The following is a 57,671-nucleotide window of genomic DNA, read 5'->3' as shown; positions in this document are numbered from 1 at the left end:
CAGCCTTCAATTCGGCGTGACAAGGCATGACGCGGGTAGCGAGGTTGCTCTCGATGCACCGGCGTCGCCTGTACCTGAATACCCTCCGGCAAAGCCGAAGTGCTGGCCCCGGCGAGCAGGTTGGCATCCAGTGACGGCACACTTGCATCCAGGGCCAAGGGTGAGTCTAGTGGACTCGATGAGGTAGTGGAAGTATCCAGGGATTGCTGTGGCTGCTGTGGAGCAGGTGGTTCCGGCGGCGGTGGTGGCGGCGGCTGGATATCCTGGGTGGGCGGTTCGGGGGTCACTTCGGCCCAGTTCAGCGACAGGCGCTGGGGCACCTGCATTTCACCGGAGGGCGGCTGAATCATCCAGCTCAAACCGGCAAAAAAAAGGGCAACGCCCAACAGGGAAAGGGGCGCAGCTATCCAGATCAGCAGAAATCTTGGTTTCATGGGTCTGCTGCCAAGGCAAGATTATTCACCCCGGCCTGACGTAGCCGATCCATAACTTCCACCAGACGCCCAGACCGGGCTTCCTTGTCAGCCTGAATCACTACACTGGCCTGGGGACGCTCTGACAGAAGGCGGGCCACTCTGGGGCCCAAAGAAGCCAGAGACTGGGGGTTACCATCCACCCAGACTTCACCCTGGGGCGAAATGGCGACCAGAATACTGGTCTGCGACTGGGATTCGGCCGTAGCGGCCTGAGGTGGATCCACCTGAATACCACTTTCGCGAACAAAAGAGGTGGTAACGATAAAAAAGATCAGCAGGATAAAGACCACATCGATCATGGGGGTCAGATTGACCTCCGAATCCTCCTGCTCCTGATTGAGTAAACGCGAACGACGCATCCAAGACTCCGCTATCAGTTTTGTTGCAGAAGGCGGCGCATCTTGCGCTGCCAGAGGTGCACGAAGAACAGGCCGAGAACGACCAGGGCCATGCTGGCAAAAGTCGGCAGGATTGCCCGGGCAATGCCCGTGGCCAGCAAACGGGGATCTGCAGAAGACCCCAGACTCAGGCCATCAAAAACCAGCATCATACCGCTGACTGTACCGACCAGGCCCAGCAGGGGGGTAATCATCACCAAGCCCTTGAGAAGCGGCAGCCCCTTTTCCAGACGATTCTGGCTGTGTAGCTGCACGGCGTGAGCCTGCAGGGCTTCGACTCGGCTTCGCGCAGCAGGCGGATGATAGGGCCCCTCCAGGGTCCAGGTCAGCCAGCGTTGAATCACCAGATACAAACAAATGATGGCGACCAGGAAAATCACCCACATGATGGGCCCGCCCTGAAGCATTAATTGCTCCAGGGGCAGAAAACTCATCCAGCTGAGATTCAAGAGGGATCTCCTGCGGGCCTCTCCCGCTCGGACCCCAGACATCCAGCCAGCCAAGCCGAGGTTTCCGCTTCTAGGATGCGCGCCAGGTGACGGCAGCGCCCCTGCAAGAGTAAGTGAGCCAGCAGCAGGGGAACAGCAGTAATCAAACCCAGTACCGTAGTCATCAATGCCTGGGAGATGCCCGAGGCCATCATCGAGGGATCACTGGTGCCAAACAGGGTAATTGCCTGGAAGGTAGCAATCATCCCGGTCACAGTTCCCAGCAGTCCCAGCAACGGAGCTATGGCCGCCAGGAGTTTAACCCAGGAAAGCCCCTTGTCCAGTTGACCGGCTTCTTTCAACAGGAGTTCATCCAGGCGAGCTTCCAGGGCTTCAGGCAGACGCTCCTTACCAGCAGCTTCCCTTTGCATCTTGACCAGAATGCGGCCTAGCAGGTTATCACTCTGCGGGCTTTGCAAAGCCTGCAATTGCTTTTTCAGGCGTTTCTTTTCAGCACTCAGACGCAGGTATTGAACAGCGGCAACCAGCAGCCCCACCACGCCTAAAAAGAGTATCAGATAACCCACCAGGCCACCCTGTTGCAGACGCTCAAGCAGACCGGGCTGTTGATTGTAGAGATTCAAGGTCTGGCCTCGGGCAGGGTCCAACAAGAGGCTTTCCCCTTCAGCCGCCAGATAATCCCGGGTTAATTCTGCCCCGGCATCCGGTTGGCGTGACCAGAGCTGGGGGGGCTGTTGGCGCTCATAGCGCAACAATCCCTGGGAATTTAACAGTTGCAGATCCCCCACGCGCAGCAGCTCACTCTCCTGCTGCTGGCCCTGAGCATCAATCCAGGGCCCGGTAAAGGCTTGTAGCTGACCGGAAGCCAGCCAAGCCTGTTGCATGGCTTTCCAGAGGTCACGCAAGTCAGCAATGGCCGGTACTTCTTCCCCTTGGCCGGGCTGTAATTTCTCCAGCAACTCGGGATTGTGCAGGGAAAAGAGAGCGTCCAATAATAAAGCGTGGAAGCTGCCCCTTTCCTCCCGATAGACCGAAAAGACTTCACCTAAGGAGGCGGAACGGCGGCTGAGTTGCTCTCGGGTGGTGGCCAGGGTGGCTTCAAGCTCTTCCTGACGAGCTTCCAGCTCATTTCTTTGCTGTTCAGCGGCAGCCAACTGGGCACGGGCATTAGCCAAAGCCTGGGCCTGGGCCGTCGCGGCTTCGCGTTGCAACTGCAAACGCGCTTCTTCATCCACTTGGCGTTCGATTGCTGCCTCGCGGGTGGTCTCCAGGAGTTCACGCCAGTGATCTTCCGGCAAGCGCGATTCGGCAGTCACTCCACTCCAGGGCAGAAGCAGGACAAGCGTTAAACAAAGCAGCTTACAGGTTTTCATGACGGGCCTCCCCAGCTTCACGCAAAGGCACTGACAGAGGTAATTCCAGCAGTTGCGGCAGGCCTCTTTCCTGGGCCAGTTCTATGCCCTGGATTACTTGATTTCTCTGACTGGAATCCAGGGGCTTCCAGGTTTGGGTGGCTGCTTGCCAGACCCCGGCGCGCTGCTGATCTTCACTGAGGTAATAAAGGCCCACACGACCCAGACGCAGTAGGGTCACCATCTGCGCATCCGAACTGGTCGATAATTGAATCAGTTCTCGCGAGATCTGAAGCTCCCGCCCCTGACTGACTTCTTGACGGTAGCTTGCTAAAAGTTGGCGCAGTTTTTCTGCATGACTGACATCCACGCGCTGCAGTAGTTGGTGGAGTTCTTCAACCCTGGCCAGGCGCTCCTCCAGACGGAAAGGCAGATCATGACGGACAAAGGCTTGCAGGCGCTCGGCCATTTCCCACAACAGGGGTTCCAACTGCTCGCGGGTGGTATCCAGACTTTCCAGTTGGGTATTGAGGCGATCTATCTGCTCTTGCAGCTGCTGATTCCAAGCCTGCAAACGCTGGTTATAGGCTTCCAGCACCAGGGTTTCGCGTCTAATCTGGCGCCAGGCCTGAAAGTCTGCCTGACGTTCCTGGCTCAGGGCTTCCACCTCGGCTTGAATGACACGAGCCTGCTCCTGGGTAGCCGCTTCCAGATCGCGGGATGCCTGGCTGTCGGTATTTTGGCTCCAGGCATTCATGGAGATAAGAAGAACAAAGAAGGCGGGGAGGGTAAAAAATTTGTTCATCAGCTTCTCGTAAAAAAACCGGGGCAACGGGGCCCCGGTTCGGTTCCTGAAAGGCTTAGATCAGGCCTGCTTGACGCAGCAGATCAAGTGTTCCTTCCAGATCATCGAGATCATCCAGGTCAATCTCAGGGCTGGCTTCCAGAGCTTCCTGGTAAGGCTCGGAATGACGGTTCTGAATCACACCGTCGATGACCGGGTATTCGTTCACTTCCAGAGCAAAATACTGCTGGGCAGCAGGAGAAATCAAGAAGCGAATGAATTCACGCGCAGCTTCCTGCTCATCACTGGCTTTAAGGATACCCACACCAGCCACGTTCATCAGGTTACCGATGTCGCCATCCTGGAAGAAGTCCTGGTCAGCAGGGAAGTCCGCATCGTTTTTGGTGAAGCGAGGCAGGTAGTAGTTGTTAACCAGGCCATAGTCGATCTCGCCATCGGCAACACCCTGAACCTGAGTGGAGTTGTTGCGGAATACCTTGGCATTGTTTTCTTTCATGCCTTCCAGCCATTCCAGAGTACGCTCATCACCGTATTCAACGCGCATGGCGGTGACAAAAGACTGGAAAGAACCGTTGGTGGGTGCCCAACCAACGCGGCCTTCATACTGTTCATCAGTCAGATCGAAAACGCTTTCAGGATGATCTTCAGCATCAGTGCGCTCAGGAGAATAGACGAACAGGCGTGCACGACCGGTCGTAGCAATCCAGTTACCGGTTACGCTCTTGTAGATGCTGGGCAGATCCTGGTAAAGGCTTTCGGGCAGAGATGCCAGTAGGCCAGCCTTGCTCACAGCACCCATGGCGCCGGCATCCTGACCCCAGTAGAGGTCTGCAGGCGTGCGGTCGCCTTCTTCCTGCAGCAGAACAGCCAGCTGCGCGGTTCCACCATAGCGTACATCAACACTGATGCCGGTTTCTTCGGAGAACTGGTCAATCAGTGGCTGCACCATGGATTCACCACGACCGGAATAAAGGGTCAGGGTGGTGGCAGAGACAACAGGAGCAACCAGCAGAGCGCCAGCCAGCGCCAGGGGAGTAAAGAGTTTCTTGGACATCATTTTTCCTCGCATGAAGTTTCAACTATCAAACCAATAGCGTCAGCTTATCAAACTGCACCAAGGGTGTAAATGATAATTACAATCACTTGTACTCGCACCTATCAACTAGCACCCATAAAAAAACCCGGCCTAAAAAGACCGGGTTATCAGCTTACTCGCAGTAAAGCTTAGTTGAGCTGGGATTTCAGCTGGCTGACCAGAGAGCGGAAGGCCTTGGGATTGGTCACCAGCAGGCGACCCTGTTCACCCAGACTGGGCGCACCCGTGAGATCACCGGACAGACCGCCTGCTTCCTTGAGCATCAGCAAGGCAGGCGCCAGCTGCTCTTCATCGGCACCCAGGAGAATCGCCGCATCCAGCTGACCGGCCGCTACCGCACAAATATCGAGAAGATCACAGCCACTGGCATAAATCTGGCTAATATCCATCACCACCTGCAGCAGCTTTAGATAGGTCGGCATCAGTTGGCCGCGCAGACCGGCTGCCGGCAAGGGCAGCGCAACCGCTGCATCCTGGGCATTCCAGCCGTTGAGCACACGAATACGGCGCCCATTCAAGGTAGCACCGCGACCGCGGCTGGCCAGGTATTCCTGACCCGTCGCTGGGTTTAGAAGAACCACATGCTCAAGACGATCACGCTGATAGATGGAGATGGACAGGGCAAAAGCCGGATAACCGCGCTGCAGGTTGGCCTTCCCGACCAACGAGTCCACTTTCCAGCAGAGTTCACCACTGCCTTCCAGCTGCACGCGACCGCCCTTGAAGGAAGCATTCGGATGCGCGCGAACCAGTTGACGCTGAATGGACTGCTCTACCCGTTTGCCGCAGGTGGCCAGCAAATCAGGCAGGGTTTTATCGCTACGCGCCAGATCCAGACGCTCTAATACGTATTCATAGTGTTCGCTGACACTGCGAGCTGCGCGCAGTGCCAATTGCAGTGTCGGATGCATACTTCACCGGCTGTGATTGTTAAGGAACTAAGGGGAAGGGTATGATAGACGGTTTTCACGTAATAACAAGCCATCCAGACTCTTTCCAGTCTTTTTTCAGGAAAACTCCATGTCAGACCAAAACGCCTTGCTGGATTCTGTTCGTATTATTCTGGTGGGCACTTCCCATCCGGGCAATATTGGTGGTGTCGCCCGAGCCATGAAAAACATGGGCCTTAAAGACCTCTGGCTGGTTGCACCGCGAGCCCAGTTCCCCCACCCCGAAGCGGTTTTCCGCTCTTCCGGGGCCACGGACATCCTTGATGGCGTCCAGGTAGCCGCCACCCTGGAAGAAGCCCTGGAGGACCGCACCCTGGTTGCCGGCACCAGTGCCCGTTCGCGCCATCTACCCTGGCCGCTACTTAATCCGCGGCAACTGGCAGGGCGTTTGCATGCAGAACTGGAACAACCCGAACACCGGATCGCCCTGGTGTTCGGTCGTGAAGACCGAGGTCTGAGCAATGAAGAGCTGCATTTATGCCACCTGCACGTGCATATCCCCACCAACCCGGAGTTCAGCTCGCTGAACCTGGCCGCTGCCGTGCAAGTACTTAGCTATGAATTACGCATGTCGGCAAATGAACAAACGGCTGAAAAAGAACAGACTGCCCACCTGCCCTTTGGCACCGAATGGGATGCCCCTCTGGCCGACAGCCGGTCACTGGAGCGTTTTTTTGAACACCTGGAGACCACGCTGGTTGATATCGACTTCCATGATCCCAATAACCCCAAGCAACTGATGAGCCGCCTCCGACGCCTCTATCTGCGCGCCCGGCCCGATACCACCGAGGTCAATATATTGAGAGGCATTTTGACCAGCACTCAAAAGGTCGCTGGAACCCAAAAGTGAGATTTCTGATGTTCAGACAAATCCGAGACGACATTAACAGTGTTTTTGCCAGAGACCCGGCTGCCCGCAACTGGTTTGAAGTGCTAACCACCTACCCAGGTCTACACGCCCTGCTTTTTCACCGGGCTAACCACTGGCTCTGGAACAAGGGACTCAAATGGCTGGCTCGCTGGCTTTCAACCTGGGCCCGCTGGTTTACCGGCATTGAAATCCATCCCGGCGCCAAAATCGGCCAACGCTTTTTTATTGACCACGGCATGGGCATCGTCATCGGTGAAACCGCTCAAATCGGTGATGACGTCACCCTCTATCACGGCGTCACCCTGGGCGGCACCAGCTGGAACAAGGGTAAGCGCCACCCTACCCTGGAAAACAACGTGATAGTCGGTGCCGGAGCCAAGATTCTCGGCCCTTTTACCGTGGGTGAAGGCGCCAAGGTGGGCTCCAATGCCGTGGTCACCAAAGAAGTCCCCGCCGGTGCCACCGTAGTCGGGATTCCCGGTCGTATCGTGCTGCGCAGCCAGCCGGATAACTACACCGATGAAGAATTTGATGTCGATCCAGAAAGACGTGCCGCCGCCCAGAAACGCTTTGGTTTTGATGCCTACGGGATCAGTCAGGAAATGCCCGACCCTGTGGCCAAATCGATTCGCGGCCTGCTCGATCATATGCACGCCCAGGATCAACGCATGGGTGAAATCTGCAGGGCCCTGCATCGGCTGGACAGCAGTTTCCGGGAAGAAGACATGCCCGAACTCAATGAAGAAGATCTCGCTGAAGACGGGGATATCTGTGCCATCTGCGGCCTTGACGAGATAGGTCGACGTCCCGACAAGGCTTCTGGCGACAAATAACCAGTATTACTTGACTAAAATACAAGGTCTTTGCATAATCAGGTGACTTACCACCGAATCAGGGGCTAGCACCATGAGACTGACCACCAAAGGCCGTTATGCCGTCACCGCCATGCTGGATCTGGCTTTAAACGCCCGCAAGGGGCCGGTTTCTCTGGCTGATATTTCCAGCCGCCAGGAAATTTCGCTGTCCTATCTGGAACAGCTGTTTGCCCGCCTGCGCCGCAACGAGCTGGTAACCAGTGTGCGCGGACCCGGCGGTGGCTACCAGCTGGCCAGAAATAGCAGCGATATCTATGTCGCCCAGGTCATTGATGCGGTCAATGAATCCGTGGATGCCACCCGCTGCCGAGGCAAGGGCGATTGTCGCCAGGGTGGAACCTGTCTGACCCACCATCTCTGGTGCCAGCTGTCCGATCAAATCCATCAATTCCTTAATGGCATTAGCCTGGCAGAACTCGTGGCCAAGGAAGAAACCCTCAACCTGGAAGCAGCGGACGAATCCACAACTGCTCTGCAGGAAGAAAAAATTCAGCTATCTGCCGTCTAAGCCTGCCAAGATGACCCCAATTTACCTGGATTATGCTGCCACCACGCCGGCAGCACCTGAAGTTGCCGCACTGATGGCCGAGTATCTGACGCTGGATGGCTGCTTTGCCAATCCCGCTTCGCGCTCTCACCTGTCCGGCTGGCAGGCGGAGCAGGCCGTGGAAAAAGCCCGCAGCCAGGTCGCTGATCTGATCGGCGCTGACCTGAGAGAAATTGTCTGGACTTCGGGAGCCACCGAAGCCAACAACCTGGCCCTGATCGGTGCAGCAAGAGCCAACCCTGACCGGGGACGGCATATCATTACCTCGCGCATTGAACACAAGGCAGTGGGGGATACCTGTGACTGGCTGGAAACCCAGGGCTGGGAGATCACCCGTTTGCAACCCGACAACCAGGGCCGCATCCAGGTCGAACAGGTCGCCGAAGTACTTCGCGAAGACACCCTCCTGGTGTCCCTGATGCTGATCAACAATGAACTGGGCAGCCTCAATCCCATTACCCAGGTGGGTGAACTACTCAAGGAACATCCGGCTTTACTGCACGTGGATGCTGCCCAGGCAGCGGGCAAATTGCCCATCGATGTCACAGCCCTGAACATCGACCTCCTGTCGCTCAGTGCCCACAAGTTCTATGGCCCCAAGGGAGTCGGCGCGCTTTATGTACGCCGGGAACCCCAGGTCAAACTGGAAGCGCTGATTCATGGTGGTGGTCACGAAAGAGGCATGCGATCCGGCACCCTGCCTACTCACCAGCTGGTCGGCATGGGCGAAGCCGCCCGTCTGGCCCAGGAAAACCTGCAGGCAGATGCCGAGCACATCAGCGATTGCCGAACTGTTTTTTTACAGCAACTAGATCCGCAATTTTATCGTCAGACAGGAACAGCTGCGGATAACTGGCCCGGTATTATCAACCTGGCCTTTCCGGGTATCGAAGCGGAAACCCTGATCCTGGCCCTGCCTGATCTGGCCGTTTCCACGGGTTCAGCTTGCAACTCGGCCACGCTGGACCCATCTTATGTATTAACAGCCGTCGGTTTGCCCAGAGCCGAAGCTCTGAGCAGCGTACGTTTCAGTTTCGGACGTTATCTAACCCGCGAAGAAGCCCTGAAGGCCGGACAACTGGTCAATCAGGCGCTGGAACGTCTGAACTCCTAATCAAGAGGTGAAGCATCATGTCTGTTTCCATTACTGCTTCAGCAGCAGACCACATCAAAAAATGTCTGCAGGATCGTGGCCAGGGTGAAGGCCTGAGAGTCAAGGTCAAGCCCAGTGGTTGTTCCGGCTACTCCTATGTGCTCGACTTTGCAGACCGCATTGAAGCCAACGATGCCGTTTTTGAAGAACAGGGCGTGAAGATTCTGGTGGATCAGGATTCCCTCCCCATGCTGGAAGGCACGGAAGTGGACTATGTTCAGGAGGGCTTGAACCGTTTTTTCCGCTTTAACAACCCTCATGTTAAAGACGAGTGTGGTTGTGGAGAGAGCTTCAGCGTATAATTGCGCCGAAAGTTTAACCCCCAACCCAATCCTGGAGATGTAAATGGCCGTTGAGCGTACACTGTCCATTATTAAACCCGATGCCGTCGCTAAAAATGTTATCGGTGAAATTCTGTCCCGCTTTGAAAAAGCAGGCCTGAAGATTGTTGCTGCAAAAATGCTGCACCTGAGCCAGGAACAGGCTGAAGGCTTCTATGCCGAGCACAAGGAACGCCCCTTCTTCAAGGATCTGGTCGGCTTCATGACTTCCGGCCCGGTTGTTGTGCAGGTACTGGAAGGTGAAAATGCCATTGCCCAGAACCGTGATCTCATGGGTGCCACCAACCCTCAGGAAGCTGCAGCCGGCACTATCCGTGCTGACTTCGCCAACTCCATTGATGCCAACGCTGTTCATGGCTCGGACTCTCCCGAATCCGCAGCACGTGAAGTAGCCTATTTCTTCAAGACTGAAGAAATCTGCCCACGCGGCTGATTATCAGCTGCAAGGCATAAAAAAACCTCTAGGCCAAGAGCTTGCAGCCGCAAGCCGGACTCCAAAAAGCCTCGAGGCACTCCCAGTAAAAGGGCAAGCTCAACAGCTGCCCTTTTACTGCTTGTAAGACAAAGATTTTTTCGCCAAACTTCCCAGCCAACAACCCGCTGCTGCAGGCACTGATGATGACTTCCGAAAAGACCCCTTCGCCTTCACCCAGTCAGGAAGAAAAGACCAATCTTCTGGGCATGACCCTGCCCGAACTTGAAGATTTCTTTCTAAAAATGGGAGAAAAGAAATTTCGTGCGGCCCAGGTTATGAAATGGATGCATCACCGCTGTGCGGCCAGTTTTGACGAGATGACCGATCTCAGCAAAAAACTGCGTGAGAAATTACAGCAAACAGCTGAAGTCAGACCCCCCAAGGTGGTTCTGGAAGACTTTTCCAGCGATGGCACCCGCAAATGGGTGCTGGAAGTGGGCGATGGCAGTCATGTAGAAACGGTTCTAATTCCTGCAGGTGGCAATCGACGCACCCTTTGTGTCTCCTCACAGGTAGGTTGTTCGCTGGATTGCTCCTTCTGCTCGACTGGCAAGCAGGGTTTCCAGCGCAACCTGACTCCTGCAGAAATTATCGGCCAGGTCTGGGTCGCCCAGAAGTCCTTTGGTCCACGCAAGGATTCCAGTAAGCGCCCCGTCACCAATGTCGTCATGATGGGGATGGGCGAACCTCTGATGAACTACCAGCCGGTAATGGCGGCCATGAAAATCATGCTGGAAGACAATGGTTACGGCCTGTCCAAGCGTCGCGTCACCCTTTCCACCTCCGGGCTGGTCCCGCAGCTGGATAAAATGGGTGATGAAGTGGATGTATCCCTGGCGATTTCCCTGCACGCACCCAATGACGAGCTGCGCAACCAGCTGGTACCGATCAACAAGAAGTATCCGATTCAGGAATTGATGGCTGCCTGCAAACGCTACCTGAAAAAATGTGGTGACTCGCGTGATGTCACCATCGAGTACACACTGATTGCCGGGATCAATGACCAGAAAGAACACGCCCAGCAACTGGGCCAGTTACTCAAGGGGCTCCCCTGCAAGATCAATCTGATTCCCTTCAACCCCTTTCCCTATTCCGGTTACGAACGACCTTCGCGCAATCAGGTGATGCGTTTCCAGAACTGGCTGCATGAGCTAGGTTATTCCGCCCCTATCCGCACTACCCGTGGAGATGACATAGATGCTGCCTGTGGCCAGCTGGTGGGTCGGGTCCAGGATAGAACGCGGCGCAGTGCCCGCTACGCGGAAGAACGCATTCCCGCCGCCTTGGTCGACAACAACTGGCAACCCGCCAACTAGGTGCCCTATGCTACGCAGCCTGCTTCTCCTCGTCCTGCTGATCAGTGGTTGTGCGACCCAGGCCCCCTGGGAAAAGACCGATCCTCAGCGCCAGGCTGAAGCCTATGCCAACCTGGGCATGGGCTATCTGCGAGAAGAGGAATATACCCGCTCACTGCGTAACTTTAACCGAGCGCTGGAAGTGCGCCCGGAGCATGAAAAAGCCTTACACGGTATGGCACTGGCACTGCAGGCCCAGGCTGAAAATCAGTTAGCAGAAAACTACTTTAAAAAAGTTTTACAAGTTAACCCTAGGAATACTGCTGCCAGAAACAATTATGCCGCTTTCTTATTTGAACAAAATCGTTATGATGAAGCACGGATTCAGCTTCAACGAGCCAGTGAAGATATTTTTTACTCAGACAGGGCACTGATTTTCGAGAATCTGGGCTACGTCGCTCTGGAACAGAATGACCCTGAGGCAGCAAAAGTTTTTTTTAAACGTTGCCTGACCCTGGATGCCCGAGCCGTCAATGCCCATCGGGAATTACTGCGGCTGTATCTACCGGACGACCCACAAAAAGCCTCTAATCACTGGCAATTCCTGCAGGAAGCAGACATTCAGGACAAGGATAGCCTAACTCTGGGACTGGAACTGGCCAAAATAACTGGAAACCAGCAGGAACAAGAGCGACTGCAACAACTGTTGGCTAACCACTAACTCTATAAACGGCCTGCTGCTTAAATCGAGGACTTCTGACACCATGACAGAGACACAGCAAGACGAACAGCCCAAGGCTGCTTCTGAAAATCAGGGACAGGCTACCCCTGCATGCAGCCGCCCGGGTGAACTTCTGAGAAAAGCCCGCGAAGATCAGGGACTCTCCCAGGCAGAGGTTGCCAAGCAACTGAACTTTTTACCTTTCTACGTTCCATCTTTGGAAAACGAAGACTTCACTGCCCTGCACAACAAAACCTTCATTAAAGGTTATATGCGGGCTTACGCACGTTTTCTCAAGATCGATGCCGATGAAGTACTCAGATGTTTTGCTGAGCACCATCCACAACTGGAAAACCAGGAGCGCATCCAGCCAGTTGAAGGCATCAAGCCACCCAAGTCAGGGCGCAGCCTGGTCTTCAAGCTCTTCACCCTGTTGATTATTCTTGCGTTGGTGGCAGTAATTATCCTCTGGTGGCAAAGCCGTAATCTGGAGCCTCTACCTTCGCTAGCCTCTCCGGATGTCCAGGTGGACACGCTGGATGGCCAGACAATCAGCGCACCGCTGGATCAACCTGAGGAAGCCCAGGACGAAGAAGCTGCTGCCGCCGAAGAGAACGCCAACACCGCTGAAGGCAGGGTGGTTGAAGAGGTCGTTGAACCCATCTCGGCACTACAGACCGATCAGGAACCCACCCAGTTGCAGGCGCTGCCTCAGGCCGAGTCTCAATCCGGCGAAGGTGACGACCAGACTGCAGCCAATGACCAGCCCAGCCCGCCGCCGGTTGAAGACTTTACTGGCGATCCGCTGGTGGTAACGGCTAATCAGCCCGGTAAACTAGCACTGACCTACAGTGGGGATTGCTGGACTGAAATCAGAGATAGTTTAGGCCGTGTCCTCCACGCCAGCCTCAATCGTTCCGGTGATGCCATCCTTCTCGAAGGCGAGCCACCTTTCCGCCTGGTCTTTGGCCAGGGGCGGGCCGTGGATGTTTTCTACCAGGGTGAAGAAGTGGATCTCTCCAGCCGCATCCGCTCCAATGGCTACACCTCCATTTCAGTTGAATAAAAGACGGTAACCAGTCTGCATGCAACACATTTCACCGATTAAAAGACGTCCCTCCCGGCAAATCCGGGTGGGCTCCCTGCTGGTGGGGGGCGATGCGCCCATCAGCGTCCAGAGCATGACCAATACCGAAACCTGCGATGTCGAGGCCACGGTGGGCCAAATCCGCGCCTTGGAAAAAGCCGGAGCTGACCTGGTCAGGGTTTCCGTTCCCTCTATGGAAGCCGCCGAGGCTTTTGGTAAAATCCGCGAGCAGATTGAGCTGCCGCTGGTGGCCGACATCCACTTTGATTACCGCATTGCCCTGAGGGTTGCCGAGCTGGGCGTGGACTGCCTGAGGATCAATCCCGGCAATATCGGTCGCGAAGACCGGGTTCGCGAAGTGGTTGCTGCGGCTCGTGACAAGGGCATTTCCATGCGTATCGGCGTTAATGCCGGCTCACTGGAAAAGGACCTGCAGAAAAAATACGGCGAACCCACCCCGGCTGCCCTGGTGGAATCCGCACTCAGACATGTGGACTATCTGGACCGCCTGGATTTTCAGGAATACAAGGTCAGCGTCAAGGCTTCGGATGTTTTCATGGCTGTGGAAGCCTACCGCCAACTGGCCCGGGAAATCGAACAACCCCTGCATCTGGGCATTACCGAAGCCGGTGGATTGAGATCCGGCACCGTCAAATCAGCTGTCGGCCTGGGTGCCCTGCTGATGGATGGTATTGGTGATACCTTGAGGATTTCTCTGGCTGCCGATCCGGTCGAGGAAATCAAAGTGGGCTTTGATCTCCTCAAGAGCCTGCGCTTGCGCAGCAAAGGCGTCAACTTTATCGCCTGCCCCAGCTGCTCGCGCCAGAATTTTGATGTCGTGGCCACCATGAATGAGCTGGAAAACCGTGTCGAAGACCTGCTGACCCCCCTGGATGTCGCCGTGATCGGCTGTGTGGTCAACGGTCCGGGTGAAGCCCGCGAAGCCGAGCTGGGTTTGACCGGGGGTAGCCCCCAGCATCTTCTGTATATCGATGGCAAGCCAGCCAGCAAGGTGGATTCGGCCCAACTGCTGGATCAGCTGGAAGAAGTCATCCGCACCAAGGCAGCCGAAAAACAGGCCCGACTCGATCAACTACTTGCAAAAGATTAAGGTGAAATTTCAGTGGCAAAGAAGATTCAAGCCATCCGTGGTATGAATGACCTCCTTCCCGATGCCAGCCCACGTTGGCAGTACCTGGAAGAGAAAGTACGCACCCTGCTCGACCGCTACGGCTATAGCGAAATCCGCATGCCGGTGCTGGAGCAAACGGCTCTTTTCAAGCGCTCTATCGGGGAAGTCACCGATATTGTGGAAAAAGAAATGTACACCTTCGAGGATCGCAATGGCGACAGCCTGACCCTGCGCCCCGAAGGGACAGCCGGTTGCGTACGTGCTGCTGAAGAACACGGCCTTCTTTTTAATCAACAACAGCGGCTCTGGTACCAGGGCCCTATGTTCAGGCACGAGCGCCCCCAAAAAGGGCGCTATCGCCAATTCCACCAAATCGGCGTGGAAACCTTTGGCCTCACCGGGCCGGATATTGATGCCGAACTGATTCTTCTCTCGGCACGCCTGTGGAAAGAGCTGGGTATCCTGGATCACCTGACTCTTGAACTCAACACCCTGGGCAGCTCCGAAGCCAGGGCGCAATACCGCACCGCCCTGACCACTTTTTTGGAGCAGCATCGCCAGGATCTTGATGAAGACAGCCAGCGCCGCCTGACCACCAACCCTCTGCGTATTCTTGATTCCAAGGATGCCCGCACCCAGGAAATCCTGGAGGCAGCCCCTCGCTTTGAGGAACACCTGGATGAGGAAAGCCGGCAACATTTTGCCGGTCTTTGCCAGCTTCTGGATGCCGCCGGCATTCAGTACACCCTCAATCCTCGACTGGTTAGAGGCCTGGATTACTACGGCAAGACGGTTTTCGAGTGGACAACCCGAGCCTTGGGTTCACAAGGCACGGTTTGTGCAGGTGGACGTTATGACGGTCTGGTTGACCAACTGGGTGGGCGAGCAACACCGGCTGTAGGCTTTGCCATGGGCATTGAACGCCTGGTACTGCTACTGGAAACTCTGGAAGCCTTCCCGGCGGAACTGGACCAACGCCTGGATGCCTACCTCACCGCTTTTGGTGAAGAGGCCCAAGGTTACGCCCTGCTGCTGGCCGAAAGGCTGCGCAGCGAGCAGCCCGAACTGAGAATTCAGACGCACTGCGGTGGCGGTAACTTTAAAAAACAAATCAAGAAAGCCGACCAGTCCGGCGCGCGCTTGGCCCTGCTTCTGGGCGAAGACGAGATGAGCCGGGGCGTGGCCTCGATCAAGTTCCTGCGGGAAGACAAGGAACAGATCGAAGTGCCTGTCAGTGAGTTAGCACTCACCATTAAAGAGCATTTGCAAAGCCACTAAGGTCGGTTAAGATAACTCTCATTTTGGACAAAGAATAACTGGGACAGACTATGCGCAGCGAAGAAGAGCAGATTGAATCCTTCAAAGAATGGTGGAGTAAAAACGGTAAGTCCCTGATTGCCGGTGTTGTCATTGCTGTGGCCGGTGTTGGTGGTTGGAAAGGCTGGGAAAGCTACGAGAACAGCAAGGCCGAGTCCGCTTCTACGCTCTACACCCAGCTGGCTCAGGTCGTCAGCAGTGAACTGGGCGAAGAACGTGAAACCCAGGCTGCAGAACTGATTGCCCAATTGACCAGTGAATTCGATCAAACCGTCTACGCTGACTATGCGCGTCTTTTCGCTGCCCGTCTGGCTGTGGAAAGAGATGAGTTTGATCAGGCTCAGGTTCACCTGCGTTCAACTCTGGAATCCAGTCAGGTGGATGCCATTCAACTGGTAGCACGTCTACGCCTGGCCCGTATTCTCAACTCCCAGGATCAGATCACCGAAGCCCTGACTCTGCTGGATGTTCCCAATGCCGGGGGTTTTACTGCTGATTTTGAATCCCTGCGCGGTGACCTGCTGATGTCCCAGGGTGAAGCCCTCCAGGCTCGCCAGGCTTATCAAAAAGCCCTGGAAGCCAGTCGTGCCAACGGCGAATCCAGCCCTCTGGTGGAAATCAAGCTGGATAGCCTGGCTACCCGCGGTGATGCTTGATGCGCGCTAGCCTGCCATCCCTGCTAAAAAAAAATTTCCTACTGCCCCTGACACTTCTTCTGGTGTCGGGGTGCAGTAGTCTGCCGAGTCCGCAATACGAGCCCAAGCCACTTCCTGACACCAACGGCTCTGCCGAACTGGAGCTGCAATGGCAGGATCATTCCGGTGCGGGAGAAGGCTGGCGTGGCTACCAGCTGGCTCCCCTGCTGGACGGTCAGCGCCTGATCACAGCTGACGCCCAGGGCTACCTGCAGACGTTCGATCTGGAGCAAGGCTTTCTAGGTTTTGACAAGATGCTCTGGACCCGTGAACTTGGCGTCGGCGTGAGTGCTGGCCTAACACTTAATAACAACCAACTGCTGGTTGCCACCCAGAATGGTGAGCTCCTGTCTCTGGATGCAAATAGCGGCCAGACCCTTTGGAGTACCCAGGTATCCAGTGAGGCACTGGCTCCTCCCCAGGTGCGCGGCGACCTGCTGATACTTCAGACTGCCGATGGCAAGCTCCATGCCTTTTCCGCAACCAGTGGTCGCACCCTCTGGAGCTATGACAGCCTCATTCCCAATTTGACCTTGCGAGGTACAGCCACACCCACGCTGACCTCAACCCAGACACTGGCCGGTTTTGCCAATGGCAAGCTGGCAGCCATCGATAACAACTCCGGTCAGCTTCGCTGGAGTACTCAGATTGCCCAGCCCCAGGGGCGTACTGATATTGAACGCCTGGTGGATGTCGATGGCCAGGCACGAATGGCCCAGGGTCTTTTGATCGTCAACAGCTATCAGGGCCAAACCCAAGCCCTCGACCCCTATTCAGGTCGCAGTCGCTGGAGTCGTGACCTCTCCAGTTATCACGCCCCCCTGTTGATCGACGGTCAGGTTATCCTGGTGGATGAAGCCAGCCGGGTTCATGCTCTGGATCTGGCCACCGGCAGCAGCCTCTGGACCCAGGACGAGCTCTATGGCCGCCAGCTTACTGAAGCCGTGCTGCTGGAGGATCAACTGGTGGTTGCTGACTACCAGGGCTATCTGCATCTGCTCGACCCGGCCACGGGTGAGATCACCGGACGGGAAGCCTTTGATCTCGATGGCATTCGAACTCCCCCTCTAGTCAACGAAGACCGCCTTTTGGTACATTCAATTCGCGGCCGTATCGGGCTTTTCACCCTTAAGAAAGACTAATTATGCTTCCTGTTATTGCCCTGGTGGGCCGACCCAATGTCGGCAAATCCACACTTTTCAATCGTTTAACCCGTAGCCGTGATGCTCTGGTCGCTGACTTTCCCGGCCTGACCCGGGATCGCCAGTATGGTCAGGGCAAGGTCGGTGGCCAGCCTTATATTGTCATCGATACGGGCGGTATCAGCGGAGACGAGGAAGGCATTGATGCCGAAATGGCACGCCAGTCCCTGAGAGCCGTAGATGAGGCTGATCTGGTTCTGTTTATCGTCGATGCCCGTGCCGGTCTTACCGCCGCGGATGAAATGATCGCCCAGTATCTGCGCGAGAATGACAAGAAAGCCTATCTGGTGGTCAACAAGACCGATGGCCTGGATGCCGAAGCCTGGAGTGCGGAATTCTATGCCCTGGGTATGAGCAGCAATCCCTATCTGATTGCTGCCGTGCACAACCGTGGCGTGACCAGTATGATTACTGAGCTTCTGGCCACCCTACCGGCCAACTCCACCCAGGCCATTGAAGAAACAGGCTCAGAGGAAGACGAGACACATCTGGAAGAAGACGATGCGGCTGTGGCTGAAGCCGCCAAACGCGAAGCCGCCAAGGAACTTCGCTTTGGTATTATCGGCCGCCCTAACGTGGGTAAATCCACGCTGGTCAATCGCATTCTGGGTGAAGAAAGGGTCATCGTTTACGATCAGCCGGGCACCACGCGCGATTCCATCAGCATTCCTTTTGAGCGTAATGGCAAGGGCTATACCCTGGTGGATACCGCCGGTATCCGCCGTCGCAAGAATGTCACGGAAACTGCCGAGAAATTCTCCATCGTCCAGACCCTGCAATCCATTCGCGAGTGCAATGTTGCGGTCATGGTCATGGATGCCCGCACCGGCTTGGTGGATCAGGATCTGCACCTGCTCAGTTTTATCCTGGAATCGGGTCGTTCCCTGGTTCTGGCTGTTAATAAGTGGGACAAGCTGGATGCCGAGGTCAAGGACAACATCAAGAAGGATGTCACCCGGCGCCTGGGCTTTGTCGACTATGCCGATATCCATTACATTTCAGCCCTACATGGCACAGGTGTGGGTGAAGTCTTCCGCTCGGTGGAAAAAGCCTACCGCTCAGCCACCAGTCACTGGTCAACCAATCGCCTGACCAATCTGCTCCAGGATGTGGTCAGCGAGCACCAGCCCCCCATGATCAATGGACGCCGCATCAAGTTACGCTATGCCCACCAGGGCGGCGTTAACCCGCCCATTATCGTGGTGCATGGCAATCAGACGGATTCGCTCCCCAATAGCTACAAGCGCTATCTGATGAATGCCTTCCGCAAGGTACTCAAGGTGACAGGTACGCCTTTGCGTTTTGAATTCCGTAGCGGGGACAACCCCTATGCACCGGAAGCCAAAACCAGCCGTGAAGCCGCCAAGGCTCGCCAGTTGAAGTTGACTCGAGAAGCCAGAAAAAATCGCAAAAAGAAGCGCTAAAAAAGCCCGGTCACAACCGGGCTCCAGGTGTTAGCCGATACCTTCATCATCGGGATGGAAAGACGGCACCAGATGCGGACTGCGATCACAGAGGCTGATCAGCAGGCGGGCTATCAAATCATGCATGATCAGGGTCTTGCGATTATTAGTTTCCTCGTAATAGGCCTTGATCTCGCTTTTTAGCTGACGATCTCCCGAAACCTCCACCAGAATATCCACTTCCCCCACGGCCTTGACCAGTTGCATTGGCTGGGTATAGCAGGCAATGCCCTGATCCTTGGCCAAACGCATGCCGGGGGATTCGGCATCAATATCGGCCACACCGAGAATTCTGATATAGCTGTATTGCATCAAATCCTTGAGCAAGGGTGTGCCTGTGCGTCCAGCACCGATTAAGGCAATACTGAGACTTTCATTACTCATTTTGCATCTCCTTTTACTGAGTAGACCTCCACTATAAAGACACTGGACGCCCGGGTACAATCATCCAGGCTTATTGAGTCAAATTTACGCTATCTTCTGCTAGTCAAAAAAACCGGCTACCTTTATGCTGGGCTAAAAGCCAAGGTCGAATTACTGTATAAGGAAAAAGCAGATGGCCAGAAAAGAAGAAGATCAAGAGACACCCCAGGAGCTGCCCAGCGCCCTGGAGCTTGGTTTTGCTTTTCAACTTCACGAGGATACCCAGGAGCTCTGGGTCGCCTTTGAACCCCTGGAAGTCAGCCGTGAGCTGACCAAGGAACAGTTCCATCAGGTGGTTCAGGAAGCAGGCTTCCAAAGCCGGGATTTTCCTCTCATCAACCAGAATATCAGCGTGCTCCTGGATGCTGTTCGGCGCAAGGAAAGCAAGGATATTTGTATCAGCATTCCCGTGGATGGGCGTGCCGAGGTCTTTCTCAACCCTAGCAAGCTACTCGCCGGTGTCGTGATTTTTGGTGCTCAGGGCCGGGGCAAGGCTGTTGATCAGGAGCAGCTGCAGCAGGTCATCAAAAAAGCCAAAATCAGCCATGGCCTGATGGAGGATGTTCTTGAGACCCTGGTCGATCCCGAATTAAATGAACGCCTTCGTAACACCGAAGAGGTCTATTGTACGGTCATCGCTTACGGTGAAGCGGCCTATAACGGTCAGGATGCCTGGCTGGAAACCCTAGTCAAGGATGCCTCTGATCGCCGTCCACTCGAAGATGAAACCGGTCGGGTGGATTTTCTCGACTATGGCGAATTTCCCTTTATCGAGGAAGACACCCCTCTGATGCGCCGCCACCCTCCTACCAAGGGTCAGCCTGGCATGAGTGTCACCGGCAAGACGCTACGCGCCAAGGATGGTAAGGATATCCAGTTCCGTATCAAGGATGCCAGCGTCAAGACTGCTGAAGATGACGAGGATCTCCTGGTCGCCGCCAGTGGTGGTATTCCGGTGATCAGCGACAAGGGCGTGCACATTGAGCAGCTGTTGAAAATCGATAAGGTGGATATCGAAACCGGGCATGTTCGCTATCGTGGCAGCGTGGAAATCAAGGGTGATGTCCGCGATGGTATGCAGGTCATCGCCACGGGTGATATCAAGATTGGCGGAGTCGTCGATGCCGCCTTTATCAAATCCGGTGGACATATAGAATGTGTCGGTGGGGTAATAGGCCACACCGGCAGCGAATACATTACTGAAAAGGCTGCGCTGGTGGCCGAATGCAGTATCAAGGCGCGCTTCGCCCATGAGGCCAGAATGCAGGCCAACCAGGAGATCATCATCGGCAATCAGGTGATGCACTCGCAATTGGTTGCCGGTTCTTATATTCAGGTTCAGGGAAAGGGGCAGGTCGTGGGCGGTCACCTAAAGGCGGCAGACTCCCTGGAAATGAGCACCAGCGGCGCGCTCGCCTACACGGAGACGCATCTGGAAGTGGGCGAATGCAGCAAGCTGGAAGAGGAATACACTGAGCTGCTGGGCCAGCTCAAGCACCTTGAAGATCAGAAGTACCAATTGATTGAACTGGCTCGCAAAACGCGCAAAGCGGGCAAGGAAGAGCTGGCCAAAAAGAAGGACCAACTGATTCGCGCCAAGGAAACCCTGCAATTCCGCTCGGCTCAGCTCAACAAGGATCTGCACGAACTGGAAGAAAAGCTCAAGCGCTTTTATGCCGCCAAGATCCAGGTCAATCGACGCGCCTATCCAGGCACGCTGCTCAAGATTGCCGGTCGTGATTATGAGGTCAGCAAGGAATTGGACAAGGTCACCTTCATCCTCAAGGAAGACAAGGTTCAAACCCGGCAGTAAAAGCCGGCCTCACTTGGAGGCCAGCTAGGGTCAAGTGCTGACTTCGTCCACCAGATAGAGAATTGACTGATAGTTGACCCCGCTATGCTGGGTCAGACCCAGTTCACAGGTACGGCTATTGGAATAGCCTTCTTCACAGCCTGCCACTTCTTTACGCAGATCCTGCAAGGCCGAAGCATTCAGATCCGGCTGTTGGAATCCCCGATCACCGGCAAAACCGCAGCAGGTGACCGATTCAGGCAGAACAATTTCTTCCACACAGGCCTTGGCCAGTTTGACCAGAAGATCACCCTTACCCCGACGTGTGGTGGAGCAGGTCACATGCACTGCCACCCTGGCTTTTTTGGGCGTCAGTTTCAGACGATCCAGCAGCTTTTCCGCGACAAATTCGCTGGCTTCATAGACCTGAAGTTGCGGGAGAACACCGTTTTCTTCCAGGCGGAAATTACACGGACTGGTATCGGCAATCACCGGCCAGCGCCCCTGTTCGGATGCCTTGTAGAGGGCAGCCACCAATTCCGCCTGCTTGCTGTCAGCCACTTCAAAAAGCCCCTTCGACTGGAAAGGCATACCGCAGCAGAGTGCATCCACACCTTCAGGGAAGATGACCCGATAGCCTGCCTTGTGCAGCAGGTTGATGGTCACTTCACTCAGGTCTTCGCTGGTGGAGGCATCCTTGTTCTGTCCCAGAACGCGGCTGGCACAGGAAGGCCAGTAGACTACAGCCGGTGCCTCGGGGTCGCTGGGTGCGGGCACCCTTGTTCCTAGCTTGTTCATAGCTTTGGCTGGCTGGGGCATACTCGGCAGCCAGTGGCCTACGGCCTCGACACCGGCCTTGCGCGCCAGGGTCATGCTTGCAGCCATACCGGAATCACCGATCACCTTGCGGCCCATCTGAGCCAGGCGGATTCCTCCCCGGGCCATGCGAGTCACCCCATCAAAATGACTGGCAATCCAGCGCGCCTTATTTTGATGCTTGAGGTTCTGCTGGCGTCGAATCCCCCGGACCAGATCCCCGGTGTTGATCCCCACCGGACACTGGGTAGAACAAAGACCATCGGCAGCACAGGTATCCAGGCCCTGGTACTGGTAGGCCGCTTCCAGGCGATCAATGCTTTCGGCATCCTCTCCCTGCTGGCGACGACGCTGCAATTCACGCCAGATCACGATGCGCTGACGTGGGGTCAGCGTCAGGCGACGTGACGGACACACCGCTTCACAAAAGCCGCACTCGATACACTTGTCGACCAGCGGATCGGCTTCGGGCAGAGGCTTGAGATTCTGCAGGTGAATCTGGGCATTATCTGAAAGAATCACGTCCGGATTCAGCAGATTGGCTGGATCAAACAGCTGCTTGATGGCTTTCATCAAGGCATAGGCTTCACTGCCCCATTCCAGCTCGACATAGGGGGCCATATTACGCCCGGTGCCATGCTCCGCTTTCAGGGAGCCACCATACTTAACAGCCACCAACTGGGCCACTTCATCCATCAGGGCTTCATAACGCTCAACTTCGGCAGGATCATCAAAACCCTGGGTAAAGACAAAGTGAAGATTGCCTTCCAGCGCATGACCAAACAGGATGGCTTCATTGTATTCATATTTGCGGAACAGAGCCTGGAGTTCAGTGACCCCTTCGGCCAAGCGCTCCAGAGGGAAGGCCACGTCCTCGATAATGACCGTGGTGCCGATCACCCGCTCCGCACCCACCGCCGGGAAGGTGCCCTTGCGAATCTTCCAGTAGAGTTCGTAGGTTTTCAGATCCAGCGTGAAGTGAACCGGCTGCAGGGTGGTCATACCTTCCAAGGCAGCCGTCACCTCAGCAATATTCTTCTCCAGATGCTCGCTGTCACTACCCCGCACATCGACTAATAGGGCTGCCGCCTCTTCGGGCAGACTTTTAAGGTCGGTAGGCATACCCGGCATCTCTTCCACGGCACGCAGAGCCGCGCGGTCGAGAAGCTCCACTGCCGATACCGGTGTCGGCTTCATGGCGGTGGTGGCCCGACAGGCCGAAGCCATATCCGGGAAATAAATCAGGGCGGCCGCCTTATTGGGATAATCCGGCACCGTGCGATAGGTAATCTCGCTGATAAAACCCAGAGTACCCTCGGAGCCGATCAACAGATGCTTGAGGATTTCCAGCGGATCAACAAAATCCACCAGCGCATTGAGACTATAGCCCGTGGTGTTTTTCAGGCGGTACTTGTGGCGGATCTTCTCGGCCAGAGCAATATTATGGCGGGTCTCCTCACCAAGATTTGCCAGCCGCTCCAGCCAGTCTCCATGTGACTGGCGAAAAGCGGCAACGGATTCCGGATCAGCAGTATCCAGGAGGCTGCCATCGGCAAAAACCACACGAATATCCTGCAGGGTATTGTAGGAGTTCTGTGCTGTACCACAGCACATACCGGAGGCATTGTTAGCCGCAATACCGCCGATCATGCAGGCATTGATGGATGCCGGATCCGGGCCAATTTTACGATTCAGGGGTGCCAGATACTTGTTGGCCTGGGCACCGATAACACCCGGCTTGAGGCGGATGGCCTCACCGGATTCGAGGATTTCATGATCCTTCCAGCCGTTACCCAGCTGAATCAGAACCGAATCGGTCACGGCCTGACCGGAAAGGGAAGTACCCGCCGCGCGAAAAGTGACCGGCAAACCCCGTTCAGCACTTTCCTTGAGCACCAGTTGAACTTCCTGCTCGGATTCCACGCGCACGACCAGGCCGGGAACCAGGCGATAGAAGCTGGCATCCGTACCATAAGCCAGGGTACGCAGCTCATCACTGATCAGCCGTTGTTCAGGAAGCTGTTGAGCCAGGGCCTGGTGCAATTCAGAGTAGGGAGAAGACATAAGCGGTGTTCCAGGAAAAAGTTGAACTTGATTGGGCAGTCCAGCTGCCCTGTCCTCCTGATCGAATAGCAGCACCCTCCCTGGTGCTGACCCGGACCGCAAGCGGCCCGGAAAGGACTGCTGAATTACTGACCCAGCAGCGGATCGGCAATACCCAGACCGTAGATAGCAATCAAACCAATAATGCCGGCAAACAGGAAGTAGTAGATGGTGGGGATGATCGTCATCCGCAACGTCCGTCCTTCCCGGCCCAGCAGGCCCACAGTCGCTGAAGCAGCCACCACGTTATGAATGGCAATCATGTTACCGGCAGCAGCACCCACAGCCTGAAGAGCAACCAGCATGGCGCTGGAAATACCCAGCAGTTCACCCACGCTGAACTGGAACTGCGACAGCATCAGGTTGGAAACCGTGTTGGAACCGGCAATAAAGGCACCCAGGCCACCAACCAGTGGTGCAAACAGCGGATAGATGCCACCCACGGCTTCAGATACCAGCTGCGCCATGGCGACCGGCATGGAAGGCAGGTCAGCTGCATTCACACCCGAGTTGATCAGGATACGGACCATGGGAATGGTAAAGATAAGGACAAAACCGGCACCCAACAGGGTACGGGATGACTCGTTCAAAGCCGCCTTGAGTTCGCCAAATTTCATCTGGTGCAGGAAGTAGGTAATCGCGACCACCATCACCATGATGCCACCAGGCAGGTAGAGCGGCTGAATCGCGCCGGAAATGCCCTCTTCACCCAGAATATTGCTCCAACCAAAGCTCAGGAAGCTGGTGAAAAAGCCTTTGATTTCAGGGCTAACGCGTGAAGCAACCAGAATTGCAGCCAGCAGAACATAAGGGGTCCAGGCTTTAACACCGGACATGGGCATCTTGCCAGCAATCTGGTCCATTTTGATTTCCAGCTTACCCATCCACTCGGCAGGCCAGTCTTTAGGATCAGCAAAAGTCCAAGGCGTCTTGGGCATCAGGAAACCTGCCTTGGCCGCAGGAACAACGATCGCCAGACCAACCAGGGCACCAATCATGGAGGGGAACTCAGGACCCAGGAAGACACCGGCAGCAGCATAGGGAAGAACAAAGGCCAGACCGGCAAAGATGGCAAAAGGAGCCACAGCCAGACCCTCGGTCCAGGACTTATTCTTGCCAAAGAAGCGTGTCAGCATCATGCACATGAACAGCGGCATGAACAAACCAACGATGGCATGGGTAATCGCCACTTCAGAAGTAATCAGCTGGTAGAAAACATCCCAGTTGGAACCCTGGGCAGCCAGTTGTTCACTGATACCGGACTTATTCAGACCACCGGAAACACCCACAACGATGGGCGTACCCACGGCACCGAAAGAAACCGGCGTGGATTGAATCATCATGCCGATCATGACCGCACCCAGTGCCGGGAAGCCCAGGGCAACCAGCAGAGGCGCAGCAACAGCAGCCGGGGTACCAAAACCTGAGGCACCCTCGATAAAACAACCGAACAGCCAGGCAACGATCACAGCCTGAACACGACGGTCAGGGCTGATACCGGAAAAGCCGGTACGGATGGCGGTAATGGCACCGGAATGCTTGAGCGTATTCAGCAGCAGGATGGCACCAAAGATAATCCAGAGGATGGCGCCGGTGAGGATCAGGCCCTGGAAACTGGAAGCCAACACTCTGTTCAGAGTCATATCCCAGGCAAACAAACCGATCAGGGCGGTGACGATAAATACAATCGGCATGGCCAGGCGTGCGGGCAGATTCAGACCCAACAGCAGAATGCCAGCCAGTACCAAAGGCGCAAAGGCCACTAGGGACAGCAGGGTTTCAGACATGGTATATTTCCTATCGCTTAATTGCTCTTGTTGTCATTATTGACAGCACCCTGGGACCACCTCCTCTCACAAAGGGGGTCTCAGGGATCTTTTTACGGGGCTTAAGCCCTCTTTAATTTTGTCCGGCAAGCGGCCGGACAAATCACTCCAGGAAGGTAAGCTTCACCTCCCTGCTTTAGTGACAGCTTCACAACTCCCGGTAGCACTACTCCAACACCAAGACGACCAGCTCAGCAGGTCCGTGCACGCCGTAGGCCAGGGTCTGCTCAATATCTGCCGTCTTGGACGGACCGGAAATCAGCAGAGCATTAGTGGGTAGGCCTTGATTAACCCAGCCCTGAGTGGAAAGGGCTTCATGGAAGGTGGCATAAATCTGGTCCGCTTCCAGCAGGACAAAATGCACCGGTGGCACCAGGGTCATCAAACGCGGTTCCTGGGTATCCGGCCAGAGAATCAGGGAACCGGTTTCAGCAATCGCCCCGCGACAGGTTGTCAGGGAGGCATCCACCTGATTGAACAGCTCGCTTTTCCAGTTCTCAATGGGCTGATCGTAGGCCAGTAATTCAGGCAGGTCGCCATGCCACTGCTCACGCAATTCCTGGCCGGGTTTGCGCTCGGGACTGACCAGCAGATTGCTCAGTTGCTTTTCTGCCAACAAGCGCAACAATTCAGGCACCCATTGCTGGGCAGGAACCCGATGTACCTCGCCATGGACGGATTCGATTTTCTGCTGAAAGAGATCCAGCTTTTCCGCTGCACTCCAGTCACGATCGCGCACCGGAGCAAAATCACTTCTTGGCAGAGCAAAACTGGCTTTGCGGCCTGCACGCAGGCGTCTGAGAATATTACTGCGAGCCTGGTTCATGAGCGGCCTCCGGCATTGGACTTCTGGGCATGTTCACGCATCATCTGCTGGAAGGATTTGCTGGCAATACGCGGTGGCGTGCGATAACGCGTCCAGCCACCCAGCTTGCTGGGCATCAGACCGCGCAGACTGGTCATCATGCGCGTACCCAAGCGATAAAAACCGGCATGGGCATGCATCTTGGCCCAGCCTTTCCAGGCTAGAACTTCCAGAAAACGGCGTTTGACACCGTGACCGGAAACCACGGAAGGCCGCAGGCTATCACCATCGACCGCTTCCTTACGCAAGCGCTGAAGCAGCTTGGGAATGGGAATCTTCACCGGGCAGACTTCACCACAGGCACCGCAGAGGGTGGAGGCTGAAGGCAGATCCCGGGTTTTATCCAGGCCGAGTAAATGCGGCATCAGAATTTTGCCGATGGGACCTGGATAGGTGGTGCCATAGGCATGACCACCCACGCGGGTATAAACCGGGCAGTGGTTCATGCAAGCCCCGCAGCGGATACAACGCAGGGTATCCAGCAATTCTTCATCCTGGTAGATACTGGAGCGACCGGAATCCACCAGGACCAGGTGGACCTCTTCCGGGCCGTCTTTTTCCTCTTCCTTGCGCGGGCCGGAAATCATATTGACGTAGGTAGTGACATGCTGGCCGGTGGCCGAACGAGTTAGAAGCGCCAGCAAGGGGGTGACATCTTCCAGTTTCTCCACCACCTTCTCGATGCCGGTAACAGCAATGTGGCAGGAGGGCGTGGTCGTGGTCAGACGACCATTGCCTTCATTTTCCACCAGACAAAGGGTTCCGGTTTCTGCCACGGCAAAGTTGACCCCGGATACACCCACATCAGCCTGCATGAATTTTTCCCGCAGTTGCTGACGCGCACTGGCGGTCAGATAGGCAACATCGCGCGAAGGCTGAGTCCCGGTTTTTTCATGCATCAGCGCCGAGATTTCATCGGTATTCTTGTGAATGGCCGGCATGATGATGTGCGAAGGAGTTTCTTCAGCCAGCTGCACCAGGTATTCACCCAGGTCGGATTCCAGGGCCTCGATACCGGCTTCTTCCAGATAGGCATTCAGCTCCATCTCTTCAGAAACCATGGACTTGCCCTTGATGACCTTCTTGGCATCGCGCGCCTGGCAGATATCACGAATAATCTCGCAGGCCTGATCCCCGTTTTCCGCCCAGTGAACACGTACACCCTGGCGGGTTAAATTGGCTTCCAGCTCTTCCAGCAATTCCGGCAACCGCGAAAGCGCACGCAAGCGTACTGCTGCACCCAAGTCACGCAGGCCTTCCAGATCCCAATCGGCAAAAGCCTGCTGGCGTTTACCCATGAGACCATCCATCGCCTTGCGGAAGTTATTGCGAATCTGGCTATCCTGCAGGGCAGCATGAACGCGAGGATGAAATTCCTGAACGGCTTCCTGGTGCTGGCTCATACTTTACCTCCGGCATTCACGGGGGCCTTGTCTGCAGCCTGCAAGCGTTTCCACAGGAAGCTGAGGATATGCTCGCCCTTGAGAGGCAGCTGCTGTTTTTCACTGTAACCGGCAATGTTCATCAGGCAGCCACAGTCAGTGGTCACAAATTCTTCGGCACCGGCAGCGGCCAGGGCTTCGGCCTTGTCCTGCACCATGGCACCGGAAATCTCTTCGTGGCGTACGGCAAAGGTGCCGCCAAAACCACAGCATTCTGCAGGACGCGCCTGCTCAACCAACTCCACCTGATCCAACTGCTGCAAAAGGGCAGGGCCGACCTCGGCAATTCCCATTTCACGACGCGCCGAACAGGAGGTGTGCATGGCCACCTTCACTGGCTGCCCCTGGTCTTCCAGGCGCAGGTTGCAAACCCGCAAAAGAAAATCGGTCAGTTCCCAGGTACGACCAGCCAAGGCTTCAGCCTGGCTTTGCTGAGGCGTGCCGGCAAAGAGTTCAGGATAGTGTTTGCGCATCATTCCGGCGCAAGAGCCGGAAGGCACGACAACGGGGTAGTCTTCTGGAAAGAGACCCAGCTGCGGGAGAATGACTTCGCGCGCCTGGTCGTTAAAACCTGATGAGTAGGCTGGCTGGCCACAGCAGGTTTGCTTCTCGGGAAAGATGACCTCTATCCCTTCTCGCTCCAGAAGCTGCACACCGGCCATCCCTGCTTCCGGATAAAACAAGTCGACCAGACAGGTGGCATAGAAATACACCTTCTGGGGTTTGGACGGATACATCTTGATCGGATCACTCATCAGTCACTACCTGGCTTGTGTTTTTATCTTGAAATAATTGGTCATACCAATTTACAAGCTTGAATGCGCTAATCCTAGGCAGCTTACTGGCAGCTGTCAAACAAGGAAGCTGCTTTTTGCTACTTTTGTCTAATGACGCCAAATCACCTCCTGTTGCTGCCAACAGTCAGGATTTTGCTTCTAAGTGACTGCCCTTCCTAATTATTTTTCTTTCAGCTTAGACATAAAATCCTGCCTTCGCTCAAGTGCCGGATCATGGCTTAAAATAGGCTGGTTTTTACCGGCCGGCTGATGGGTAAGGGTTTGCTGTTCGCACCAACCACAGCTTTATTTCGGCCCGAAAACTTGCTAGATTATTGGTCATACCAATTAAACACTGTTTGCAGGAAGCCGCTTCATGTCTTACACCCGAGTGGAAACCCGCCGTATTTCCGATGTCATCATGCAGCAGCTGGAAAGCATGATTGTCGAGGGCAGCTTTAAACCCGGACAAAAGTTACCCCCGGAGCGGGAGCTGGCCACCCAGTTCGGCGTCTCCCGCCCTTCGCTTCGAGAGGCTATTCAAAAACTGGCTGCCCGAGGCCTGCTGGTGAGTAAACAGGGGGGCGGCACCTACGTCAGTGAGCAGGTGGGTTCCGCTTTCAGCGACCCCCTGATGCAACTGCTGGGCAGTCATTCGGAATTCCACTATGACCTCCTGGAGTTCCGCCATGCGCTGGAAGGCCTTTCTGCCTACTATGCGGCTCTACGCTCGACCAATGCCGATAAGGAACTGCTGGAAAAACGCTTTGAAGAATTGACCTCAACCTATGATGAAATGGACCCGGTCAAGGAGGCCGAAGCCGACGCCGCCTTCCATCTGGCGATTGCTGAAGCCGCCCATAACGTAGTGCTGCTGCATTCCATGCGCGGTCTTTTTAACCTGCTGGAAAAAAGCATTGTGGATAATTTATCCAGTCTGTTTGAGCGCAAGGATTCCCGCCCCCTGCTTTATAAGCAGCACAAGGAGCTGCTGGATGCCATCCTCGCGGGTGATCCAGAAAAAGCCCAGAGCAAATCCCACCAGCATCTGGTGTATGTCGAAGATGGTCTTCTCGAACTATCCAAGCAGGAAACCCGTATCCAAAGAGCCCTGAGACGAGTACAGGTGGCCGTTTGAAGTCGGTCGACCCTCTGAACTGGCAGCAACCCTGGAAGAGCCTGCATCTGCTGAGTTTACTGTTGCTGGCCATCCTCCTGTTATGGCAAACCGCGCGATTGACCTGGAACCAGGAGTTAGAGCGTCTGGAAAACCAGGCCAGTAATGAGTTGCGCCTGCACGTCACCGCCTTGAGAGGCAAACTGCAAAAATACGAATATCTGGCCCAGTTACTGACCACCCAGGAAAACCTCAGTGCTTATCTGCAGGCTGATGTCAGTAGCCGACAACTGCAGGAACTCAACCTGGCCCTGGACAGCTATCGGGTCATTTCCGGCGTCACCGATATCTACCTGATGAACACCCGGGGCAAAACCCTGGCCGCCAGCAACTGGTGGCGGCCGGATAGCTTTATCGGCCAGAACTTTGCCTTTCGCCCCTATTTCCAGCAAGCCATGCAAGGGCGACGGGGGCGCTTTTATGGGCTGGGCACCACTTCCGGCGCGCGCGGTTACTATTTTTCCTATCCGGTTTTCTATCAGGAAGAAGTTCAGGGGGTTCTGGTCGTCAAGATCGAGATCCATGCCATAGAAGACCCCTGGCAGGACCCCAGCGGAGAACTCCTGGTCACCGACCCGGATGGCGTCATCTTTATCAGCTCGCGCCCGCAATGGCGACTTTCCACCCTGCAACCCCTGGAAAGTCAGACGCAGGCTCGCATCCAGGCATCACGACGTTATGCCGGACGCCAATTAAGTGCCCTGCCCGTCAACGAACGAGAAACGCTGGAATCCGGTGCCCAGCGCCTGGCTCTGCAACTGGAAAGCGGCTTTACCCAGGATTACCTGCAGCTTAGCCAGGCCATGCCGGAAGCCGGCTGGCAGGTTCATATCATGAAAAAACTGGACCCGGTGCGTAAACAAACCTTCCAGATCCTGCTGCTGACCGGCTTCACCCTGGTCATTCTGGCTTTTACCGCCTTTTATCTACTCCAGCGTCGACGCACCCAGCAGGAGCATGAAGCCTGGAAGGAAGAGGCTCACCAGGCCCTTCAGGCTGCCCATGACGAGCTGGAAACCCGCGTTCTGGAAAGAACTTCGGATCTGTCGGCCAGCAATCAGCGCCTGCTGGATGAAATTCATCAACATCAACAAACCGAAGAAGCACTGAGGGCCACACAAAAAGAACTGGTACAAACCGCCAAACTGGCGGTCCTGGGTCAGCTGGCAGCCAGCATCAATCACGAATTGAACCAACCCCTGGCAGCCCTGCGCAGCTATGCCGAAAATGCCCGCACCTTTTTGGCCCGCAACCGGGTGGAGACAGCCGATTCCAACCTGGAGCAGATTCTGGAATTGACCGAACGCATGGGTGAAATCAGCGCCCAGTTGAAGATGTTCTCGCGCAATAGTGGCGAAAAACTGGTGCCGGTTTCTGTTCAGGCTGCCTGTGATTATGCCCTGCGCCTTTATCGCAGCCCTCTGGAACAGGAATCCATCCAGGTCGAGCTCGACTTTCCCGAACAGGAGGTTTTTGTGCTGGCCGATATGGTTCGCCTGGAACAGGTGCTGGTCAACCTGCTCTCCAACGCCCTCCATGCGCTCAAGGAAAATGATGGCAAGCAGCTGAAAATTTGTGCAGACTCGCTGATCCGGGAAGGCAGCGAATGGGTCAGAATCCAGGTCTGGGATTCCGGCCCCGGCATTCCCAGGCATCGTCTGGATGAAATCTTCGATCCCTTCGTCACCGGCAAGGAACCGGGGCAGGGCCTGGGCCTGGGCCTGTCCATTTCCAATCGCATCGCCAGTGATCTCAACGGCTGGCTGGAAGCTGACAACCATCAGAATTTCCAGCTGCCCACTCAGCCTCTGGAACCGGAAAAGGCAACGGGTGCCGTTTTCAGCCTCTACCTGCCGCCCAGTTATCCGGAAGACCTCCCATCATCAACAGGTAACTCTCATGACTGAAACGCTTCTCCCCGTCATTATTCTCGATGATGAAAAGCACCTGCGCATCAGTCTGGGTCAAACCCTGGAGCTGGCCGGTTATCAGGTGCAAAGCTTTGAAAAAGCCAGCCAGGCTCTCAAGGCATTAACACCTGACTGGCCTGGCGTGGTGATTTCCGATATCCGCATGCCCGGCATGGACGGCATGGAATTTTTGCAGGAAGCTCGCACCCTGGATACCGACCTGCCCGTTATCCTGATCACCGGCCACGGCGATATCTCCACCGCCGTCACCGCCATGCGCGAAGGTGCTTATGATTTTCTGGAAAAACCCTTTCGTAACGAGGTGCTCCTGGATGTTGTCGCCCGGGCTTTGGACAAGCGCCGTCTGACCCTGGAAAACCGTAGCCTGCGTGAGGAGCTGGCCCGCCATTCCACGCCCGGCCCTCGGGTTCTGGGGCGAACCCAGGCCGTTAAACGCCTGATGTCCATGGCCAATCAGCTGGCCCAGGTAGAAACGGATTTGCTCCTCTGGGGGGAAACCGGCACCGGCAAGGATCTGCTCGCCCGTTATATCCATGAGCAAAGCAGCCGCGCCGGAAAAAACTTCGTCGCCATCAACTGCGGGGCCGTGCCGGAAAGCATCATCGAATCCGAGCTTTTCGGTCACGAGCCAGGAGCCTTTACCGGCGCCAGCAAGCGGCGCATCGGTAAGTTCGAGCATGCCAATGGCGGCACCCTGTTTCTGGATGAAATCGAATCCATGCCCTTGAGCCTGCAGGTCAAACTACTGCGCGTTCTCCAGGAGAGGCAACTGGAACGCCTGGGTTCCAATAATGCCATCAGCCTGAATATCCGCGTTATAGCCGCCACCAAAACCGATCTTAAGGCGGCTTCGGCTGAAGGCAGCTTTCGTGAAGACCTCTACTACCGCTTGAACGTGGTTACCCTGGATATTCCGCCCCTCAGGGATCGCCGTGATGATGTGCCCCTGCTCTTCCAGCACTTTGCCATCGTTGCCGCCACCCGCTCCGGCCTGGAAGCTCCCACACCGACACCGGCTCAGGTTTCCCTGCTGATGAGCCACGATTGGCCGGGCAATGTCCGGGAACTGCGCAACCTGGCTGAACGCTATGTACTTCTGGGTGCCACCTGCGACTACGATTTGGAGCAACTGATGTTTGGCAATTCCAGCCGTCAGCCGCTCACCCTGCCCGAGCAGGTAGAAATGTTCGAGAAAAGCCTGATTGAACAGGCACTGGGACGCAACAAGGGCTCTATCAAGGCCACGCTGGAAGACCTCAGCCTCCCGCGCAAGACCCTCTACGACAAGCTGAAAAAATACGGCTTATCGCGTGAGGATTTTCTCGCCGAAGACTAGCAGTTTTCAGCTGCTGCCATAGCAGCCTTTTCTTTCGCAACGGCCGCCGGAGCGCCTAGTACGAGCAGAAAGGCTCCTGTTGAGCAAATCAACATACTCAGTACGATGGTGATCAAGGAATCGCCGGCAAAAGCCGAGGACAGGGCGCTGATTCCTCCAGAGACGGTAAACTGGGTTGCTCCCAGAAGGGCCGCTGCGGTTCCACCCAGATGCGGGAAGAACTCCAGGGCATTGGCCATATTGTTGGGAATGATACCGCCCTGAAAGCCAATTGCCGCGATAATGCAGGCAGCCACCGCCCAGAAGGGACCATCCAGCAGGACCACGGCCACCAGGGAAAGCATGGACATAAACTGCAGAATCACCTGAATACGCAGCAAAATGACCGAAGGTACCTTGCGTAACAGAGGGCGGTTAATCAAGTTAAGCGTTGCCATTAAAGCGATATTTGCAGCGAAAAGCAGCGAAAAAGCCGTATTGGACAAGCCAAACCACTCCTGGTAAATAAACGAGGAATGGGTAATAAACAGCAGCATGGTGCTGAAGCAGAGCACCTGAATACCCACAAAACGCATGGTGGTCTTGTGCTTGAGCACCAGCAGGTAGTTGGTGACCAGTGTTTTCACAGGGGTGGTGGCCGGAGGCCGGGGCGTCAAATGCGGAAAGAGCGCCAGCTGCAAGACGACGGCCAGAAACACCGCATAGCCGGTCAAGACCAGGAAGATCCAGTGCCAATCCCCCATCGCCAGCATTAAAGCACCCAGTGAGGGTGCTGCGGCCGGGGCAATAAACATGATCAGGCCAATCAAACCAAAGAGGCGGGCTGCATCCTGACCACCGGATTCATCGCGTACAATAGCTGGAACCGAGACGGCACAGAAGGCTCCGCCAATGCCTTGCAGAATACGCCAGCTCACCATCTCCACCAGTGAGTCGGCCTGGGCCACCAGGCTGCCGGCAATCGCAAAAATCAGCAGGCCGGTGACAAGAATCAGTTTTCGCCCATAACGATCCGACAGGGGACCACCCACCAGCTGAGCCAGCCCCAGGGTCATCACATAGGCGCTCAGCGTCAGCCCCACTTCAGAATGGGGAATGGCAAAGCCCTCGGCGATTTCCGGAAAAGCGGGCAAATAGGCATCCAGTGCCAGGGGGCCCAGAGCAACGGTCATCCCCAGCAGCACAGCCAATTTCAATTGAGACAAGAGAATCTCCTGACAAACAAGCAAGAAGCAAAAAGACAAGAAAAAGTAGAACGACCAGTCTAAACCCCTGGCGTTCAAAAGAGAAGTCGATCTTGTGAATCGCAATGATTAATAAAATTAATTAGCTTGATGCCTAACGAACGACCTTCTAGCTGACCAAGTCAGCCAGCTGCCCACGTGTCAGGGCCAGCAGATCCTTGGGTGCCAGCTGGATTTCCAGCCCTCGGCGGCCGCCACTAACATTCATCTGCTGCAGTGGCTCGGCTGATTGATGGATAAAGGTCGGCAGGGCTTTTTTCTGCCCCAGGGGGCTGACGCCACCGAGTAGATAGCCCGTGGTTCTTTCCACTTTGGCCGGGTCTGCCAGGCTTGCCTTCTTGGCTTTGGCCGCCTTGGCCAGTTTTTTCAGGTTGAGTTGCTGATCTACCGGTAAAATAGCCACCACCAACTGACCGCTATCCAGCTCGGCGACCAGGGTTTTGAAGACCTCCTCGGGGGAGAGTCCCAACTTTTCTGCTGCTTCCAGACCGTAGGAAGCCGATCCGGGTTCATGGTCGTATTCATGCAGCTGAAAAGCAGTCTTGCGTTTCTTCAGTAAATTGACAGCAGGTGTCACAGGCTTCTCCGGTTAGCGTACAGCGGCCAGGGTCTGGTATTCATCCAGGGCAAATTGATCCGTCATGCCGCTGATCATGTCCTGCAAAAGGCGACAGCGACAATAGGCCTCCCAAACATCGGCCGGAAGCTGCCCAGCGCCCAGGCTGGCAGCAGAAGCACGAAGCTGTTGATAGGCCTTGAGGTGTTTGCGCGGCAGACGCTGGAAGAGGCGGCTTTCCAACAGATAGTCATTCCAGGCTTCGCCGCTTTCCAGCTCCTTAAAATCTTCCTGGGAGAGGCGTAGCAAGGGCAGATAGAAATCCAGCAGACCAAAGAGAATACGGTAGCCTTGCAGCATCAGCGTGGAGACTTCATCAACATTAAAAACATGCTTGAAGGCCACTCGCTTGAGGGTTGTTACCGCTGCATGGCAGGCGGAATCATCCTCCAGCAAAGCCCGATTGAGGCTGCCGGCTTCGATCTCATCCCAACGATCGACAAAGGTTTCTGCGGCATGCTGAACCAGGGGATGAATCAAGCGTACACGCAACCAGACAAAAAATTCATGATCCTTGTTGATGCTTTCTTCGGCTGCCTTGTCGAGGGCAAAATCCACCAGCTGGATAAAGGAATAACCCTGAAAATGCTGGCCTTGCGGGTCCTCGGGATAGCGTTCGGTAAACTCTTGCTTGAGAAGCTCTGCCAGTTTCTGGTGGGTCAGAATGCCTTTATCGACACTGTCTTCCAGATCAGCCAGACAGTAGGCAATATCATCGGCTGCTTCCATCAGGTAGCTCAAGGCAAAGCGATGGCCTGGCTTGAGCTGCAAGGCTTCGTAAAGCGACTGGATGTACTGGCTTTCGGAAAAGTAATAACCAGGCTTTTTCTGCAGATAATCCAATGGCTGATCTTTATCCGGACGCGGCTGGGTGGCGCAGCGAGTGTATTTCAGTGCCGCTGCCACCTGCACATAGGTCAGGTTGAGTTTTTGCAGATTCACCAAGAGGCGCACAGCCTGGGCATTGCCCTCAAAATTGACCAACTCCTGCATCAATTGCCGCCGCAAGTCTTCCTGGGCAGGGTCCTCCAGGGGGCGAGTAAACGCCTGCAGCTCGGGCAGGTGCTCGGCAAACCAGCGTGACAAGGCCGCCTCGCCAAAATGCCCGAAAGGGGGGTTGCCGATATCATGCAGCAGACAGGCCATTTCCACTAGGCTTTCAGCCGAACGCTCCAAGTCCAATAGTTCCCGGTCCGCTCCTCGCTCACGCAGCAGATGAAAAACGCTGCGCGTGATAAAACGACCGGTTTGCTGAACCTCCAGGGAATGGGTCAGGCGACTGCGAACGGCTGCATTGCGTTCCAGAGGAAAAACCTGGGTTTTCTGCTGCAGGCGACGTACGGCAGCCGAGTTAATCACCCGGCCACGGTCACTCTCCAACTGGGCCTCAAAATAGCCCAGCCCCTTCACGGCCAGGCGATAGTTATCGGCCAGCTCATGATGATAGGGTCGAAGTGCAGTCAACTGCTGAATCAAGGACATTTTAACCTGCCTGAATTTCCTGGCGTAGCCGCTGCAGCACACCAGAGGTTTCGGGTCTGACCTGACGCCAGAGGAAAAAGGCTTCAGCAGCCTGCTCAACCAGCATGCCCAGACCATCACTGATCTGCTCGGCACCCTGCTTCTCGGCCCACTGCATAAAGGGGGTCGGCCGGGCCGCGTACATCATGTCATAAGCAGTTGCTCCGGTAGCAAAGAGACCAGCAGGCAAGGGCGGCAGATCACCACTCAGGCTGGCAGAGGTGGCATTGATCACCAGATCGAACTGTTGGCCTTCCAGCCCTGCCCAGTTACAGGCAGTCACCTGGGCCCGAGGCTGCAGGCCGTGAAAAATCTGCACCAGTTGCTGGGCTTTTTCCGGTGTACGGTTGGCAATCTTGAGGCTGGCCACACCCGCTTCCAGCAAGGGTTCCACCACCCCTCTTGCAGCCCCTCCGGCACCGACCAGCAAGACCCGCTGGTTATTCAAATTCAATTGCAGATGCCCCTGAAGATCTCTGACCAGCCCGGCTCCATCCGTATTATCTCCGTAGATCACTTCATTCTTGCCTTTTTGCAGCGTATTCACGGCACCGGCCCGACGCGCTCGTGGCGACAGCTTTTCGGCAAAAACCAGGGCATCGAGTTTGAAGGGTACGGTGACATTAGCCCCTTGCCCACCCTGGTTAAAAAAGGCTTCGGCACTGCCTTGAAAGTCTTCCTCAGGGGCGAGAATCGGCTGATAACTCAGATCCTGCTGGGTTTGTTCGGCAAACCAGCGATGGATTTGCGGTGATTTGCTATGGGCAATGGGGTTGCCAAAAACCGCATATTGATCCGTCACTTCAAACTCCTGTAGCTGTCAGTTGTTGGGTTACTGCTTCGGCCAGGGCCAGGCTGGCTGTCAATCCCGGTGATTCGATTCCGAGCAGGTGCATAACACCCGGGCAGGCGTGAATGGCTTCGCCGACCAGCATGAAATCCTGCTGTGCTTCACGGCTGATCTTGGGGCGCACTCCGGCATAATCCGGCTGGAGGTGTTGCGGCTGCAGCCCTGGCCAATAAGCCTGGATCGCCTGCGCAAAACGATTGCGCGCCTCTTCAGTCACCGAAAAGTCCAGCTTAGCCGGATCCTGCGTTTGCAGCCATTCGACGTCCGGACCAAAACGCGCCCGCCCCTGTAAATCCAGCGTCAAGTGGATTCCCAAGCCACCGGGTTCGGGCAGCGGGTAGATCAGATGGCTAAAGGGGTTCTTTCCCATCAGAGAAAAATACTGGCCTCGGGCAAAGTGGGCCTGGGGCAACCAGGAAGGATTCGCATGCAGCTGACGTGCCAGGTCGACCGCCCAGAGGCCGCCTGCATTGACCAGCAGCTCTACTTGGATTTCATAGTCATCGATTTGCAGGTATTTTTTTTGCGGTGTTAAGTGACCGCCGGTCACCTTTTGCGCTGTCACCAGCTGCCCGCCTGCCGCTTCGAGATCGGCCAGCAGCGACTGCATCAGCGCGTGGCTGTCGATAATCCCGGTGGTCGGTGAATAAAGTGCGGCTTCGACTTGCAGCTCAGGTTCCCAGCGGGTCAATTCCTGCTTGTCCAACCAGGGCAGTTGCTGGCCAGTATTGGTCAGGGCCGTTTGCTGCAGTTGTTTTAATTGCGCCAGCTGATGAGCATTCGAGGCCACGATCAGCTTGCCGCAATTATGATGCTGGATTTGTCGATCCCGACAATACTGATAAAGCAGCCGGTTGCCTTGAACGCAAGTACGCGCTTTAAGGCTGCCGGCCGGATAGTAGAGACCCGCGTGGATTACTTCGGAGTTGCGAGAACTGGTTTCTTCGCCCCAGCGGGTATTTTTTTCCAGCAGAATCACTTCGCGTCCGGCCCGGGCCAGGGAGCGGGCCACAGCCAGCCCCACGACACCCGCACCGATTACGACTGCATCCAGCTTTTCCATGGTGGCTTTCGGGCTTACAAACCGGCTTCGCCCAGCCAGTCTCTGGGCTTGAGGAAATCCCGGTAGAGCTCTTCTTCACGCGATCCGGCTTCGGGTTTCCAGTCGTAGCCCCAACGTACCTGGGGCGGCAAGGACATGAGGATGGATTCGGTACGACCACCGCTTTGCAAACCAAAGAGGGTGCCTCTATCCCAAACCAGGTTGAATTCGACATAGCGGCCGCGACGATAGGCCTGGAATTCACGCTCGCCCTCGCCGTAGGTATGCTCACGACGTTTTCTCACCAGGGGGAGATAGGCAGGCAGATAGCTATCTCCTACCGCCTGCATAAACTGGAAGCAGGTAGCAAAATCAGGCTCGTTAAGATCATCAAAAAAAAGGCCGCCCACTCCTCGGGGTTCATCCCGGTGCTTCAGGTAAAAGTACTCATCACACCAGTCCTTGTAGCGCGGATAAACCTCCGGCCCAAAGGCTTCACAGGCAGAACGGGCAGTCTGGTGCCAGTGAATCACATCTTCCATAAAAGGGTAGTAGGGCGTCAGGTCGTAGCCACCACCAAACCACCAAACAGGTTCTTCACCCGGTTTTTCGGCGACAAAAAAGCGCACATTGGCATGCGAGGTCGGCACATAAGGGTTGCGAGGATGAATAACCAGAGACACGCCCATGGCCTGAAAGCTACGACCAGTTAACTCGGGACGCGAGGCAGTGGCCGAGGCAGGCAGTTGATCACCCTGAACATGGGAAAAGTTAACCCCGCCTTTTTCAATCAGTGTCCCTTCTTCCAGAACCCGGGTTCGTCCTCCGCCCCCGGCTGGTCGCTCCCAGCTGTCTTCCACAAAAGACTGACCATCCTCTTCTTCCAGAGCCTGGCAGATACGATCCTGGAGTTGCAGCAGATAGCTTTTTACGGCTTCGATATCGACCCGGGACACAAATTTCTCCTCACAATTTCAGACGTTCACGGCCTTAAAACCTCACCGGTTTCCAGATCACTGATGCGACTGGGTGCTTCCAGACCGCCCAGGGGGCCATCCAGAATATAATCGACTTCATCGCCAAAGGCTTCCTCGATGGCAGCAAAGGTCGTCAAAGTCGGTTCCCCCGCCAGATTGGCCGAGGTGGAGACTAGCGGACCACCAAAGGTCTCGCAAAGAGCAACCACCCAGGGGTGATCCGTCACTCGCAACGCCACCTTGGGATGCTTGCCACGAATAATCTCCGGGGTATGGCCGTTATCCTTGACCAGCCAGGTGTAGGGCCCCGGCCAACTGGCTTCCAGACGGGCCAGCTGCTCTGCCTCCAAGCCGATCAACCAAGGCTTGAATTGCTGCAGGGAGGAACCGATGAGAATGACTCCCTTGGCAGGGTCTCTTTGTTTGAGTAGCAAAAGGCGTTGAACCGCCCTGCTATTAAAAGGGTCGCATCCCAGTCCCCAAACGGCCTCCGTTGGATAGGCCACCACTCCTCCCTGGCGCAATACCGCTGCTGCTTCGGCAACAGCTTGAGGATCAACAGGTTGTTCGCTCATTTCAATTCACTCAATAATCCTGAAGTCAGGGAAAAGCTTGCCAACAACTTGGCTGGCAAGGTGGGGCAGATTACCCCGCTACCGGCAAGGACTCAAGTACTTCGACACCAGCCACCCGGTTGTTGCTCAATCCAGCCTTCCAATTCCAGCTCTTGTAAGTGAAGCATGCCTTCTGCTGCCTTCAGGCCACTGAATTCAAGCAACTGATCTAGAGATAGGGGTGCATCACTCAATAAACAATAGAGGGGCTGCAAATGCGGGGCGGGTTGTCGATCGACCTCTGACGAGAGGTCCTGCGGCAGGGCATTTTGCAACGGCTGACGAATAGCCAACAGTACCTCTTCAGGTGAAGTCACCAATTCAGCACCCTGACGAATCAGTTGATGGCAACCCTGGCTCTGTTGCCGCCGGATGGACCCGGGTACAGCCATGACTTCACGATTTTGCTCCATAGCCAGGCGAGCACTGACCAGGGAACCGGACTTCAGGGTAGCTTCCACCACCAACACGCCCAGCGACAAGCCGGTGATGATGCGATTACGACGCGGAAAATTGCGGCCTCGTGGCGGTGTACCCAGCGGGTATTCACTCACCAAAGCCCCACCCCAGGCCAGAATCTCCTCGGCCAGACCGGCGTGCTCGGGCGGGTAGATGCCATCCAGCCCCTGCCCCAAAACCGCCAGGGTATTGCCGCTTGCTCCCTCTTTTTGGGCCTGAAGAGCACCCTGATGAGCCTGGCCATCGACACCTCTGGCCAGCCCACTGACAATACCCAAGCCCTGCCAAGCCAAAAGGTTCGACCATTCCTGCGCGACCCAACGACCTTCAGGGCTCAGCCTGCGACTACCCACAAAGGCCAGATTAGGGCCTTCAAGCAATCGAAGATCACCTTGCACCAGCAGCAGTGTTGGTGGATCGGGGAGTTGGCGCAGCAATTCAGGTTGCTGCCTGAGAGGTACCAGCCAGTGGTTTTCATGCTCCAGCCAGTTGAGATGCGCCTCCAGTTGCGAGGCAAAAGGCAGCTTCCAGGGGTCGACCAGTGCCAGGTCAATGAGTTCGCGGGTTTTAACGGGCAGACCTGAAAGGTTTTGGGCCGCCTGAAGCAACTTTTCTGGGCTGTCCAGCATTTGCGCGGGAAGTTTTTGCAGGCGATGCGGGGTCAGACCGGGAAGCAGCCAGCAGCAGAGATCTAGCAGGCTGGTTTCAGGATGGCTTGTCAGTGGCATAGGGCGCTCCTTCCATGAAGCCCCCAGGCTTGCCCTAGGGGGTCGCGTTGGGTTCCGGGGCCTGCCTGAAGGTATCTTCCGGATAGATCGGCTGGTTGGAATTCATGACCAGCGCCAGACTGGTGTTTTCAAAGACCCGGTAAACCATCACGGTTCCACGCGGATTTTCCGCTGCAAAGATGTTATAGCCTTCATAAGGCTCGCGTCGCTGCTTGCCCGGCTCCATAACCTGCAGCAGGTGGCCGGGCCGCAGTTGATTGCGACCCTGATTGAGCAGCAGCGGTTGGTACTGGCCGATGCGGGTCTGATTGGGCTCCAGAGAGCGGATAACCAAGCCACTGACCGGTTCCTGGGGCGGCGCTGGGTCGAAACCGGCTCCAAAAGGTGATGCGGTAAAGGGCATCAACCGGTCACCCACGCGGATTTCTGCATGGGTGGCAGTAATTTCCATAGTGGCTTCATAGCCTTCGCCATCACGTACCAATCGTGCTGAACCAACAGAGCGGGCTAGATGCCCAAGTAGACGACGACTGATGGGGTCGCGAATTTCTTCAAGATTGCGGTAAATCCCGTAGTGACTGACATTGGGACTGAGATCACCAAGGGTTTTTATCAGGTCGCCCTGACTGCCCAGGGTGCGGCCTTCTTCAATAGTCTGAATATAAAGGGAATCCTCGAATTCATTGCGGTCGACCATAATATCCCGGTTGAGGAAGGCTTCGACCCGATTCAACGGCATCATGGGAATAGGGTCTTGCAGGGTCATAATGCGCAGGCGAGGCTGCAGGCGCAGGAAGTTTTCACCTTCCAGTAACTGGATAATATCGCCGGGATAGAGAAGATGCGGATTATTGACCTGGGGGTTGGCCTGCCAGAGTTGTGGCCACATCCAGGGATCATCCAGATATTGGGAAGCAATCGACCAAAGGGAGTCGCCACGCTTAACTTCATAGCGTTCAGGCGCGTCAGGCTTTAAACTAAGAGTCTGAGCCGTGGCAGAAAATGCCAGCAACACCAAAGAAACCAGTAGATTACGTACTACGCCAGTCAGCATAAGGTTACCCTTGCCATAAGACCAAAACTCTTGAGTCTTGGAAGTGTCCAAGCCTCCATGCAATTACTTTCAGTTACACTTTGCCTGAAAGCCCAGGGCTGAGCAAGAGGCAAACCGTTTAATTTGAGTGACGAGAGACCCGAAATGAGTCTATTGAATATTCTGGAATATCCAGATCCTCGCCTGAGAACCCGGGCAACCCCTCTGACTGAAGCAGACTTCACCCCGGAGCTGCAGCAGCAGATTGATTCCATGTTTGAAACCATGTATGACGCGCCAGGTATCGGCCTTGCCGCAACCCAGGTGGATTACCACAAGCAGCTGATCGTCATTGATGTATCGGAGAACAAGGATCAACCTCTGGTATTGATTAATCCGGAGTTCACCCCGGTAGATGCCAGTGTAGAAATGATGCAGGAAGGCTGTCTATCTGTCCCCGAATACTATGCTGACGTTGAACGCTATGTGCGCATCCAGGTCAAGGCGCTGGATCGTGATGGCAAGCCCCAGGAATTTGAAACCGACGGCCTGCTGGCTCACTGCATCCAGCACGAATGCGATCATCTCAAGGGCATCGTTTTTGTTGATTACCTTTCCCGCATGAAGCAGGAAAGAGTGAAAAAGAAGCTGCTTAAACTGCAGCGCCAAAAAGCTTAAAGGTTATTCATGCGTCTCGTTTTTGCCGGAACACCCGATTTTGCTGCCTCCAGTCTGCAAGCACTGCTTCAGGCCGAAAACCCTGAATGGGAAGTAGTGGCCGTCTATACCCAGCCCGATCGCCCGGCTGGCCGCGGAAGAAAACTCAAGCCCAGTCCGGTCAAAGAATTGGCCCAGCAGCATCAATTGCCCGTCTATCAACCGGAAAACTTTAAAAGCCAGGAAGCCCGCGAAGAGCTGGCTGCCCTGCAACCGGATTTGATGATCGTCGTCGCCTACGGCCTGCTTCTGCCGCAGACAGTGCTGGATATACCCCGTCTGGGCTGTATTAATGTGCACGCCTCCCTCCTGCCTCGCTGGCGGGGTGCAGCTCCTATTCAGCGGGCGCTGCTGGCAGGAGACAGGGCAACCGGCGTCACCCTGATGCAGATGGATGCAGGTCTGGATACGGGAGACCAGCTGTATAAAACTCACTGCCTGATCGGACCTGAAGACACCAGCGCCAGCCTGCATGACAAGCTTGCTCAACAGGGAGGCGAAGCCCTGATCACGGCCTTGCCGCAGCTAGTTAAAGGCAGCCTGAAGGCCGAGCCTCAAAATGATCAGGAAGCCACCTATGCGCGCAAATTGAGCAAAGAGGAAGCACAACTGGATTGGTCCCTGTCCGCCAAAGAGCTGGACTGGCAGGTTCGCGGTTTCAACCCCTGGCCGGTCGCCTGGTGCCTGCTGCCCAAACCCGATGGCAGCGAAGACAAGATCCGCATCTGGAAAGCCCGCCCGCTGGACATCGAGCACAATGCCCAACCGGGCACCCTGTTGGATATCGAGAAAGAAGGCCCGGTCATTGCCTGTGGCGAAGGTTGCCTGCAGCTGACCCGCCTGCAACTGCCGGGTGCCAAGCAACTCAATGCCAGTGATCTTCTCAATGGCCATCCCGACTATTTTCAGGCCGGACAAATCCTGCCGCTGCCCGAGGAATCCGCATGAGTGAAGGCCTGGCCGCAAGGCTCAGCAGTGTTCAGGCTTTGGTCCCGGTGCTCAGACAGGAAGCCTCTCTCAGTGCCACCTTACCACCAGCTCAGGAAGGACTCAGCAGTGAAGATGCCGCCCTGACCCAGGCCCTGGCTTTTGGTGTTTGCCGCTTTTATCCACGCCTGCAGTTTTATACCCAGAAGCTGCTGCAAAAACCCCTCAAAGCTCGAGATACTGATGTTCTCGCTCTATTGATGGTCGGCCTCTACCAGCTGCAGGAAAAAAGGGTGGCTGACTATGCCGCCATCGACACCTGCGTAGAAGCCAGCAAGAAATTGAAAAAGCCCTGGGCAAGTAAACTGCTGAATGCCTGCTTGCGCCGCTTCCAGCGTGAAGAAGATGAATTGCGGGCTTTGGCCGACAACAAGGAAAGCCCGGCAACGGCCCATCCACCCTGGCTGTTGAAAAAAATCAAAAAAGCCTACCCGACGCAATGGCACGCCATCTGTGCCGCCAACAACCAGCAACCGCCACTGGTACTCAGAATCAATCAGCGCAAGATCACGAGAGACGACTACCTGAAGGTTTTGAATGATGCCGGTCTGGCAGCTTCTGCTACAGCCTGGAGTCCTTGGGGAATCCGCCTGGAAGAAGCCTGCAACCCGGTTCACCTGCCGGGTTTTGAAAAGGGCTGGCTGAGTGTGCAGGACGAAGCCGCTCAGTTGACACCCCTGTTGATGGATCTGCAACCCGGTCAACGGGTACTGGATGCCTGTTGTGCTCCGGGAGGCAAGACCACCCACTTGCTGGAAACCCAGGATATTGAGTTGCTGGCTCTGGACAGTGAAGAAAAACGCCTGCCCCGGGTTCATGACAATCTCAAACGCCTGCAACTGGATGCCCAGGTCGTTTGTGCCGATGCCTCCGAACCTGAAGCCTGGTGGGACGGACAAGCCTTTGACCGTATTCTTCTGGATGCCCCCTGTTCAGCGACCGGCGTGATTCGTCGACATCCTGATATCAAGTTGCTGCGCCGGGATAGCGACATCCGCCAGCTGGCCCAAGTACAGACAAAACTCCTGGAAAAACTCTGGCCACTGGTCAAAGAAGGTGGCCGTCTGGTTTATGCTACCTGCTCGTTACTGCCGGAAGAAAACCAGCAGCCACTGGATGCCTTCACTTATCAGCATCCCGATGCGCAAAGAATACCCTTGGATGACCTCGGTTGGGGGCAGACGACGCGCTGGGGCAGGCAACTGCTACCCAGCGAAGAGGCGACGGACGGTTTCTTTTATGCCGCCTTTATCAAGGACAGCAGCCAGAGCTGATTTTGATTGGCTGAGCTGGCCTACCTCAGAAAATATAGGGGTGGCGCTCACCGTCAGGGCGCTTGCGAAAACGCTTGTAGGACCACTGGTACTGCAAAGGCGCATAGGCAATGATTTCTTCGACACTGGCATTCACGCCTTCGGCTGCAGTCACCTCATCCTCGGCGTAGACCTTGTCATTGGCAGGCAGGATATGGATTTCATAGCCTTCGCCATGAGGCAAGCGCTTGGCCAGGGCCGTAAAAACCTTGGCTCCGGTTTTCTTGACCAGCTTGGGCAAAAGCGTGGCGGTTAAAGCAGGCACCCCATAAAAAGGGGCAAAAACCCCGCCCTGGCCGTGATCCGGCTCCTGGTCAGGCAGGATGCCCACCATTTCCCCACGTTTGAGCGCTTTGAGTAATCCGGCGACTCCCTTCACATCAGCAGGAACCAGACCACCCCCGGTGCGGCAGCGCCCCTTGCGGATCACCGGGTCCAAGGAATGAATTCGTGGTGGCGAATACATGCAGGTTAAAGGGTAGTCGCGTGAAAACCACTGACCGATCATTTCCCACTGGCCGATATGCGGCCCCAGAATGATGACCGGCTCCTGACGGGCCTGGCAGGCGGTAATCAAATCCCCGCCGTGAACCTGCTTGACCTTGCCCAGAACGATGTCCTTGGGTGCCATCCATACATAGCCCATTTCCAGCATGGTTTTGGCGCTTTCAATCAGAGAACCCCGCGCCAGCTGGTCTCTCTCCCAGGGTGTCTTGTCGGGAAAACACAGCTCGATATTGATCTGGCTAACCCGGCGTTCACGCTTGGAGAAGCGCCACACCAGCTTGCCCAGAAAAACAGCCAGCCCCTGAATCCATGCCAGTGGCAGACGCGACATCAGCCACCAACCGGATTTGATAATGATGCCTTTGAGACGGCGTGATTTCTTTCTTTTCTTTACCACTGAAATATCTTCCAACTGGGCAGACGCATGCTGCCTCGCTCCTGATCATCCAGATCCAGACCATCCGGATCCACCAGAAAATAGGGTTCACCGCGACGCGGTGTAACCTTGATCGCCTTGAGCTTTCCTGCAACCCAAAATTCTTCGATCACCTTGTCTTCGCTTTCACGAATCACAATTTCCGAATCCACCGGGTCATTGGCCCAGAGACTGGCTGCCAGCAAACCGGTGGCGATCAGGGCAACGCCAGCCGCGATTATTTTTTGCATCACGCCAGCTCTCCTTTGGTATCCTAGAGTTAATGTTTTGATTGTAACTCAAAAGACTCTCTGACCCCTAGATTTCGGATACTGTGAATGACTGACACCGCTGCAAAACCCCTGCTCCTGGTCGACGCCTCCTCTTATCTCTATCGCGCCTACCATGCCCTGCCGCCTTTGATGACATCCAGCGGACAACCTACGGGTGCCATCAAGGGGGTGTTGAACATGATCCGCAGCCTGATGAACAGCTATCCGGACAGCCCGATCGGTATTGTTTTTGATGCCAAGGGCCCAACTTTTCGTGACGAACTCTTTGCCGAATACAAATCCCACCGCCCCCCCATGCCGGATGATCTGCGCCAGCAAATCGAGCCTCTGCATGCCTGTGTCCGGGCTTTAGGCCTGCCGCTCCTGGCTGTCGAGGGGGTGGAAGCGGATGATGTCATCGGCACTCTGGCACGCAAGGCTGCCGATGAAGGCCAAGAAGTCATCATCTCCACCGGGGACAAGGACATGGCGCAGCTGGTTTGCCCTTATGTCACCCTGGTCAACACCATGACCGGCAGCCAACTGGATGTAGAAGGTGTGAAAAAGAAATTCGGGATTGGCCCTGAGCTGATTATCGATTTTTTGGCCCTGATGGGCGACAAGTCGGACAACATCCCAGGGGTTCCGGGTATCGGTGAAAAAACCGCCCAGGCCCTCCTTCAGGGCATTGGCGGGTTGGATGAGCTTTATGCCCACCTGGGTGCCATTCCCGAACTGGGTTTTCGCGGCGCCAAGTCAACGCCCAAGAAACTTGAAGAACACAAGGAGCAGGCCTACCTCTCCTACCAGTTGGCCACCATCAAGACGGATTGCGATCTGGAGTTGCGTTACGATCAACTGCAACCCGGAGAGGCGGATAACCAGCAGCTACGCGAACTCTATACTCGCCTGGAATTCAACAGTCTGCTCAAGCAGTTAGATACTAGCGATGAAGCACCTGCCAGTGAGCAGCAGACGGCAATCGATACCAGTCACTACGAGATCATCACCACCGAGGCGGCTTGGAAGACCTGGCTGGACAAACTGCAAAAGGCTGACGTCTTTGCCGTGGATACCGAAACCACCAGCCTGAACTATATGGAGGCTGAGCTGGTGGGACTTTCCTTTGCAATTGAACCCGGTGAAGCGGCCTACCTACCCTTGGCACACGACTACCCTGGTGCCCCCGACCAGTTGGATCGAGATCAAGTTCTGGCGGCTATCAAACCCCTGCTGGAAGACCCTGCAAAGGGAAAAATCGGCCAGAATCTTAAATACGACCTAAGCGTTCTGGCCCGTTATGACATCCAGCTTCAAGGCATTGCTGCCGATACCCTGCTGGAGTCCTATGTGCTCAATTCCACGGCGACCCGCCATGATATGGATTCGCTGGCCCTTAAATACCTAGGCCACCAGACCATCACTTTTGAAGACCTGGCCGGCAAGGGTAAAAAACAACTGACCTTCAACCAGATAGAAATCGACAAGGCGGGTCCCTACGCTGCAGAGGATGCCGACATCACCCTGCGACTCCACCAGACGCTGGCTCCGCAGGTTCGTGAAGAAGGTCGTCTGCAGGAGGTATTGGAGAAACTGGAGCTACCTCTGGTGCCGCTCCTGTCCAAGATAGAGCGCAAGGGCGTCAAGATTGATGTCCCTCACCTCCAGCAGCATTCCCAGGAAATGGCTCAGCGCATTCTGGAGCTTGAAGAAGAGGCCTATAGCTTGGCCGGACGCAGTTTCAATCTGGGATCGCCCAAGCAGCTGGCCGAAATCCTGTTTCAGGAACAACAGTTGCCGGTCAAAAAGAAGACCCCCAAGGGAGCGCCTTCCACTGCCGAAGCTGTGCTGGAAGAACTGGCACTGGATTACCCTCTACCCAAGATCATCATGCAGCATCGCGGGCTATCCAAGCTGAAAAACACCTACACCGATAAGTTGCCGCAACTGGTTAACTCACACACCGGTCGGGTACATACCAGCTATCACCAAGCGGTTACCGCCACCGGTCGCCTCTCCAGTTCCGACCCCAACCTGCAGAACATCCCCATACGTTCCGAGCAGGGACGACGCATCCGTCAGGCCTTTATTGCCGAACCTGGCTACAAGCTGGTGGCAGCCGATTATTCTCAAATTGAACTACGCATCATGGCTCACCTATCGGGTGACCAGGGATTGCTCAAGGCCTTTGCCGAAGATCAGGATATTCACCTGGCCACAGCAGCAGAAGTTTTTGGTACCCCACCCGACAGGATCACCCCGGATCAGCGTCGCAGTGCCAAGGCGATCAACTTCGGACTGATTTATGGCATGAGTGCCTTTGGCCTGGCCCGTCAACTGCATCTGGAGCGCGGTCAGGCACAAACCTATATCGACCGTTATTTCGATCGTTATCCCGGCGTACTACGCTACATGGACACAACCCGCGAGACTGCTGCGGAAAAAGGTTATGTGGAAACCCTCTTCGGTCGTCGCCTTTATCTCCCCGAGATCAACTCGCGTAACTACAATCAACGCCAGGGTGCAGAAAGGACAGCCATCAACGCCCCTATGCAGGGAACCGCTGCCGATATCATGAAAGCCGCCATGCTTAAGGTAAGCTCCTGGCTGGATGAATCCGGCCTGGATGCCGCCATTATCATGCAGGTGCACGATGAACTGGTGTTTGAAGTCAGGGAAGATCAGGTCGAAAAGCTGATCGCGGGCATCAAACCCTGTATGGAAGAAGCCGCCAGTCTGGAGGTTCCTCTCATCGTGGAAGCAGCCAGTGGCGACAACTGGGAAGAGGCTCACTAGTGTCCAGCCAAATCGATGTACAGGGGCAGGTGTTGCCTGCCTCCTGCGAAAAACCTCTGCTTGATGCACTTCAGGATGCCGGAGTCACCTGGCGAGAATCCTGCCGCAATGGTGTTTGCGGTGTCTGCGCTTGCTACCTGACCCAGGGCAAAGTGGACTATCGGCAACGCCAACCTCATGCACTGACGGCCGAGGCAATAGAAGCGGGACAGATCCTGCCTTGCATTGCCTTTCCAAGCAGTACTCATTTAACGCTGGATGCCCCTCTTTATCCCGCGCCGGAAACGGCAATAACATCTTTATAATCATCAACAGTTTATTAACCAATCCAACGTCATTAAATAGTTACACGCTATTTAATTTTAGACCTTTATTTTTTCTAATAACCGACTAAGCTTTTAATAATGTTGCAGGTAGCAAACAACTTAAGAAGCTTCTGACTCCATGGCTGATCAGCCTATCCCGGATGCCAGCCAGTTTGGTGGATAGCCGCTTTGATCGTCAGCGAGGAAGCCTCTGATTAACGTGATGAGCGCAGGTTAGGGCTGAATTTATTCCTGATGAATTCCAGCACTTCCTACATCCGTGTAGGTCGCCAGCGAAATTGAACGAAAAAGCGGAGTTTACAAGTAGTAAATGAGCATTTTGAGGCCAATTTCAACGCAGCATAAGGCAGAATTCACTCCAGGTGAATCACTGCACTTCCCACATCCATGTGGGTCACAGCGCAATAGTTAATCAGAGGTTTCCTAGAAGGAAGCTTTTCACCAGCTTTTTTGGATGGACAGGCAAAGTCCTTGTTCGTCTATCGACGCTTGCATCTATATAAACAAAATCAGATAAACACTTCCCTGGAGGACATCATGCCGGCCTTTTTATCCAGTATTAAAGGACGCCTGAGTTTTGTCTTTGCCGTCATCTTCATTCTTGTCTTGAGCATGACTGCTATTATTGTTTACGAGAAAAACTCACTGGAAGAAACCCTGGACAATGCCAGCCGAACGGGCAGTATTCTTGAAGCCCTGGGCGACATTACCACTGCGATTAATGGCATGGACTCCAGCGTACAGACCTTTGCCCAGAATAACCGCAACCGGGCGCTGGAATACTACAACGAAATGCATGATCTGCTTTTGAGCGAGCTGGACGTAGCCAGGGAGCAAACCAGTGAAGACAATCAAGAAAGGCTGAGCGCTCTCCAGCAGTTGGAAGACAGCTTTATCCAGCATGAACAAGACTATTATCAGCCTGTAATTGCTGCAGCTCAGGCCGGGGAAAGCCGTGAGCTACCGGAAACTGCATTTACCTCCCTGCGTTCACTACTGAATCAGGCCGACACCATCGAAGTTGAAGTGTCAGACAGCTTTTACCGACGCACAGAAAGAGCCGCCAAAAAGCTGGATCAGCTGCAACTTATTACTCTTTTGGCCGTTGCAGCCATCCTGGCCATGATTGTCTTGCTGGCTTTACCGGTCGTGCGCAGCATTGCCAACCGCTTGAATGAAGTGATTGAGGTAGCAGAGCAGGTCGGACAAGGGGACCTAAGCGAAGCTGTGGAAGCCACTGGCCGGGATGAAATCAGCCGGGTCCTGAAAAGCTTTGCGCGGATGCGCAACCAACTGCGTAAACTGGTGGGTAATCTGCAGACACAGTCTGAACAACTAGCCACTTCCAGTAGCCAGGTTGCGGAAAGCTCGGACTCCATCAGCCAGGCGACCGAGGAACAATCGCAAGCCAGTGATCAAATCTCGGCTGCCATCGAAGAGTTAACTGTCAGTATTGGTCACGTCTCTGAAAGTGCCCGCCAGGCCTATGATTACTCTGAAAATGCCAAAATCAGCAGTGATACCGGCAGCCACGTCATTCAATCGACCGTCAGCAGCATGAAGAGTATTGCCGAGCAGTCCACGGCAACAGCTAACCAATTGCATGAACTGAGTGAACGCTCCACCAAAATTTCATTGATTGTTGACCAGATTCAGGCAATCGCCGAACAGACCAACCTTCTGGCCCTCAATGCGGCCATTGAATCTGCCCGAGCCGGTGAGCACGGCCGGGGTTTCGCTGTTGTCGCAGATGAAGTGCGGCAGCTGGCACAAAGATCCAGTGAAGCAACTGATGAAATCTCCTCCATGGTTGGTGGCATCCAGTCGGAAATTGAAGAGGCTGTTGGCTCCATGCAACGCACCGTCAAGGTGGTTAGCCAGGGCTCTCAGAAAGCTGAAGAAGCCGGACTGGTGATCGAAGAAATACGTAACGGTGCTATCTCCACGGCCGACGTCATCAACCAGACCTCCACGGCGCTGGAAGAACAAACTTCGGTCAGCCAGGATGTCGCGCAACAGGTCGAGAATATTGCCAGCATGACCGTGGAAACCGCTGCGGCTGCGACCCAGGCCAGCTCTGCAGCCAAATCCATGCGTGAGATAGCCGAGGAGCTGAATAAATCAGTGCGCTATTTCAAAATCTGATTCCTTCGCCACTAAAAAAGGGGAGCCAGGGCTCCCCTTTTTAACGCCTGGATTTTAATCAGACATTGATAGGCTCAAAATCTACCAGAGGGTCGACGTCAGCCTCATAATCGACATCCTCGCGATCAAAACCGAACAACTTGAGGAACTCATGCTTGTAACCGGCATAGTCTGTCAGTTCAAAAAGGTTGTCGTTATTCACCTTTTCCCAGAGCTCTTTACAGGCTGACTGAACATCATCACGCAATTCCCAGTCATCCAGACGCAGACGGCCCGCGGAATCGAGATCCATCGACTGGCCATCTTCGCGGAACAATTGTTCGCGGTAAAGGCGATTCAACTGCTCGATGGTGCCTTCGTGCAGCCCCTGATCCTTCATCACCTTGTAGACCAGGGCAATATACAGAGGCATCACCGGAATGGCGGCGGAGGCCTGGGTAACCACTGACTTGAGAACCGCCACCTGGGCCGAACCGGAATACTTCTCGCCCAGCTTGTTATTTAGCTCGCTAGCCGCGCGATCCAAATCTTCCTTGGCTTTACCCAGGGCACCGTGCCAATAGATAGGCCAGGTGATTTCAGTACCGATGTAACTAAAGGCAGTAGTTTTGGCACCCTGAGCCAGAACACCGGCTTCGTCCAGCGCCTGGATCCACAGCTCCCAATCTTCACCACCCATGACCTGGATGGTGTCATCAATTTCTTCCTGGGTGGCAGGCTCCACCTCAGCATGGATGATTTCATCCTTGTTGGTATCGATGGCAGTGGACTTGTAGGTTTCGCCGATGGGCTTCAGGGAGGAACGCTTCACCTCACCGGAGTCGGGCAGCTTGCGAACCGGAGAAGCCAGGGAGTAGATAACCAGATCCACTTCACCCAAATCTTCTTTGATAGTCTCTATAGCCTGGGCTCTTACTTCGTGAGAAAAGGCATCGCCATTGATGGATTTGGCATAAAGGCCGGCTTTCTTGGCTTCACTTTCAAATGCCCAGGAATTATACCAACCCGCCGTGCCAGGCTTGCGCTCTTTGGCTGGCTTTTCAAAGAACACCCCCAGGGTAGCGGCCTGATAACCAAAAGCAGCCGTGATGCGCGCCGCCAAACCGTAGCCACTGGAGGCACCGATAACCAGCACCTTCTTGGGACCGTTTTCTTTAACACCTTGCAATTGAGTGACTGCAATTTGCTCTTCCACGTTTTTGTAGCAACCAGTGGGGTGAGTCGTTGTACAAATAAAACCGCGGTATTTAGGCTTAATAATCATTCATTGGCCTCAATAGACTTGAATAAAGTTCCAGGCAAAAGCCTGGCCGAAAATTCTTGCCGCTATTATAAACACCTGATGACAAACCGACACCCGCCACCCTGGCAAAAAAGCTGTCCATTTATCCAGTTAAGGTGTTAAGCTTTTGAAATTGATTGATTTTATGGAAGCTTTTTATGGCCAATTTTGCAACACATCTAGGCGTAGCCGCAGTTGCTGGAAGCAGCCTGGCTACTGGGTTGGTGGTTGCTGAGCAGCTGCCCTTGAGCACGGGAGTTCAGCTAGTCATTTTTTTCCTGGCTGGCACTCTCTTACCCGACGTGGATGTGGATAAGTCTCGGCCAGTACGCTGGCTATTTTCCAGTTTGGGATTATTAGCCGTACTCCTGGCCATCAGTCTGGTACATCCAGAACCTCAGTCCAGTTTTTTATTTTTCAACCAGCCCAGTCTGCCCGGCTGGGAAGTACTAGCTGCAGCCCTGGCCGCCTGGTTAGTCACCCGCTACCTGCTGGCCTGGTTTTTTCAGAAGTTCACCCGTCATCGTGGTTTAAGTCACAGCCTTTTGATCGCCGGACTCTGGAGCCTGGGCTGGATAGCCCTGGGCCAGACTTTGCTGCTGATCGATGAGCTGCTGTTATGGCAGCAGGGGCTGGCTCTTTTTTTAGGCTTTATCTTGCACCTACTCCTGGATGAACTCTACAGTGTCGACTTGGAGGGAGCCAGAATCAAACGTTCTTTTGGCAGCGCCTTTAAACTCTACGCCAGGGATGCCGGTAAACTATCCTTGGCTGGACTGGTCTTATTATTCGTATTCATCTGGCTACTGCCCTGGCCGGTCTCACTGCTAGAATGGTTAACAGGCACCAGCCACTGATATAGCCACCGCACCGGGGATTATAATAATGCTCAGAAGTTACTTGCTCGCTAGTCTTTTGTTGCTTGGTATATCAGCCGCTCAAGCAGCCTCCTTACCGGATTCTTTTATAGAGCTACACCCCGGTGACAACTACCAGGGCCAATTACCCGAAAACGAGCCCCTGCGCTTTTATTTTATTCTGGAACGCGAAGCCAATATCCTGCTCGAAAGCAGAACACCTGATCGCAGCAATACCGTCTATCCGGATGCTGTACTCTTTCAAGAGGATGGCACCAGCATCACTCGTGACTGGAGCAGCGGTGACGGCCGCAATTTCAAGATAGAACGCCAGCTGCCACCTGGCACCTATGTATTACGTGTCGAGGATGGCCGGGGTTGCGGCTCCCTGCATGGCTGCCCGGAAATCATCCGCAACTTTCAAATCATTTTTCAACGCAATGAAGTGAGCCGTTTTTAACAGGTAAAACGCTGCTTGCTGTCTATACTCCTGTGAAGGCAGAAATTTACTTGGGCGACCGAGGAGACTTGCCATGTCCACTGAGCAACCACAACTGACCGAACAAGAACTGCTGGCCATGCCGGCAGACGATTATATGAATGCACAGCAACTGCAGTTTTTTCGTCAGCGACTGCTCAAGGAACGTGAAGAGGTGGAAGAGCATCTGGCCAGTGTACGTCGCGACATCAGCCTTCCTCCGGAGCAAGGTGACGAGACCGACAAGGCCAGCCTGGAAGAAGAAAAGGCGCTCCTGCTGCGTCAGGCTGACCGGGAAAGCAAGCTCCTGAGCAAGATCGACAAGGCTTTGGAACGCATCGACAACGATGATTACGGTTACTGCGAGGAAACCGGTGACCCCATCGGCCTGCCGCGCTTGCTACTCAGACCCACGGCCGAACTCTCACTGGAAGCCAAACAGCTCCAGGAAGAACAGGAAAACCACTATGCCAAGCAGCGCTACAACCTTTAGTTAAGCGCCAACCAGAGGGCGGCGGGCACAAAACCGAGACTGGCAAAGTTGCCCGCCAGGACGATAGAGGCCACCTTCTGGGGTTCCTGATGATATTTTTCCGCCAGCATGAAATTCAGGACTGCAGGCGGCAAAGCTGAAAACACCAGAACCATCCCCCACTGCTCGGCTGGCAAATCCAGCAAAGGGGCAATCAAATAAGCCATAACCAGGCCGGAAAGCGGGCAAATCAAGGCTCCCAGTATACCCAGCCGCAAGTCTTTCAAATCCACATCCAGAAACCTCACCCCCAAAGCAAATAGCATCAGAGGGATGGAAATTTGTCCGAGCATCTCGATTGGCAAGGCCAGGGCCGCAACCAGTGTCCAGTCAAAATGGCTAAAGACAAGCCCGGCAAAGGTAGCAAGAATAATGGGGTTGCGCAGTAACGAGGAAAATCCGGCCGAGTGGTCGAGAATATAAATGCCCAACGTAAAATGCAGCAGGTTCACAGTGATAAAAAGCGTCACTGCAGCTGGCAAGGCTGCCTCTCCAAAAGCCAACACCAGCAGAGGAATCCCCATATTGCCGGTGTTATTGAACATCATCGGTGGCAAAAAGGTTTTGGCACTGACCCGCATCCAGCGTAAAAAGGGCCAGACAAGCAACCCTGATCCCAGGGAGACCACCAGAGCTGCCAACGCCAACTTCCAGTAAACCGCCAGATCAAAATCACTATCAGAGAGTACCGAAAAAATCAGGGCCGGTATGAAAACATCCATGTTGATACGATTGATCCAGCCCAAGTCAGGTTTGAAATAGCGTGCATAACCCGCCCCGGCGGCAATGATCAGAAAGACAGGGAAAACTATATTGATGATAGTGAGGAACACGTAAATTTCCTGCTAGTATGATTGAATAATTAGGGGCCAGTTGATGTTTTCGCTGACTCTACAAGCAACCAGACAAAAGAGCAAAACAACTATGCGTGCAATGGTGATCAGAGATTACGGCAATTACGATGTTTTTGAAGAAGCAGAAATGCCTGAACCTCAAGCAGGCCCCGGGGAAGTACGCATTCGCGTCCAGGCCAGCAGCGTCAATCCACTGGAGCTGAAAATACGCGCAGGTTTGGTGCCCGCAGGTCCTGAGCTACCCGCTATCCTTAATGCGGATGTGGGTGGTCTAGTGGATCAGGTGGGCGAAGGCGTCACTCATCTACAAGTAGGCGACGCTGTAATTGGCTGCGCGGGGGGCCTGAAGGGTCGCCAGGGTGCTCTGGCAGATTTTATGGTGGCCGATGCCCGCCTGGTGGGCCTGGCTCCCAAGAATCTACCCCTGGAAGATGCTGCTGTCCTGCCACTCGTCTTTCTGACTGCTTGGGATGCTTTGGTGGAAAGAGCCAATATCCAACCGGATCAATGGGTGCTCATCCAAGGTGGAACCGGCGGTGTCGGACATCAAGCTGTCCAACTGGCCAAAGCCAAGGGTGCCAAGGTAGCTGCCAGTGTTTCTTCCGCAGAAAAGGCTGAAATTGCCCGCAAGCTAGGAGCCGATGCCACGATTAATTATCGCGAGGAAGAACCGGCCGATTTTGTTCCGCGAATTACTGGTAACGAAGGTTTTGCGATCGTATTTGATACCGCGGGTGGCAAATCACTGGATACCGCTTTTGAAGCAGTCAGACCCGGCGGACAGGTAATTTCCATCAATACCCGTAATAGCCATGATCTGACTCTCATGCATGCCAAGGGCTTAACCCTGCATGTTGTCTTCAGGGCCCAGCCATTGCTGACCGGTTTAGGCGTTTCCAGTGAACCTGCCAAGTTGGCTGCCTTGACCCAGTTGGTCGAGGAAAACAAGCTCCTTCCATTAATAGGAGACAAGAAGTTCTCCTTCACCGACATTGCCAAAGCCCATGCCTATCTCGACTCAGGTGAAGCCGTAGGCAAAATCCAGCTAGTTCGATAAACAAAAAAGCCGCCCGGTGACGGGCGGCTTTATTTTTATTTGCAGGCAAAGAAGACTAGAACTCGTTACTGAGCGCCTTATAGCCTTTAACCAGTTCGATATTGGCAGTCACAACCGATTCGGAAAACTCGGATACTGAGGCTTGAACCCGGGGCACCTCGTCCAGGCTGGATTCAGGACCCAACTGCATGGTAGAAGGCACATAAAAGCCCGGGGGAAGATCACAGCCATCGACTACGGCATTGTGACGAACCGCGCAGCCGTCGCCAATTTCGCAATTAAAAACCACACTGTTAAAACCGATAAAAACGCGACTGCCGATCTTACAGGGACCATGAATGATCGAACGGTGGGCAATCGACGTCGATTCGCCAATATTAACGGCACCCCCAGCTTTGGAATGAATGACCACTCCATCCTGAATATTGGAATTGGCACCGATGACAATAGCATCCATATCGCCTTGTTCATTGGTTTCGTCAGCACGAATAACCGCATAAGGACCAACAAAAACATTGTCTTCAATAATAACCTTGCCGCAAATAATGGCAGTCTTGTCGACGTAGGCGCCGGGATGGATCTGGGGAGAATCGCCATTGGGGTTACGTCTGATCATTTTAACCTCTTGAGCAGTATTGACAGCACTAGAATAACAGCAAGTCCAAGCATTTTTTATAGATAAAAAAATACCCCGGTTCTTGCGAACCGGGGTAGGGTATAGGTGCCTGACGATGACCTACTTTCACATGGGGAGGCCCCACACTATCATCGGCGCTGAGTGGTTTCACTACTGAGTTCGGCAAGGGATCAGGTGGTTCCCACTCGCTAAGGTCGTCAGGCGTAACGGGTTGGAAGCTGGCTT

The 57,671-nt window shown here is 54.9% G+C and carries 55 protein-coding genes and 1 rRNA gene (1 of these 56 running past the window's edge); 28 read left to right on the top strand and 28 right to left on the bottom strand.

Translation table 11 applies throughout. The annotated features are described in order from the left end of the window. From DFK18_RS05095 to DFK18_RS05065, 7 genes are all read right to left on the bottom strand, one after another. Positions 1-434, bottom strand: partial view of a TonB family protein gene (locus tag DFK18_RS05095; protein WP_114417144.1) — the 5' portion only. 202 nt of this gene lie to the left of the window's left edge; the window shows 434 of its 636 coding nt (coding positions 1-434); its start codon is at positions 432-434; the stop codon falls past the left edge of the window. Continuing rightward, positions 431-835: an ExbD/TolR family protein gene (locus DFK18_RS05090; RefSeq protein ID WP_114417143.1), complete on the bottom strand. Its 405-nt coding sequence runs from the start codon at positions 833-835 to the stop codon at positions 431-433. Before DFK18_RS05090 ends, DFK18_RS05095 begins: the two co-directional genes overlap by 4 nt. Before the next feature lie 14 nt (positions 836-849). Beyond that, positions 850-1,323, bottom strand: a complete 474-nt coding sequence (locus DFK18_RS05085) for a MotA/TolQ/ExbB proton channel family protein (RefSeq protein ID WP_162299700.1) — start codon at positions 1,321-1,323, stop codon at positions 850-852. Beyond that, complete coding sequence (locus DFK18_RS05080) at positions 1,320-2,696, bottom strand: MotA/TolQ/ExbB proton channel family protein (protein ID WP_114417141.1); 1,377 nt, start codon at positions 2,694-2,696, stop codon at positions 1,320-1,322. The genes DFK18_RS05085 and DFK18_RS05080 overlap by 4 nt, the downstream gene beginning before the upstream one ends. After that, the gene (locus DFK18_RS05075; RefSeq protein WP_162299699.1) at positions 2,683-3,480 is read right to left on the bottom strand and encodes a DUF3450 domain-containing protein; all 798 of its coding nucleotides are present in this window, start codon (positions 3,478-3,480) and stop codon (positions 2,683-2,685) included. The genes DFK18_RS05080 and DFK18_RS05075 overlap by 14 nt, the downstream gene beginning before the upstream one ends. Positions 3,481-3,535: 55 nt before the next feature. Next, entirely contained in the window at positions 3,536-4,534 is a 999-nt protein-coding gene (locus DFK18_RS05070) for an iron ABC transporter substrate-binding protein (protein ID WP_114417138.1), read from the bottom strand. 170 nt (positions 4,535-4,704) lie between these two features. Next, positions 4,705-5,487, bottom strand: coding sequence for an inositol monophosphatase family protein (locus DFK18_RS05065; protein WP_114417137.1), 783 nt, complete (start codon positions 5,485-5,487; stop codon positions 4,705-4,707). A gap of 127 nt (positions 5,488-5,614) precedes the next feature. Between DFK18_RS05065 and DFK18_RS05060 the strand changes: the two genes are divergently transcribed. The 14 genes from DFK18_RS05060 (at position 5,615) to der (ending at position 18,661) form a co-directional block, all read left to right on the top strand. After that, on the top strand, positions 5,615-6,376 hold the full coding sequence (locus DFK18_RS05060) for an RNA methyltransferase (RefSeq protein WP_114417538.1): 762 nt from the start codon (positions 5,615-5,617) through the stop codon (positions 6,374-6,376). Positions 6,377-6,384: 8 nt separating this feature from the next. Continuing rightward, on the top strand, positions 6,385-7,230 hold the full coding sequence (gene cysE, locus DFK18_RS05055; RefSeq protein WP_114417537.1) for a serine O-acetyltransferase: 846 nt from the start codon (positions 6,385-6,387) through the stop codon (positions 7,228-7,230). A 73-nt stretch (positions 7,231-7,303) separates the two neighbouring features. Further along, positions 7,304-7,780, top strand: coding sequence for a Fe-S cluster assembly transcriptional regulator IscR (gene iscR / locus DFK18_RS05050; RefSeq protein WP_114417136.1), 477 nt, complete (start codon positions 7,304-7,306; stop codon positions 7,778-7,780). A gap of 10 nt (positions 7,781-7,790) precedes the next feature. Then, the gene (locus tag DFK18_RS05045) at positions 7,791-8,933 is read left to right on the top strand and encodes an aminotransferase class V-fold PLP-dependent enzyme (RefSeq protein ID WP_114417135.1); all 1,143 of its coding nucleotides are present in this window, start codon (positions 7,791-7,793) and stop codon (positions 8,931-8,933) included. Between the two features lie 14 nt (positions 8,934-8,947). Then, positions 8,948-9,274 (top strand): HesB/IscA family protein, encoded by a 327-nt coding sequence (locus tag DFK18_RS05040; protein ID WP_114417134.1) that lies wholly within the window; start codon positions 8,948-8,950, stop codon positions 9,272-9,274. A 43-nt stretch (positions 9,275-9,317) separates the two neighbouring features. Next, positions 9,318-9,746 (top strand): nucleoside-diphosphate kinase, encoded by a 429-nt coding sequence (ndk, locus tag DFK18_RS05035; protein ID WP_114417133.1) that lies wholly within the window; start codon positions 9,318-9,320, stop codon positions 9,744-9,746. A gap of 182 nt (positions 9,747-9,928) precedes the next feature. After that, entirely contained in the window at positions 9,929-11,104 is a 1,176-nt protein-coding gene (gene rlmN, locus DFK18_RS05030; RefSeq protein ID WP_114417132.1) for a dual-specificity RNA methyltransferase RlmN, read from the top strand. Between the two features lie 7 nt (positions 11,105-11,111). Continuing rightward, positions 11,112-11,804 (top strand): tetratricopeptide repeat protein, encoded by a 693-nt coding sequence (locus tag DFK18_RS05025; protein ID WP_162299698.1) that lies wholly within the window; start codon positions 11,112-11,114, stop codon positions 11,802-11,804. A 43-nt stretch (positions 11,805-11,847) separates the two neighbouring features. Continuing rightward, positions 11,848-12,870 carry a RodZ domain-containing protein gene (locus tag DFK18_RS05020; protein ID WP_114417130.1) on the top strand — a complete coding sequence of 341 codons (1,023 nt, stop codon included), beginning with the start codon at positions 11,848-11,850 and terminating at the stop codon, positions 12,868-12,870. A 19-nt stretch (positions 12,871-12,889) separates the two neighbouring features. Further along, complete coding sequence (gene ispG, locus DFK18_RS05015) at positions 12,890-14,002, top strand: flavodoxin-dependent (E)-4-hydroxy-3-methylbut-2-enyl-diphosphate synthase (protein ID WP_114417129.1); 1,113 nt, start codon at positions 12,890-12,892, stop codon at positions 14,000-14,002. Between the two features lie 12 nt (positions 14,003-14,014). Beyond that, positions 14,015-15,301 carry a histidine--tRNA ligase gene (gene hisS, locus DFK18_RS05010; RefSeq protein ID WP_114417128.1) on the top strand — a complete coding sequence of 429 codons (1,287 nt, stop codon included), beginning with the start codon at positions 14,015-14,017 and terminating at the stop codon, positions 15,299-15,301. A gap of 50 nt (positions 15,302-15,351) precedes the next feature. Beyond that, positions 15,352-15,996, top strand: coding sequence for a YfgM family protein (locus tag DFK18_RS05005; RefSeq protein ID WP_114417127.1), 645 nt, complete (start codon positions 15,352-15,354; stop codon positions 15,994-15,996). Beyond that, complete coding sequence (gene bamB / locus DFK18_RS05000; RefSeq protein ID WP_114417126.1) at positions 15,996-17,177, top strand: outer membrane protein assembly factor BamB; 1,182 nt, start codon at positions 15,996-15,998, stop codon at positions 17,175-17,177. The genes DFK18_RS05005 and bamB overlap by 1 nt, the downstream gene beginning before the upstream one ends. A 2-nt stretch (positions 17,178-17,179) precedes the next feature. Then, a complete protein-coding gene (gene der / locus DFK18_RS04995) occupies positions 17,180-18,661 on the top strand; it encodes a ribosome biogenesis GTPase Der (protein WP_114417125.1) in 1,482 nt (493 codons plus the stop codon). Positions 18,662-18,691: 30 nt separating this feature from the next. Here the strand turns inward: der and DFK18_RS04990 are convergent, their stop codons facing one another. After that, positions 18,692-19,084: a Gfo/Idh/MocA family oxidoreductase gene (locus tag DFK18_RS04990; protein ID WP_114417124.1), complete on the bottom strand. Its 393-nt coding sequence runs from the start codon at positions 19,082-19,084 to the stop codon at positions 18,692-18,694. A gap of 172 nt (positions 19,085-19,256) precedes the next feature. Here DFK18_RS04990 and DFK18_RS04985 point away from each other — a divergent pair, with 172 nt between their 5' ends. Next, positions 19,257-20,936: a flagellar assembly protein A gene (locus DFK18_RS04985; protein WP_114417123.1), complete on the top strand. Its 1,680-nt coding sequence runs from the start codon at positions 19,257-19,259 to the stop codon at positions 20,934-20,936. Between the two features lie 30 nt (positions 20,937-20,966). On the opposite strand, the gene DFK18_RS04980 is transcribed toward DFK18_RS04985, so the two are convergent. The 5 genes from DFK18_RS04980 to DFK18_RS04960 all read right to left on the bottom strand — a co-directional run bounded on the left by DFK18_RS04980 (position 20,967) and on the right by DFK18_RS04960 (position 28,722). Continuing rightward, positions 20,967-23,795 carry an FAD-binding and (Fe-S)-binding domain-containing protein gene (locus DFK18_RS04980; protein WP_114417122.1) on the bottom strand — a complete coding sequence of 943 codons (2,829 nt, stop codon included), beginning with the start codon at positions 23,793-23,795 and terminating at the stop codon, positions 20,967-20,969. 125 nt (positions 23,796-23,920) lie between these two features. Beyond that, positions 23,921-25,621 (bottom strand): L-lactate permease, encoded by a 1,701-nt coding sequence (locus DFK18_RS04975; protein ID WP_114417121.1) that lies wholly within the window; start codon positions 25,619-25,621, stop codon positions 23,921-23,923. A 205-nt stretch (positions 25,622-25,826) separates the two neighbouring features. Beyond that, on the bottom strand, positions 25,827-26,486 hold the full coding sequence (locus tag DFK18_RS04970; RefSeq protein ID WP_114417120.1) for a LutC/YkgG family protein: 660 nt from the start codon (positions 26,484-26,486) through the stop codon (positions 25,827-25,829). Beyond that, positions 26,483-27,928 carry a LutB/LldF family L-lactate oxidation iron-sulfur protein gene (locus DFK18_RS04965; RefSeq protein WP_114417119.1) on the bottom strand — a complete coding sequence of 482 codons (1,446 nt, stop codon included), beginning with the start codon at positions 27,926-27,928 and terminating at the stop codon, positions 26,483-26,485. The genes DFK18_RS04970 and DFK18_RS04965 overlap by 4 nt, the downstream gene beginning before the upstream one ends. Next, positions 27,925-28,722 carry a (Fe-S)-binding protein gene (locus DFK18_RS04960; RefSeq protein WP_114417118.1) on the bottom strand — a complete coding sequence of 266 codons (798 nt, stop codon included), beginning with the start codon at positions 28,720-28,722 and terminating at the stop codon, positions 27,925-27,927. The genes DFK18_RS04965 and DFK18_RS04960 overlap by 4 nt, the downstream gene beginning before the upstream one ends. 397 nt (positions 28,723-29,119) lie before the next feature. Between DFK18_RS04960 and DFK18_RS04955 the strand changes: the two genes are divergently transcribed. Genes DFK18_RS04955 through DFK18_RS04945 form a run of 3 tightly spaced genes read left to right on the top strand, consistent with a single transcriptional unit; the run spans position 29,120 to position 33,187 of the window. Continuing rightward, on the top strand, positions 29,120-29,881 hold the full coding sequence (locus DFK18_RS04955; protein WP_114417117.1) for an FCD domain-containing protein: 762 nt from the start codon (positions 29,120-29,122) through the stop codon (positions 29,879-29,881). Beyond that, entirely contained in the window at positions 29,878-31,827 is a 1,950-nt protein-coding gene (locus DFK18_RS04950; protein ID WP_114417116.1) for a sensor histidine kinase, read from the top strand. Before DFK18_RS04955 ends, DFK18_RS04950 begins: the two co-directional genes overlap by 4 nt. After that, positions 31,820-33,187, top strand: a complete 1,368-nt coding sequence (locus DFK18_RS04945; protein ID WP_114417115.1) for a sigma-54-dependent transcriptional regulator — start codon at positions 31,820-31,822, stop codon at positions 33,185-33,187. Before DFK18_RS04950 ends, DFK18_RS04945 begins: the two co-directional genes overlap by 8 nt. Here the strand turns inward: DFK18_RS04945 and DFK18_RS04940 are convergent. The 9 genes from DFK18_RS04940 to DFK18_RS04900 form a co-directional block, all read right to left on the bottom strand. Next, positions 33,184-34,392, bottom strand: coding sequence for a multidrug effflux MFS transporter (locus DFK18_RS04940; protein WP_114417114.1), 1,209 nt, complete (start codon positions 34,390-34,392; stop codon positions 33,184-33,186). The two genes, DFK18_RS04945 and DFK18_RS04940, sit on opposite strands and share 4 nt — an antisense overlap. Positions 34,393-34,540: 148 nt before the next feature. Further along, entirely contained in the window at positions 34,541-35,008 is a 468-nt protein-coding gene (gene ybaK, locus DFK18_RS04935; protein ID WP_114417113.1) for a Cys-tRNA(Pro) deacylase, read from the bottom strand. A 12-nt stretch (positions 35,009-35,020) separates the two neighbouring features. Continuing rightward, the gene (dgt, locus tag DFK18_RS04930) at positions 35,021-36,529 is read right to left on the bottom strand and encodes a dGTPase (protein WP_114417112.1); all 1,509 of its coding nucleotides are present in this window, start codon (positions 36,527-36,529) and stop codon (positions 35,021-35,023) included. Between the two features lies 1 nt (position 36,530). Continuing rightward, positions 36,531-37,370, bottom strand: a complete 840-nt coding sequence (aroE, locus tag DFK18_RS04925) for a shikimate dehydrogenase (protein ID WP_114417111.1) — start codon at positions 37,368-37,370, stop codon at positions 36,531-36,533. 1 nt (position 37,371) lies between these two features. Beyond that, on the bottom strand, positions 37,372-38,481 hold the full coding sequence (locus DFK18_RS04920; protein WP_114417110.1) for an NAD(P)/FAD-dependent oxidoreductase: 1,110 nt from the start codon (positions 38,479-38,481) through the stop codon (positions 37,372-37,374). 14 nt (positions 38,482-38,495) lie between these two features. After that, complete coding sequence (gene hemF / locus DFK18_RS04915; RefSeq protein ID WP_114417109.1) at positions 38,496-39,416, bottom strand: oxygen-dependent coproporphyrinogen oxidase; 921 nt, start codon at positions 39,414-39,416, stop codon at positions 38,496-38,498. Positions 39,417-39,442: 26 nt separating this feature from the next. After that, positions 39,443-40,012, bottom strand: coding sequence for an L-threonylcarbamoyladenylate synthase type 1 TsaC (gene tsaC / locus DFK18_RS04910; protein WP_114417108.1), 570 nt, complete (start codon positions 40,010-40,012; stop codon positions 39,443-39,445). A 92-nt stretch (positions 40,013-40,104) separates the two neighbouring features. Beyond that, positions 40,105-41,238 carry a DNA-processing protein DprA gene (gene dprA / locus DFK18_RS04905; RefSeq protein WP_218563904.1) on the bottom strand — a complete coding sequence of 378 codons (1,134 nt, stop codon included), beginning with the start codon at positions 41,236-41,238 and terminating at the stop codon, positions 40,105-40,107. Between the two features lie 34 nt (positions 41,239-41,272). Further along, a complete protein-coding gene (locus DFK18_RS04900) occupies positions 41,273-42,292 on the bottom strand; it encodes a LysM peptidoglycan-binding domain-containing protein (protein WP_114417107.1) in 1,020 nt (339 codons plus the stop codon). Positions 42,293-42,436: 144 nt separating this feature from the next. Here DFK18_RS04900 and def point away from each other — a divergent pair, with 144 nt between their 5' ends. Genes def through rsmB form a run of 3 tightly spaced genes read left to right on the top strand, consistent with a single transcriptional unit; the run spans position 42,437 to position 45,249 of the window. Then, positions 42,437-42,949, top strand: coding sequence for a peptide deformylase (gene def, locus DFK18_RS04895; protein ID WP_114417106.1), 513 nt, complete (start codon positions 42,437-42,439; stop codon positions 42,947-42,949). A 9-nt stretch (positions 42,950-42,958) separates the two neighbouring features. Next, positions 42,959-43,936: a methionyl-tRNA formyltransferase gene (gene fmt, locus DFK18_RS04890; RefSeq protein ID WP_114417105.1), complete on the top strand. Its 978-nt coding sequence runs from the start codon at positions 42,959-42,961 to the stop codon at positions 43,934-43,936. Continuing rightward, the gene (gene rsmB / locus DFK18_RS04885; RefSeq protein ID WP_218563903.1) at positions 43,933-45,249 is read left to right on the top strand and encodes a 16S rRNA (cytosine(967)-C(5))-methyltransferase RsmB; all 1,317 of its coding nucleotides are present in this window, start codon (positions 43,933-43,935) and stop codon (positions 45,247-45,249) included. Before fmt ends, rsmB begins: the two co-directional genes overlap by 4 nt. Positions 45,250-45,274: 25 nt before the next feature. Here the strand turns inward: rsmB and DFK18_RS04880 are convergent, their stop codons facing one another. Further along, positions 45,275-46,192, bottom strand: a complete 918-nt coding sequence (locus DFK18_RS04880; RefSeq protein WP_245944335.1) for a lysophospholipid acyltransferase family protein — start codon at positions 46,190-46,192, stop codon at positions 45,275-45,277. After that, entirely contained in the window at positions 46,186-46,461 is a 276-nt protein-coding gene (locus tag DFK18_RS04875) for a DUF2782 domain-containing protein (protein WP_114417104.1), read from the bottom strand. The genes DFK18_RS04880 and DFK18_RS04875 overlap by 7 nt, the downstream gene beginning before the upstream one ends. A gap of 87 nt (positions 46,462-46,548) precedes the next feature. Between DFK18_RS04875 and polA the strand changes: the two genes are divergently transcribed. From polA to DFK18_RS04860, 3 genes are all read left to right on the top strand, one after another. Beyond that, entirely contained in the window at positions 46,549-49,278 is a 2,730-nt protein-coding gene (gene polA, locus DFK18_RS04870; protein WP_114417103.1) for a DNA polymerase I, read from the top strand. Next, positions 49,278-49,583 carry a 2Fe-2S iron-sulfur cluster-binding protein gene (locus DFK18_RS04865; protein WP_162299697.1) on the top strand — a complete coding sequence of 102 codons (306 nt, stop codon included), beginning with the start codon at positions 49,278-49,280 and terminating at the stop codon, positions 49,581-49,583. Before polA ends, DFK18_RS04865 begins: the two co-directional genes overlap by 1 nt. Positions 49,584-50,141: 558 nt before the next feature. Further along, positions 50,142-51,749 carry a methyl-accepting chemotaxis protein gene (locus DFK18_RS04860; protein ID WP_114417101.1) on the top strand — a complete coding sequence of 536 codons (1,608 nt, stop codon included), beginning with the start codon at positions 50,142-50,144 and terminating at the stop codon, positions 51,747-51,749. Positions 51,750-51,807: 58 nt separating this feature from the next. On the opposite strand, the gene fabV is transcribed toward DFK18_RS04860, so the two are convergent. Then, positions 51,808-53,013 carry an enoyl-ACP reductase FabV gene (fabV, locus tag DFK18_RS04855; protein WP_114417100.1) on the bottom strand — a complete coding sequence of 402 codons (1,206 nt, stop codon included), beginning with the start codon at positions 53,011-53,013 and terminating at the stop codon, positions 51,808-51,810. Positions 53,014-53,189: 176 nt separating this feature from the next. Between fabV and DFK18_RS04850 the strand changes: the two genes are divergently transcribed. From DFK18_RS04850 to dksA, 3 genes are all read left to right on the top strand, one after another. Next, positions 53,190-53,888: a metal-dependent hydrolase gene (locus tag DFK18_RS04850; protein ID WP_114417099.1), complete on the top strand. Its 699-nt coding sequence runs from the start codon at positions 53,190-53,192 to the stop codon at positions 53,886-53,888. 28 nt (positions 53,889-53,916) lie between these two features. Then, entirely contained in the window at positions 53,917-54,348 is a 432-nt protein-coding gene (locus tag DFK18_RS04845; protein WP_114417098.1) for a hypothetical protein, read from the top strand. Positions 54,349-54,421: 73 nt separating this feature from the next. Then, positions 54,422-54,859, top strand: a complete 438-nt coding sequence (dksA, locus tag DFK18_RS04840; RefSeq protein ID WP_114417097.1) for an RNA polymerase-binding protein DksA — start codon at positions 54,422-54,424, stop codon at positions 54,857-54,859. On the opposite strand, the gene DFK18_RS04835 is transcribed toward dksA, so the two are convergent. After that, complete coding sequence (locus DFK18_RS04835) at positions 54,856-55,731, bottom strand: AEC family transporter (protein WP_114417096.1); 876 nt, start codon at positions 55,729-55,731, stop codon at positions 54,856-54,858. The genes dksA and DFK18_RS04835 overlap by 4 nt on opposite strands. Positions 55,732-55,822: 91 nt before the next feature. Here DFK18_RS04835 and DFK18_RS04830 point away from each other — a divergent pair, with 91 nt between their 5' ends. Then, entirely contained in the window at positions 55,823-56,809 is a 987-nt protein-coding gene (locus tag DFK18_RS04830) for a zinc-dependent alcohol dehydrogenase family protein (RefSeq protein ID WP_114417095.1), read from the top strand. Positions 56,810-56,864: 55 nt separating this feature from the next. On the opposite strand, the gene DFK18_RS04825 is transcribed toward DFK18_RS04830, so the two are convergent. Both DFK18_RS04825 and rrf read right to left on the bottom strand, forming a co-directional pair. Next, positions 56,865-57,425: a gamma carbonic anhydrase family protein gene (locus DFK18_RS04825; RefSeq protein ID WP_114417094.1), complete on the bottom strand. Its 561-nt coding sequence runs from the start codon at positions 57,423-57,425 to the stop codon at positions 56,865-56,867. A 107-nt stretch (positions 57,426-57,532) separates the two neighbouring features. Further along, positions 57,533-57,648 (bottom strand): 5S ribosomal RNA (gene rrf / locus DFK18_RS04820). Positions 57,649-57,671 lie beyond the last annotated feature (23 nt).

Origin of the sequence: Marinospirillum perlucidum (assembly GCF_003336805.1) — a bacterium.
Classification (GTDB): domain Bacteria; phylum Pseudomonadota; class Gammaproteobacteria; order Pseudomonadales; family Halomonadaceae; genus Marinospirillum; species Marinospirillum perlucidum.
Note: the sequence above shows the minus strand (reverse complement) of the source record. Positions and strands in the feature narration are given on the sequence as shown.

Bases quoted from the DNA above. Each gene is read 5' to 3' on its own strand.
- DFK18_RS05090 (WP_114417143.1), bottom strand. From the start codon at position 835: ATGCGTCGTTCGCGTTTACTCAATCAGGAGCAGGAGGATTCGGAGGTC.
- DFK18_RS05080 (WP_114417141.1), bottom strand. From the start codon at position 2,696: ATGAAAACCTGTAAGCTGCTTTGTTTAACGCTTGTCCTGCTTCTGCCC.
- DFK18_RS05075 (WP_162299699.1), bottom strand. From the start codon at position 3,480: ATGAACAAATTTTTTACCCTCCCCGCCTTCTTTGTTCTTCTTATCTCC.
- DFK18_RS05070 (WP_114417138.1), bottom strand. From the start codon at position 4,534: ATGTCCAAGAAACTCTTTACTCCCCTGGCGCTGGCTGGCGCTCTGCTG.
- DFK18_RS05065 (WP_114417137.1), bottom strand. From the start codon at position 5,487: ATGCATCCGACACTGCAATTGGCACTGCGCGCAGCTCGCAGTGTCAGC.
- cysE (WP_114417537.1), top strand. From the start codon at position 6,385: ATGTTCAGACAAATCCGAGACGACATTAACAGTGTTTTTGCCAGAGAC.
- iscR (WP_114417136.1), top strand. From the start codon at position 7,304: ATGAGACTGACCACCAAAGGCCGTTATGCCGTCACCGCCATGCTGGAT.
- DFK18_RS05045 (WP_114417135.1), top strand. From the start codon at position 7,791: ATGACCCCAATTTACCTGGATTATGCTGCCACCACGCCGGCAGCACCT.
- ndk (WP_114417133.1), top strand. From the start codon at position 9,318: ATGGCCGTTGAGCGTACACTGTCCATTATTAAACCCGATGCCGTCGCT.
- rlmN (WP_114417132.1), top strand. From the start codon at position 9,929: ATGATGACTTCCGAAAAGACCCCTTCGCCTTCACCCAGTCAGGAAGAA.
- DFK18_RS05025 (WP_162299698.1), top strand. From the start codon at position 11,112: ATGCTACGCAGCCTGCTTCTCCTCGTCCTGCTGATCAGTGGTTGTGCG.
- DFK18_RS05020 (WP_114417130.1), top strand. From the start codon at position 11,848: ATGACAGAGACACAGCAAGACGAACAGCCCAAGGCTGCTTCTGAAAAT.
- ispG (WP_114417129.1), top strand. From the start codon at position 12,890: ATGCAACACATTTCACCGATTAAAAGACGTCCCTCCCGGCAAATCCGG.
- DFK18_RS05005 (WP_114417127.1), top strand. From the start codon at position 15,352: ATGCGCAGCGAAGAAGAGCAGATTGAATCCTTCAAAGAATGGTGGAGT.
- bamB (WP_114417126.1), top strand. From the start codon at position 15,996: ATGCGCGCTAGCCTGCCATCCCTGCTAAAAAAAAATTTCCTACTGCCC.
- der (WP_114417125.1), top strand. From the start codon at position 17,180: ATGCTTCCTGTTATTGCCCTGGTGGGCCGACCCAATGTCGGCAAATCC.
- DFK18_RS04990 (WP_114417124.1), bottom strand. From the start codon at position 19,084: ATGAGTAATGAAAGTCTCAGTATTGCCTTAATCGGTGCTGGACGCACA.
- DFK18_RS04985 (WP_114417123.1), top strand. From the start codon at position 19,257: ATGGCCAGAAAAGAAGAAGATCAAGAGACACCCCAGGAGCTGCCCAGC.
- DFK18_RS04980 (WP_114417122.1), bottom strand. From the start codon at position 23,795: ATGTCTTCTCCCTACTCTGAATTGCACCAGGCCCTGGCTCAACAGCTT.
- DFK18_RS04975 (WP_114417121.1), bottom strand. From the start codon at position 25,621: ATGTCTGAAACCCTGCTGTCCCTAGTGGCCTTTGCGCCTTTGGTACTG.
- DFK18_RS04970 (WP_114417120.1), bottom strand. From the start codon at position 26,486: ATGAACCAGGCTCGCAGTAATATTCTCAGACGCCTGCGTGCAGGCCGC.
- DFK18_RS04965 (WP_114417119.1), bottom strand. From the start codon at position 27,928: ATGAGCCAGCACCAGGAAGCCGTTCAGGAATTTCATCCTCGCGTTCAT.
- DFK18_RS04960 (WP_114417118.1), bottom strand. From the start codon at position 28,722: ATGAGTGATCCGATCAAGATGTATCCGTCCAAACCCCAGAAGGTGTAT.
- DFK18_RS04955 (WP_114417117.1), top strand. From the start codon at position 29,120: ATGTCTTACACCCGAGTGGAAACCCGCCGTATTTCCGATGTCATCATG.
- DFK18_RS04945 (WP_114417115.1), top strand. From the start codon at position 31,820: ATGACTGAAACGCTTCTCCCCGTCATTATTCTCGATGATGAAAAGCAC.
- dgt (WP_114417112.1), bottom strand. From the start codon at position 36,529: ATGTCCTTGATTCAGCAGTTGACTGCACTTCGACCCTATCATCATGAG.
- DFK18_RS04920 (WP_114417110.1), bottom strand. From the start codon at position 38,481: ATGGAAAAGCTGGATGCAGTCGTAATCGGTGCGGGTGTCGTGGGGCTG.
- tsaC (WP_114417108.1), bottom strand. From the start codon at position 40,012: ATGAGCGAACAACCTGTTGATCCTCAAGCTGTTGCCGAAGCAGCAGCG.
- dprA (WP_218563904.1), bottom strand. From the start codon at position 41,238: ATGCCACTGACAAGCCATCCTGAAACCAGCCTGCTAGATCTCTGCTGC.
- DFK18_RS04900 (WP_114417107.1), bottom strand. From the start codon at position 42,292: ATGCTGACTGGCGTAGTACGTAATCTACTGGTTTCTTTGGTGTTGCTG.
- def (WP_114417106.1), top strand. From the start codon at position 42,437: ATGAGTCTATTGAATATTCTGGAATATCCAGATCCTCGCCTGAGAACC.
- fmt (WP_114417105.1), top strand. From the start codon at position 42,959: ATGCGTCTCGTTTTTGCCGGAACACCCGATTTTGCTGCCTCCAGTCTG.
- rsmB (WP_218563903.1), top strand. From the start codon at position 43,933: ATGAGTGAAGGCCTGGCCGCAAGGCTCAGCAGTGTTCAGGCTTTGGTC.
- DFK18_RS04875 (WP_114417104.1), bottom strand. From the start codon at position 46,461: ATGCAAAAAATAATCGCGGCTGGCGTTGCCCTGATCGCCACCGGTTTG.
- polA (WP_114417103.1), top strand. From the start codon at position 46,549: ATGACTGACACCGCTGCAAAACCCCTGCTCCTGGTCGACGCCTCCTCT.
- DFK18_RS04860 (WP_114417101.1), top strand. From the start codon at position 50,142: ATGCCGGCCTTTTTATCCAGTATTAAAGGACGCCTGAGTTTTGTCTTT.
- fabV (WP_114417100.1), bottom strand. From the start codon at position 53,013: ATGATTATTAAGCCTAAATACCGCGGTTTTATTTGTACAACGACTCAC.
- DFK18_RS04850 (WP_114417099.1), top strand. From the start codon at position 53,190: ATGGCCAATTTTGCAACACATCTAGGCGTAGCCGCAGTTGCTGGAAGC.
- DFK18_RS04845 (WP_114417098.1), top strand. From the start codon at position 53,917: ATGCTCAGAAGTTACTTGCTCGCTAGTCTTTTGTTGCTTGGTATATCA.
- dksA (WP_114417097.1), top strand. From the start codon at position 54,422: ATGTCCACTGAGCAACCACAACTGACCGAACAAGAACTGCTGGCCATG.
- DFK18_RS04830 (WP_114417095.1), top strand. From the start codon at position 55,823: ATGCGTGCAATGGTGATCAGAGATTACGGCAATTACGATGTTTTTGAA.
- DFK18_RS04825 (WP_114417094.1), bottom strand. From the start codon at position 57,425: ATGATCAGACGTAACCCCAATGGCGATTCTCCCCAGATCCATCCCGGC.